The organism is Synechococcus sp. UW140, from assembly GCF_900474295.1.
GTDB lineage: Bacteria > Cyanobacteriota > Cyanobacteriia > PCC-6307 > Cyanobiaceae > Synechococcus_C.
In genome coordinates, this window is sequence record NZ_UCOB01000018.1 from 1 (window position 1) to 47132 (window position 47132).

Here is a 47132-nt window from a genome sequence, read left to right on the forward strand (position 1 = left end):
CACCGGCTGACCAGCCGCACGAAAACTTCGTCTTCCCTGAAGAGGTTCTGCCCCGCGGTAACGCTCTCTGATGGTTTGGTCTGGATCGCAGATCCATCCCTGAACACAATGGGGTGCCACTCGGCACCCCATTTTTTGTGCGCTCGTGGTGTTCAGGGCACGTTGGCGCTCAGTTTGTTGGCCTCTCTTGGGCGTTCGTGGCCTTCTCGCAACCTTGTTTGGAATGCTGTCACCGCAGGGCTTACTGATGCGCTCGTTTGCTGCCAGGTCGCTGGTTTGGCCTCGGTCTGTGCTGTTGCTCGCTGGCGGCTTCTGGTTGCTCTCCCTGTTGATCCAGATTTGGCGTCTGGAAAGCCTGAGTGCCACCTACGACCAGGCTCTGTTTCTGCAGGAGCTTTGGTCAACTGCCCAGGGTCGGCCCTTTGAGAGCAGTTTGTCTTCGGTGCTCTCCGGGGCTGTGGCGATTGGCAATGCTCTCCCCTTTGTGGATTATCTGCATCTGGGTCAGCACGCCAATGTGCTGACGTTGGCGGTGGCCCCTGTGGTGGCCCTCTTGGGGCGTTGGGCCTTGCCCCTTGTGCAGGTCACGGTCCTCACCGCTGCAGGTCTCGTGCTCTGGCGCATTGCAGCAGTGCGGTTGCCTCGGCCTTTGGCTGTGCAAATCACGGCTGCCTACTTTCTCAGCGGAGCCGTGATCGGCCCTGCGCTTGAGAACTTTCACGATCTGATTTGGTTGCCTCTGCTTGGCTTTTGGCTGGTGGAAGGTCTGCTGGAGCGCCGCGGCTGGCAGGTGCTCCTCTGTGGGTTGCTCCTGCTGCTGGTGCGGGAAGACAGCGGTTTGGTTCTGTTTTCCTTGGGCCTCTGGGCTCTGGTGCGACGGCCAGATGTGCGGTGGTGGGGTGTTGCCCTGATGCTGCTGTCCTTCGGGTGGGTCTTGCTCGTCACCAACTGGATTCAGCCGGCCGTTGATTCTTCCTTGGCCGATCGCTTCCTGGCGGAGAAATTCGGCCACCTCGTTGAGGACCCTTCTCAAGGCACCCTGGCTGTGGTTCTCACCATGCTCGGCCGGCCGCTTGCCCTGCTGCAGGCTCTGGTGTCACCCCCCGGGGCCACGGTTGGATTCGTTCTGGCCCTCACCCTGCCGCTGCTATTTGTGCCGCTGCTCTCAATTGATGCTGGCCTGTTGGTGCTGGTGCCTCTTCTGATTGCTCTGGTCTCGCAGGGTCGCACCGCTCTGGCGGTGACCTTGCGCTATGTGCTTGCTCTGGTGCCTGGTCTCTACCTCGGTGCTGTGCTCTGGTGGCAGGCCCATCCTCAGGTGTGGGAACGGCGATGGTTGCGGCCCGTTTGGACAGGAGCTCTGGCCTTGGGTTTGGTGCTCACCCTGGTGGGGAACCCACACCGCTCTCTCTCGGCGTTGATTCCCGACAGCTTTTCGCCTTGGGTGCATGTGCCGCCTCAGAGGATGCTCGCCAGGCGCGAGGCGGCCTGGGCTGCTGTGGATCACGTGCCGCCTGATGCAAGCGTTTCGGCCGACACCCCATTACTGCCCTTGTTGGCGCAGCGGCAGGAGTTGATCCGCTTCCCCAAGCATGTGGCGTTCCGTGGTCGTGATGGGATGGAGCGATCGGTGGAGTATGTCGTGGCGTTCCCCGGCTACTACACCCCCTTGGCTCCAGTGTTCAAGCGGGAACGACGCCAGCAGGCATCGATCCGTGATCGTCTCAATCAGTTGGTGCGCCGCGGCGACTATGCGCTGATCCATTGCCAGGGGGGAGCGGTGGTGTTGCAGCGGGTGAGCGGCACAGCTCCAGGCCTGAATCCCAGCTCTGGCAGTGCCAACCATTGTGATGCGCTTGATTGATCAAGCGGCGTTGCACCTTGGCAGATGAGCCCCAGCCGGGGTCGCTGGGATTGAGGAGGAGCGTGTCCCAGTTGCTTTCGCCTAAGGCCTCGTTGAAACTCTTTTTTGGGAAAGCGATCCGCTCACGTGTGCTGAGGTGAGGTGCCAGATAGCTGGTGGTAAGGACGTTTGCGTTCGTTCGAATTTGACCGATGGCAGCGCTGGAATCCACGCGCAGGCTCCACCGCTGCAGGTAGGGCCCGGCAAAAAACCATGGTTTCGCCAGGCTCAGCCAGCACAGCAGTGCCCAGCCCAGCACCAGTGCGCGGCGGCGCCCTCCCAATCTGTGCCGGTGCTCGGCAGCTTCTGCCAGGCCGTCAATCGCTGCCGTGACGGCCACTACAGCCAGAGGCAGGCTGTAGTGATGAATGAGGGTGCGGTAGCTGGGGGATGCCGATAGCAGATTCACCAACACGAGTGGCAGCGCAATCACCAGCACCGGCAGAGAGCGGCGGCGCCAGAGCAGGCCACAGGGCAGTGCGAGCAGCACGAGATAGCTGAGGCCTCCACTCCAGTCGATGCTGGTGAGGATCTGGTCCAGTCCCCCGTTGAGATGGCCGAACATGCGGCCAGCCGCCTTGGGCCCTTCACCCCCCCGTAGCCAGGGATAGAGCCAACGACTGAGCATCAGCAGCCAGCCTGCCGAGACCAGGGCTGCGCTGGCGCTCCATCGCCAGCGCCGTTGGCAGGCCAGCTCCAGTGCCAGACCGATCGTGATCAGCACCAAGCCGTCACGGCAGCCAAGCAGGATCAGCAGCAGCGTGAGCCAGAGCCACGCTCTCTTGGCCCGTTCTGCCCAGAGGATGAGGGCGAAGGCCGGCATCACCCATACCTCAGGGTGGAAATCAAATAGGTTGCTGTTAAACACCACCGGTTGCAGCCACCACAGCAGGCAGGCCAGCCAGCAGAGGCGTCGGGGTAGTCGGGCCTGGGCCGCCAGCATCCAGATCGGGATCGCCGTCAGGCTGAGGGCAAGGGCTTGGGATGCCAGCAGCCAGTGCACGGATGGAGTCATCGCATACAGGCCACCGGTCAGGTAGAAGACCCAGGCGCCATGGTCGGCAAGCAGGTGAACCTCCTCCATCGAGGAGATTGGCGCTAGGCCCTGGCTCAGTAGCCAGGCCCATTGATCGAACAACCCGAGGTCGTAGGCATTGCTCTGAAGCAGGGCGTGGCGGGCTGCAGAGCATCCCCAGCCAATCAGTGCCAGCAGCAGGCTGATTAGCCAGAGATGGCGAGGTGGAGCCAGAGGCCCAGGGCGGCTGGTGCTGGTCATGGGATCGGTGCATCCAGCCCTGCTGGGCAGTGCCAAAGCTGCCACGATTTCGCTCCTGATTTGAGCTCGGAAGCGATCGGTTTGCAGCGCTCGAGTGGTTGACGGCTCACCACCCAGTGTTCGTTCTTGCTTTCAGCATCATTGGCTAGGAGTTCACGGCCTGCGTACCAGCCAAGGGATGGGCGGGTGGGTCCGCGCAGGATCACAACGGCCTCGGCTGGCAGTTGTCGAATTTCACTCGCGATTGGGCGGGGGTCCCAGCTTTCGTTGAGTTCCCAGAGCCAGAGCTGGCTCTGCCAGAGGCATAGCAGGGCCAGGCCCCAGCCGATCAGCAGGCTGATCAGGCCCCAGCGTCGTTGCTGGTGGGTTGGTTGGATCAGTTGCAGCCCGCCTGCCAGCAGGCCCAGCCCGGCGCAGATCAGTGCGAGGCGAGGCAGACCCTGCTGCTGACCAATCAGCAGCAGGGTCATGCCCGTTAGCAGGAGGGCCGCCCCCAAGAGGGCCCAGATTCGCCCCACCCAGAGGGGGCGGCCCGTGCTCAGGAGCTGATGCAGTCCTTCGGCGCAGAGCAAGGCGAGGGCTGGCCAGAGCAGATGGCTGTACCAGGGCAGCTGGCTGCGGAGCGGCAAGACCAGAGCGCAACTGCCCAGCAGCAGCCCCAGTTCCCAATGGCCACTGCTTTGCTGGCGCTCACTCCAGGCCCAGCGGAGGCCCAAGGGCAAGAGGAGTAACCAGGGCCAGCCGCCTTCAAGCACTTCCGTGATGGGCATCACCCAGGCCCCGGTGCTGTCGCCAACAACGCCCGCTACACGGCTGAGTCCCTGGCCGCCCCACATCAACAAAGCATCCGTGCCGCGTTGATGGCCGTGCCAAAGGTGCCAGGCCAGGCCCGGGAGGATGCCGCTTCCTAGCCAGGCCAGGGCACGGGGTTTCCAGGTGCTGTTGCGACGATCCCAGACGCTGATGGCCGCGGTGATCAGCAGAAAGCCCAGCACAGCGGGAGGCTTCAGCATCAGCACCCCCGTTGCTCCGAGGCCAGCCAGTAGGCCATGCCAGGGGGTCTGGCGACTGCTGAGCCAGCCGGTCCACAGCAGCAGTGAGCAGCTCACCAAGCTGCCGTCGAGCATCGCCAGCCGGCCGTGGCGCGCCATCGGTAGCAGGGTCATCAGGATCAGGCCGGCCAGTATTGCTCGTCGTTCGCATTGCGCTCCCCCCAGCTGCCGCCGCAGCAGGATCAGCAGCGGCACCGCCAGGCTGGCGATGAGGCAGGGCAGCAGTCGAGCCGCCCACTCGTGTTCACCCAGAAGTCGGGTGGAGGTACCGATGAGCCAATGCAGTCCTGGAGGCTTGTTCAGGTAGGCCTCGTTCCATTTCCAGGCGAGGAGCCAATCAAAACTGGGATGGGTCGGGTCAATCCGGCCGATCGTGGAGCGGGCGACGCTTGTCACCCTGCCTTCATCCCAGTCCCGTAGGGGCAGATTGCCGAGGCCTGGCAACCACAGCACCAGGGTGAGAAGCCACAGCAGCGCAGGCCTTGTGAGTCCGTTAAGGTTCAAAGGTCCTGATCGCAGTGATGTGAAGGCATCCTCGGCCGTTCTCGGCCTGGTTGTCGTCGAAGGCATCGCCGGCGCTCAACAATCCCATCCAGGAGGAGGTGTCCATGAGTTCCAGTTCTTTAATTCAGGGTCTGCTGATCGCGGAGAACGCCGGCTGACGGCACAGTCCTCTGACTGATCAATCGGTTCCGCGCCAGAGCGGACCCGGCGAGAGCCCCCGTCCGGTTTCCGGGCGGGGGCATCGTTTTGGCGGTTTTGCGCCCTGGGCAGGCCGCCAGATTGTGTATCAGGCGATACCGGCCGTTGTGTCAGCTGGCACATCCGATGTTGGTTATGTCTTGTTCATGGGCCAGTTTTGATGTGGCGCATTTTGCGCCTTCCTGTGTGAGGAATTCAATGAAACTTTTCCAGCAACTGCTGGTTGCACCTGCTGCCCTGGGCCTTCTGGCTCCCGTGGCTGCAAACGCCAGCGACCTGAACATCAACGGTGTGTCTGACTACGCCGCTTCTGGCGAGCAGGTCACCAGCATCACCCAATTCTCGGATGTGGTTCCGACTGACTGGGCCTACCAGGCTCTGTCGAACCTGATCGAGCGCTACGGCTGCGTCGCCGGCTACCCGAACGGCACCTACCGCGGCAACCGTGCGATGACCCGCTTTGAAGCGGCCGCACTACTGAATGCTTGCCTCGACCGGATCACTGAAGTGACCGACGAACTGAAGCGCCTGATGAAGGAGTTCGAGCGTGAACTCGCCATCCTCAAGGGCCGCGTTGACGGTCTGGAAGCTCGCGTTGGCGAACTGGAAGCCACTCAGTTCTCCACCACCACCAAGCTGAAAGGTACGACCACCTTCGTGATCGGCGCCAACAGCTTCGGTGGCGACGCCTATGAGCGTGAGCAGTTCGGCCGCAACCTCTTCCTCGGCGACAAGTTCAACTACATCAACGACGAGGAATACGAAGTCACCGGCATCAACGGTGATACGAAGTACGTTCCGAATCCCTTCTACTACGAAGGCTCCAAGTCTCGTTACAAGGGTCCCAAGATGGCCGACGAGGCCAATCAGTACCTGGGAGCCCTCACGTTCAACTACGACCAGCGCCTCGATCTGCTCACCAGCTTCACTGGTAAGGATCTGCTGAAAGTGCGTCTGCGTGCTGGCAACTTCCAGAACAGCGCCTTTGGTTTCAGCGCTTCCACCGGCATCAACAGCTTCTTGGGTGGTCAGTACTCCACCATGTCTGGCATGGAGACTGCCTTCGAAGAGGGCACCGTCACCAACGCTGTGAAGATCAACCGACTCTTCTATCAGTTCCCCCTGGGTAGCAACTTCACCGTCACCGCTGGTGGTGTGGTCCGTCAGGACGACATGCTGGCCGTTTGGCCCAGCGCTTACCCCGCTGCCACCGTCCTCGACTTCTTCACCTACGCCGGTGCGCCTGGTACTTACAACCTGAACCTCGGTTCAGGTGCTGGTATCTCCTGGGAGAACGACGGCTTCAGCATCAGTGCCAACTACGTCTCCGGCAACGGCAACGTTTCCAAGGTGAATGACGGTTACAACGAGGACTACTCCCTCTACAACAACGGCACCGACACCTACGCCATCTTCTCCAAAAACCGGAGTTGCGAAGGTTCGGGTGGCATGATGACCGACTGTGCCTCAGGCACCGGTACTGTTCAGATTGCCTACACCGACGATCAGTGGGGCATCGCGGCTGCTTACAACTACAGCAGCGAGAACGCTGGCAACATGAACCCTGGTACTGCAACGCCTCTGGCGACGCAGATCGGACAACTGGGTAACACCAACTCTGTTGGTTTGAGTGCCTACTGGAGCCCCGAAGATTCCGGCTGGATGCCTTCGATCTCCGCAGGTTGGGGCCTCAACTCCACCAGCGGTGGTGATGCAAGCTCCTACCGCGTCCAGACGAACGGCGGCAGCTGGAGCAAGAGCAACAAGTTCACCAACCTGTTTGGTTACGACTTGAACTCCGCCACCACTCAGTCCTGGTCTCTTGGTCTGCAGTGGACTGATGTGTTCCTCAAGGGCAACAGCGCTGGTATGGCTGTTGGTCAGAAGGGCTTCGTCACCGCTCTCGACCTGTCTGGCAACAAGTACGACTTGGGCTACGGCAAGTCCGCCAAGGCCGAAGAACGCCTGGTCCGCGACGGTCAGTACGCCTGGGAATGGTGGTACATGTTCCAGGTCACCGACAACATCTCTGTGACCCCCGCCCTCTTCTACATGAGCCGTCCTCTCGGTTCTGCGACCCAGGGCGTCCAGTTCAACCAGTTCGGCGGTCTGCTCAAGACCACCTTCAAGTTCTGATCTTGAACGTGTGATCTGAAGGGCTTCGCTTTTGCGAAGTTCTTCATTTTCTCCTCACTGACCAATCATTAAGCGTGGGTTTTTGCCCGCGCTTTTTTTATGGCAAAGCAGCAGTGCACACCAGGTCTTTTTTGAATGTCGCCTGCGATACCTTCGCCAGGTGTGGCCGGCGACCCCTCTTGCTTTGGTCAGTCGGTAACTTTTGCTCGAAGGCTTTGTGCCTTTAATTACCCTCAATTTTGGTGTGAGGAATCCAATGAAACTTTTCCAGCAACTGCTGGTGGCTCCTGCTGCCTTGGGCCTTTTGGCTCCTTTGGCTGCAAACGCCAGCGACCTGAACATCAACGGTGTGTCTGATTACGTCGCTTCCGGCGAGCAGGTCACCAGCATCACCCAGTTCTCGGATGTTTATCCGACTGACTGGGCCTATCAGGCTCTGTCGAACCTGATCGAGCGCTACGGCTGCGTCGCCGGCTACCCGAACGGCACCTACCGCGGCAACCGTGCGATGACCCGCTTTGAAGCGGCCGCACTACTGAATGCTTGCCTCGACCGGATCACTGAAGTGACCGACGAACTGAAGCGCCTGATGAAGGAGTTCGAGCGTGAACTCGCCATCCTCAAGGGCCGCGTTGACGGTTTGGAAGCCCGTGTGGGCGAACTGGAAGCCACGCAGTTCTCCACCACCACCAAGCTGAAAGGCAAGACCACCTTCGTGATGGGCGCCACCACCGCTGGCGGCAGTAACGGCTACAAGTTTTACCGAGGTGATCTCCGCGATACCAACGCCTTCGATAAGAAAGGAACGAAGGGCGGTGCCAACGCCTACAACCGCAATTTCGGGGCGTTCACCTTTAACTACGACCAGCGCCTCGTCTTTGACACCAGCTTCACCGGTAAAGACAAGCTGCGTGCACGTCTGCGTGCCGGCAACTTCCTCAAAAAAGGGAATGCTTTCTCTGGAGCTGGCGTCAACCTGACGGCTCTCGATATCGCGACCGATTCTGGTGTGAACAACACGGTTAGCAATGCCGTGGTGCTCGACCGTTTGTTCTACAAGTTCCCCGTGGGCAAAGAGTTCACCGTGATTGCCGGTGCCCTCGCCCGTAATACCGAGTCGCTGGCTCTTTGGCCCTCTGTGTATAACAAAGGTGGCGCCAAGATCCTTAACTGGACTGCCTTGGCTGGCACTAGTGGTGTCTACAACAAGGAAACTGGTCAGCTGATCGCGGCCTACTGGAAGCAGAAGGTGAAGAAGGGTGATAACGCCTTCAGCGTTTCGGTGAACTACGTAGCCGACGATGGCAATGGCAACAAGTCCAATGCTATGGAAGGCGGTTTTATGACCGACAATTCTGAAGCCAGTTTCATCGCTCAGCTTGGTTACGCCGGCCCTCAGTGGGGCCTCGCCTTTGGTTATCGCTATGGTCAGTGCAATAGCGGTGCTGGCTATAAGAATGGCACCGAATTTGCCAAGACTGACGGTTACAACAATGAGTGCGAATACGTCAAACTCAGCAAAGACCGTGAAGATGGAACCATCGATGTGCTCAGGCGGACTGGTAGTGGCTCTAATAGCTATGCTCTGAATGCCTACTGGCAGCCTGATGAAGCAGGTTGGATTCCTTCAATCTCCCTTGGTTGGGGTCTGAACGATGTCAGCTCGGATAACAAAGCTGAAGGTTCCGTGACAACTTCCCAGAGTTGGTTCGCAGGTCTCAAATGGGAAGATGTCTTCCTTCAAGGCAACGACATGGGCTTTGCCTTTGGTCAGCCTACCTTCGCTACTAATTTGAAGGACTGTTCCAACGCCTCCGAGAAAGCCGGCACCTGCAACGACACGCCTTTCGATGGCAATTATGTGCTCGAGTGGTACTACAACTTCAAGGTGACCGATAACATCGCCATCACGCCATCTGTGTTCTATCTGTCCCGCCCTATGGGTCAGTACACCAACAATCTGGTGAAGAATGGCAGTGGCTATGACGGTCAGTTCAATGTGTTTGGTGGTTTGGTTCAGACCACCTTTAAGTTCTGATCTGAGAGTACAAGTGGGATCCCGCAACTTGCGGGATCCTTCCTGGCATGGTCTCCTCTCCTGGCCCTCCTTTGTGAGGGCCTTTCTGTTGCAAGGTGCTTGTAAAAGTTCGCTGTCCAGATAGCTTCTGGGCACGATCAGGATCTCAATGCGACTCTTACTTCAATGGCTAGTTGCACCTGCAGCCCTGGGCCTTCTGGCTCCTGTGGCTGTGGATGCGGGCCAGGCTGCAAACGCCAGCGACCTGAACATCAACGGTGTGTCTGGCTACGCCGCTTCTGGCGAGCAGGTCACCAGCATCACCCAATTCTCGGATGTGGTTCCGACTGACTGGGCCTACCAGGCTCTGTCGAACCTGATCGAGCGCTACGGCTGCGTCGCCGGCTACCCGAACGGCACCTACCGCGGTAACCGTGCGATGACCCGCTTTGAAGCGGCCGCACTGCTGAATGCTTGCCTCGACCGGATCACTGAAGTGACCGACGAGCTGAAGCGCCTGATGAAAGAGTTCGAGCCTGAACTCGCCATCCTCAAGGGCCGCGTTGACGGTTTGGAAGCCCGCGTTGGCGAACTGGAAGCCACTCAGTTCTCCACCACCACCAAGCTGAGAGGTACGACCACCTTCGTGATCGGTGCGAATAGGTTTAGTGGCAATGCTCGCAACGTTCAGGTGCTGGGCGATGATGCGTTGCTCGGTGGTTATCCAGTGGAGTGGATGCCAAAAACCTGGCGTCATAACAGCTTCCCGCTGCTCAATGAGGATGATGAGACTGAGAGCACGCGCAGGCGCAATAGTGCTGATCTTGTTAATGCCAGCCTGGGGGCTGGTGTGTTTAATTACGACCTGCAGGTTGATGTCAATACAAGTTTTACGGGTAAGGATCTGCTACGGGTTCGACTGCGTTCTGCAGACTTTCAGAGTAGTGCATTTGGCTTTTCTGCTGAGTCGGGAATCGGTTCCCCTTTCGCTTGGGCACTTGATAGTCCCTCGTATCGGACGCCCTCCAGTTTGGAGGTCGCTTTTGAGGAGGGAAAGCTTGCGAATGCTGTCAAGATTGATCGTCTTTTCTATCAATTTCCTGTTGGTGATGGTTTCACTTTCACGGTCGGTGGCAGGGTCGAACAGGACGACATGTTGGCCCTGTGGCCGAGTGCCTATCCGAGCGAGGCGATCCTCGATTTCTTTACTTACGCTGGTGCGCCTGGCGCTTACAACAGCAATCTCGGAGTCGGTGGAGGTTTGTGGTGGAAGTCAGGCGGGTTCAGTATTAGCGCCAACTATGTTTCTGCGAATGGTGGCAACGCCAATTCTTCTCCCACTCTGATTCCAGATCCTGCCAATAGCAGCGAGCGCACAGTAGGGGATTGCACCACTGCTGGAGGTATCGCGACTGCTTGCTCGGCATCAACCGGCACCGTGCAAATCGGCTACAGCACCGTGGATGACAGCGGGGAAGCGTGGGGTCTGGCTGCTGCCTACAACTTCAGTTCCCAGCATCTGGGCAATCTCTATGAGGGCACGGCCACCCCTCTGGCCACCACCGTGGGCCTTTTGGGTAATACCCAGTCCGTCGGCCTCAGTGGCTACTGGGAGCCAGAAGAATCGGGCTGGGTGCCGTCGGTGTCTGTGGGCTGGGGTGTGAACACGACTTCAGGCGGTGCTAACGCCACGCTGATGGGGTATGAGTTTGAATCCGCTACCACTCAGTCCTGGTCCATTGGTTTGGAGTGGTGGGATGTCTTCCTTCAGGGCAACAACGCTGGGATGGCGGTGGGCCAGCGAGGTTTTGTTACTGCCCTAGATCTATCTGGCCAGCGGTCGAGTGATCTCGATGTCGTGCGTGGTTTTAACGATGCATCGGCTAGTGAACGCAGGCTTGTTCGCGATGGTCAGTACGCCTGGGAGTGGTGGTATCAATTTCAGGTCACGGATTCCATTGCGATCACTCCAGCTCTCTTCTATCTCAGTCGGCCATTGGGAACGCTCAGCCAGGGGGTGAGCCTCAATCAGTTTGGAGGTCTGCTCAAAACCAGCTTCCGCTTCTGACATTCCTACAAAGCAGGTCATCCATCCCCGCGGACTAGGGGTCTGGTCTGGTTGGATAACGGCATGGTGATCGCAGCCGATATCACGGCCCTGGTGGGTCGCACTCCGCTGGTGCGGCTCAACCGTCTGCCGGCAGCCAGTGGCTGTGGGGCTGAAGTTGTTGCCAAGTTAGAGAGCTTCAACCCCACGGCCTCGGTGAAAGATCGGATTGCAGGGGCGATGGTTCAGGCCGCCGAGGAAGAAGGCACGATCACGCCTGGCCGCACGGTGCTGGTGGAGCCCACGAGCGGTAACACCGGTATTGCTTTGGCCATGGTGGCTGCGGCGCGTGGGTATCGCTTGATTCTCACCATGCCCGACACGATGAGCACGGAACGCAGGGCGATGTTGCGGGCTTATGGCGCTGAGCTGCAACTCACGCCCGGAGCTGAGGGGATTCAAGGGGCGATCGATTTGGCTCGGGAGCTGGTTGAGGAGATCCCAGGCGCCTATCTGCTCCAGCAGTTTTGTAATGCTGCCAATCCGGCGATTCACGAGCGAACCACCGCAGAGGAAATCTGGGCCGATACCGATGGGAATCTCGATGTGCTGGTGGCGGGAGTTGGTACCGGTGGCACCATCACCGGCTGTGGTCGGTTTCTGAAGGCGCGTTATCCCGCTCTCAAGGTGGTGGCAGTCGAGCCCGCTGGCAGTGCGGTGCTCAGTGGCCATTCCCCGGGGCCTCATCGCATTCAGGGCATCGGTGCCGGCTTTGTGCCCCCAGTCTTGGAGAGGGAGTTGATTGATGAGGTGATGGCGATCAGCGATGAGGAGGCCATGGTGATGGGCCGAAGGCTCGCCCGTGAGGAGGGTCTGCTCAGTGGAGTGAGTAGTGGCGCCGCCATTGCCGCTGCCCTGAAGATTGGCCAACGTCCGGAGTTGGAGGGACGCCGGATTGTTGTGATCCTGGCCAGTTTTGGGGAACGCTATCTCTCAACACCGATGTTCAGTTCAGCGGCGCCGTTGCCGCCGAGGCGGGACGGTCACCTGTGAGTCGAACCGGATCACAGGAGTTGGGGCGTGGGGATCCCTATGCGGTACTCGAGGTGTCGAGCCAGGCGAGTCAAGCTGAGATCAAGGCCGCCTATCGCCGTCTGGTCAAGCAGCATCACCCCGATGCAGGTGGCGATAGCGAACGCATCCTGGAGCTTAATGCCGCTTGGGAAGTGCTGGGGGATGCCGAGCGCCGTCGTAAGTTCGAGCGTGACCGTCTGCACGGATGCGAGGAGGCCCGTCGCCGAGGGGCTCGCAATGCCAGAGCCAGCCGTGCTGCCCGTGCGGCTAGTGGTCAGGGGGCTGCTGCCGATGATGCAATTGTGCAGTGGTTGCAGCGGGTGTATGCCCCGATCGATCGCCAGCTGTCACAGGTGATCAATCCCTTCCCGGATCAGTTGCGGGCACTGTCGGCAGATCCCTATGACGACACGCTGATGGAGGCTTTCTGTACCTACATCGAAACGAGTCAGCAGAAGCTGGAGAGGGTCAAGACGCTCTATCAGTCCATGCCGGTACCGGAATCCGTTCGCGGTTTTGGTTTGAGCCTCTACCACTGCCTCTCTCAAGTTGAGGATGCGATTACCGAGCTTGAGCGATACACGATGGGTTATGTGGATAACTACCTCCACGACGGCCGCGAGATGCTGCGAGAGGCCAAGCAACGTCGTCACCGCCTGCAGCAGGAACGTCGTCGTTTGGAGATCACTTGATGGGTGTCTGGCCGTTCCGGTGCTTCCTGTGTCTGCTCTGGCTGCTGGCGACTGCCGCAGATCGGGTGTGGTGGATTTGGTTTGACGGTATCCCTGCCTGGGATCAGGCCGATTATCTCAACAGCGCTCTCGACCATGGCCGTGCCTTGGGGCTGCTGCCCGGTGGCGGCTGGCAGGGGTGGGCGGCACTGCTGGATCTCTCCCCCAAGATTCCGCCGTTGGCGTCGCTCGTCAACGGCACAGTGATGGCTGTGGCGGGTGATTCCCCGGTGCAGGCGGCCTGGAGTCTCAGCTTCTGGCACGGGGTGTTGTTGCTGGCGGTGACGGCCTGGGCCCTGGAGCTACGGCGCCCCCGTGCCGTGGCGCGGGGCTTTGCTCTGCTTGCAGCAGGACTGGTGGCACTCGCACCAGCCCTGCTTGAGTTGCGCAGTGACTATGTGCTCGAGCTGCCACTGACGGCAATGGTGACTCTGGCCCTCTGGCGGCTGGGCTGTTGGTGGAATCCCAAGACCGGTGGGAGCTGGATCCAGGCTTTGCTTGCTGCCCTGGCTTGTTTGTTGGCCTTGCTGGTGAAGCAGAGTGCTCTGCTGGTGCTGCTACCCGTGCTGGCCTGGGTGGCTGTCCAGGCCCTATGCCGTGGTCATGGCCGCCGCTTGCAGCTGTTGGTTGGTGCTGGTCTGATCCTGATCGGTCTCTTCCCTTGGCTGCACCACAACTGGATCACCACCCTGGGTGGGACCAATCGGGCTGTCCTTGAATCGGCCGCGCGGGAGGGAGATCCAGGACCTTGGTCGTTGCAGGGCTGGCTTTGGTACCCCCGGTTGCTGCCCGTTCAGTTGGGGGTGGTGATGCTTGCTGTCGGTCTGGCGGGCTTGCTGCTCTGGTTCTGGTTGCACTGGAAGGGGCGCCGACATCCCGCAGACCGGTGGATGACGGTTGGCCAGGATGATCCCTTGGCCTGGCGTTGGCTGCTGATCAGTCTGGTCGTCGGTTGGGTGTTCACAGGCCTGAGTCCCAATAAAGACGACCGTTACATCGCTCCGTTGCTGCCGCCGCTGCTGTTGGTGCTGGCACGGGGCTGGTGGCAGTGGGGGTTGTGGCTGGAGCAGCGCTGGCCGCGCCGGTCCCCCTGGTTGGCTTCGGGGCTGTTGTTGTTGGGTTTGGTTGCCAGTGCCCAAGCTGGTGTAGCAGCCCAGATGGCGCGTCTGAACGAACGGATGAGGGGGCCGTTGGAGGCGATTGTGCGCAGGGCCGGTGGTGCCAACCCTGGGGCAGAGCCCACCACCCTGATCGTGGTCCCGAGTACAGCTGATCTCAATCAGCACAACGTCAGTTATTACGGCCGTCGCCAGGGCGGTCAGCTGGTGGGGCGTCAGTTGGGGAGCAGTCGCCGTGATCTGCAGCCCGTGCTTGACCATGCTCAGTGGGTACTGCTTGCGGAAGGGGATCAGGGCTCCGTGCGCAACAGTGCGCTCAAGCTGGATCGTGCGGTGCGAGACAGCGGTGTGTTTGCGCTCGTGCAGCAGTTCCCTCGCCCTGGCGGCGACAGCTATTCGCTCTGGCGCCGCCGCGTTGATCAAGCGGCAGCTCCAGGATTCGCCCGTCGTTTCCCGGGTCTCGCGGCTGGTCTGGCAGCTGGGCCAGAAGGCTTCGAGCCCTTGTTCAATGCCGTGGCCATCGAACACATGCTTGACGGCCATTTCCTCTACCGAGACCGGGTGCGCCGCCAGGCCTTGCACAGGCTTGCCCTTGATGCGAACGATCTGGAGGCCCGTTGGAGTCTGGCTTTGCTGGCGGTGCTCGCCAATCGACCCGTTGAGGCCTCAGCCCAATTCGCGCTCTTGGAGCAGGCCTTGCCCGCCAGCTCTTGGCCCAGTGCCTACCGGGCCGTGGTGACGCTGGCGGGTTGGAATCCCTGGCAGGCCGCCTTGATCACGTCTGAAGCTCGCCGCCGGCATGGCGATCAACCTCTACTGGTCGCTCTCGATGATCTCAGCGCCGTGCTGGCGGGGGCGATTTGGCGCCTGCCTTCGGCATGGCAGTCGATCCCCCAGGCTGTGCAGACCGTGGAAAAGCAACTTCAGGCGAAGGCCTCAAGCTGAGCCAGTTTCAACCACACGTCTGGCACTGGACGGCGCCAGCGCACCTGGGCGTAATCGCCCTTGACAACGAGGATCTCGCCTGGTCCTTCAAAGATGTAAGCCGGCGGCGTTGGGTCGCTGGCTCCTGCCTCGATGCTGCCGCTGTAGGCCTCACGCTTGACGCGAACCAGACCCCCTTTCTTGAGAGCAACGGGTTTGGCTTTGGCTGGCGCCGCAGTATCGGTTTCGGCCATCAAGAGAAGGTGATCAGACAGTCAGGCTAGAACCAACCCATCTGCCCTAGGCCGACGGCTTGACCCACCAACTCGCCATTTACCTGCTTGCCTTCGGTGGATTGTTGTTGCTGGCGGTGCTGCTCGACGATCTGGCCGAACGGATCCGCATGCCTGGCGTGCTGATGGTGCTGCTTCTGGGCTTGTTGATTGATAACAAGCTGGATGGCGCGACCACCTTGCTCTCGTTGGACCATGCCAAGCAGATCACCCAGGCTGCTTTGGTGCTTGTGCTCTTCTTTGGGGGGCTGACCACCAACTGGGCCGAGGTTCGTCGGGTGATCCGCCCGGCAGCTCGTCTGGCCACTCTCGGCGTGGTGTTCACGTCGCTGATGATCGCGGCGGTGCTGCTTGGTTTTGGTCTTGCCGAAGGCCAGAGCGTCTGGATGACCCTGCTACCTCAAGCTCTCTTTGTCGGGGCAATGGTTGGCAGCACTGATGCCTCGGCAGTGCTGGCGTTGCTCCGTCCCCTGGAGGGCCGCCTGCCCAAACCCCTGCTCGATCTGATCGAGATCGAATCGGGCTTCAACGACCCGATGGCTGTGGTGCTGGCCGGACTCGCTTTGGCCCTAGCAGGCGGCGGTGGTTTTACGCCAGGGGAACTGGTGATCACGGTGGTGCGCCAGTTTCTGTTGGGCACGATGTTGGGCTTCGTCGGCGGCAGCCTCACCGTGCAGCTGCTCGGCAGTCGGCTCAGCCTGAGCCACAGCACCATGCTGCCGGTGGTGAGTCTGGCTTTGTTGCTTGTGCTCACAGGCGGCACGACCTTGCTGGGGGGTAGTGCCCTGTTGGCTGCCTATGTCGCTGGTTTGGTGTTAGGCAATGGCCCCAGCCTGGATCAGGTCGTGCTGGAGAAAGCCCATGCCAGCTTCGCGAAAATGGCGGAGCTGCTGCTGTTCCTTTGCATGGGCTTGGTGGTAGATCCTCAGAATGTGGTGCATGCAGCCGGTTGGGGTTTGCTGCTGTTCCTGATCATGCAGCTGGTGCGCTACTTGATCGTGCAGGTTTTGCTGCTGCGTACGGAGTTTTCGCCCGAACAGCGTTTGTTCGTCGCCTCCGCAGGATTGCGCGGTGCCGTACCGATTGCCTTGGCGATCGATGCCTGGGCGTCGGGCGTCTCATGGGGAGTGCAGATGCCTCCCCTAGCGCTGGCGGTGGTGCTCTACGGGTTGTTGATTCAAGGCTTTGGCTTGGTTCCCCTCGCAAGGCGCCTCAATCTCACACTGCCAATCGAGAGCAGTGCCGCAGTCACCGACACCACTTCTCCCCCTTAACCTGGCCCCTTTCCGTCCGCCCCCTTCCTCATGCGTCTGCTGCTGCTCGGCTGCACCGGTTTGGTTGGGCGCGAATTGGTCCCCATCCTTTCGCAGGAGGGCCACCAGCTCACTGTGGTGAGCCGCCGTCCCCGTGCGGCCGTGGCCTGGGCCACTGATCTTGGCCACGACTGGCTTCAGCTCGACCCAGCGCAGGCCTCGAACTGGGCTCAGGGTGGTGGGCTGCAGCAGGCGTTGGAGAATGCTGATGGTGTTGTCAATCTGGCTGGGGAGCCCATTGCTGAACAGCGCTGGACGGAGGCTCATCGACAACTTCTGAACACCAGTCGTCTTGCTACAACCAGTCATCTGGTGGCGGCGATGCAGCGGCTGGAGCAGCCGCCAGCGGTGCTGGTGAATGCCTCTGCAGTGGGTTTTTACGGCACCAGTGCAGAGGCCACCTTTGTTGAATCCAGCCCTGCTGGGGATGATGTGCTTGGCACCCTCTGCCGCGATTGGGAGACCGCCGCCAACGGCCGGCCTGATTCCACCCGTCTGGTGGTGGTGCGGATCGGCATTGTGCTTGCCCCAGAGGGTGGAGCCCTGGGCAAGATGCTGCCGGTGTTCCGCGCCGGTTTCGGCGGTCCGATCGGTTCAGGACGGCAGTGGATGAGCTGGATTCATCGCAGCGATCTTTGTCAGCTCATCCTGCACGCTCTCACCGACAGCCGTTGGTCAGGCGTGGTCAATGGCGTCGCACCTGAGCCTGTGAGCATGGCCACTTTCGCCTCCACCCTGGGCCGCTGCTTGGGACGACCAAGCCTGCTGCCCGTGCCTGGGCCGGTGTTGCATCTGCTGCTTGGCGATGGTGCTCGCGTCGTCCTGGATGGTCAGCAGGTCCGATCAGAGCGTCTACCTCAGCTGGGTTTCAGCTTCCGTTACCCCGATCTGTCTGAGGCCCTCGCCGCTGCCACCACGACGCGATCCCGTTGATCAGTGCTGCAGCGATTAAGAGCCCGATCGCGGGGGTGAACAGTGGATCCCAGAGCTGCTGGAAGGTGCGCATCGGCGCTTCGATGCCCTGGCTGCTGGCTACCACTGCAATGCCGAACCAGCCTGCCCCCGCAAGCACCACGAACACATCGAGCACCAGAAGCCTGTCCAGCCAGAGTTTCCAGAGAGGTTGGTCTGCGGCGGAACTCATGGGTTGGTGGAGAGGGAGGGCTGACTGGGAGGGAGCAGGTCGGTGATGGCGGAGGCCATACGGTCGGCTCCCCCCATGCTGCCGAGCCGTTCTTCAGCTTGCTGACGACATCGTCGCTGCAGCGCTTTGTCCAGTTCACTGCCTTCCAGCAGCTCCAGTGCCAGCTTGGCCGTGGCATCCAGAGTGGCCGGCTGTCCGCTGTCTCCCTCTGCACAGAACACGGTGGGACCAAGCAATCTCCGCTGCGCTTCAGCGAAGTTGGCGGTGAATTGTGGGCCTTTGCCTGCGACCTGAAGCACCGGTTTAGCAAGCCCCACGGCCTGTTCGGCGGCTGTTCCTGCCATCGAGATCACCAGGTTGGCGTTTTGCAGCACGGAGGCGAAAGCGCCGCGTTGCACCTCGACTCGCAAAGCTCCTTTGACGAGTGCGACTTGATGGTCAGATCTGTGAATTTGCCAGGCATGCGGTGCGATCAGAGCCTGAAGCGCTGCATCGTCGAGGCTTCGGATCAGGGCTAGGTCCACTGCAAGTTCCTGATTGCTGAACAGGTGTGCAGGCAGTCGCTGGATGACCTGAAGGAGCAGCAGCAGGTTCTGCTCAAGTTCAGGCCGTCGGCTTCCGGGAAGCAGAGCGAGCCGGTACCGCCGAGGCGGTCGTGGTGCTGCCGGAGCCAGCACCGGATCCATGAAAGGATTGCCAAGAAAGTGCACTGGCCGGCCGAGTTGGAGGCTGAGGTCTTCGGCGCTGAGCAGATCGCGGCTGTAGACAGCCAAGAAGCGCGTGCTGCTCAGGCAGTTGCCGCAGGGCCAGGGCAGATTCAGGCGGCCCTCATAGTGGCTGGAATAGGCCACCAGATAGGTGGCCACTGGACGGCCGCTGAGCCATGCCGCCATCACCGGAATCACATCGCCAATGACCACCACGAGGGCATAGCGGCGGCGGATGCGGATCAGTTGCAGCCACGACTGGAGCAGATGCAGTACCTGACCTTGGATCAGTTCGGTGAGGCGGCCCCGCAGGCTGGTGTAGCCCAGGCCACCGGTGCTGAATTCACGTGTGTTCGCCATTAAGGGGATGCCTGCATCCCGATAGGGGTGGCCTCCGCCAACAAGAGGCAGGGCATCCACCTGGTGTCCGCAGCGTTGTAGTGCTCGGCCAAGCAACGCACCGGAGAGGTCTTCTCCGTGACCGTTGCTCAGCAGCAGCAGCCGCGCCACCTCAGAGCTCCAGCCAGTTTTTCACTTTGATCAGTGCTGGCCAGCCCGGTTTGCGACCGAGGCCGTCGGCGATGGATGCCTGCAATTCTTGGCTCACTTCCGGCGCTACGGCCAGGATTTGCTGCACCACCTGCACATGATCGCGCACGCCCTTGGCCTTCGTTTCCAGCATCGCCAGGCTGAGATTGATGCGGGCCTGGGGGTCCTGACCATTCAGTTTCACGGCCAGACGGGCCGATCGAAGCGCTTCTTCTGGCTGATCGCAGAGCAGTTGCAGCCAGGCCAGGCAAGTCCACCCTGCCGATTGGCGTGGGGCGGCATTGGTGATGGTGATGAAGTCCTCAAGTACTTCAGTGGCTGGAGCACCGTCTTGATAGCGGGCCATTGCCTGTTCAAACAGGCTTTCCTCGTTCGCTTCGGTCACCGTTCCGCTGGCGTTTGCAGTGCCATCAGATTCCCATGCAGCCGGTTCAGACTGCGAAGGAACTGCCGCAGCCGCAGGTCTGGCTGGCGTTGGGGTTGGTGAAGTTGAAGCCGCCGCCGATCAGTGCTGTGCTGAAGTCCAGCTGCATTCCGTAGATGTAGAGGAGGCTCTTGGGGTCACACACCACTTGAAAGGCCGCACCATCTGGGGCGTTGTAGTCGTACACCTCATCCCCTTCCTCGATCTCGGAACTGGGCACGAAATCCATCGTGTAACTCATGCCGCTGCAGCCACCTGAGCGCACGCCGACCCGCAGTACCTGGTTTTGGCCCTGTTCGTTGCAGAGCTTGGCCAGCTGCTGCATGGCGGGATCGGTGATTTGGATGCCTTTGCCGTCCTTGGCGGTATGGGCGATGGTCTCCGCGGAGCCAGCAGGAGGGACGGATGTGGTCATGGAGGTGGGATCAGTCCGGTCTCCGTACTGTATGGAGGCTCGTTCATGGCTGCCGAATTCATAGAGTCGGTTCGTTGTTGGCGGATGCAGCCGGTGCGGGTCGCGATCGTGGGTGCGGGTCTGGCCGGATTGTCGGCTGCTGTTGATCTTGTGGATGCTGGCCATCAGGTGGATTTGTACGAAGCCAGGCCATTTATGGGCGGCAAGGTTGGCAGTTGGGAGGACGACGACGGCAATCACATCGAGATGGGCTTGCACGTTTTTTTCTTTAACTACGCCAACCTTTTTGCTCTGATGCGGAAGGTAGGGGCTATCCAAAACCTGCTGCCGAAGGACCACACCCACCTCTTTTGCAACCGCGGCGGAGACCTCCGCGAGCTCGATTTTCGCTTCGCTCTCGGAGCACCCTTCAATGGTCTGAAGGCATTTTTTACGACTCCCCAGCTCACCTGGATCGACAAACTGCGCAATGCCTTGGCCCTGGGCACAAGCCCTATCGTTCGGGGTCTGGTGGATTACGAGGGCGCGATGCGCACGATCCGGGCGCTTGATTCAGTCAGCTTCCAGGATTGGTTCGTGGGCCACGGCGGCAGTCTGGAGAGCATCCGTCGCATGTGGAATCCGATCGCCTATGCCCTTGGTTTCATTGATTGTGAAGCGATCTCGGCTCGCTGCATGCTCACCATCTTCATGATGTTTGCGGCCAAGACCGAAGCCTCCAAGCTCAATCTGCTTAAGGGCTCTCCCCATCGCTGGCTCACGGCTCCGATCTTGGATTACATCCAGGCCCGTGGCGGCAGGCTTCATTTGCGCCACCGGGTGAAAGAGGTTCAGTTCACCGAGGCAGACACCCCTGAAGTCACCGGACTGATCCTTGGCACCCCCGAAGGTGAGCGGCAGGTCCAGGCTGATGCCTACCTAGCTGCCTGTGATGTGCCGGGTATTCAGAAGCTGCTGCCGAAGGCCTGGCGCCGCTTCCCCCAATTCGATGCCATTCACAACTTGGAGGGTGTCCCGGTGGCCACGGTTCAGCTCCGTTACGACGGTTGGGTGACGGAACTCGGGGATGGTGCGCAGGAGGACAAACGTCGCCGCGATCTCACGACTCCCGCAGGTCTGAATAACTTGCTCTACACCGCTGATGCTGATTTCAGCTGCTTCGCTGATTTGGCACTGGCGAGCCCTGAGGACTACCGCAAGCCTGAACTGGGTTCACTGCTGCAGTGTGTTCTCACCCCCGGAGACCCCTGGATCCCCAAGTCGGTCGACGCGATCGTTGCCCACACCGATGCCCAGGTTCGTGAACTCTTCCCCTCCGCCAAAGGTCTCACTTTGGTGTGGAGCAACGTGGTGAAACTGGCTCAGTCTCTTTATCGCGAAGCTCCAGGGATGGAGCCGTTCCGACCCGATCAGAGCACTCCGATCGGCAATTTCTTCCTGGCGGGTAGCTATACCCGTCAGGACTACATCGACTCGATGGAGGGCGCCACGATGAGCGGGCATCTTGCTGCCGCTGCCATCCTGGGCCGATCGGCCCGTTTGGCCACCAATGCCGCAGTTGCCTAACTGAATCTATGGGACGTTGGCTTGAACACACGGTCACCACTGACGTAAGGGCTCCTGTCTCCCGGGTGTGGGCGGTTTGGAGTGACTTAGAAGCAATGCCGCATTGGATGCGGTGGATTGAATCGGTGCAAACTCTCGATGACCCTGATCTGACGGACTGGACGCTCGCGGCTCAGGGTTTTCGATTTCGCTGGAAGGCCAGGATTACCACCCGTGTAGAGGCCCAGCAGTTGCATTGGGAGTCGGTGGGTGGCTTGCCTACGAAAGGTGCCGTGCGTTTCTATCCAGAAGCTGACGATCGCACCGCCGTCAAACTGAGCGTTACATACGAACTGCCGGGGGTCTTGGCACCCCTCATGGAACCAAGCATCCTGGGAGGGATGGTTACCAAGGAACTGCAGGCGAACCTTGACCGATTCCGGGATCTGGTGGAAAGCGATTACACCGTGTCGGCCTAATCAGTGTCGGCCTGATCAGTTGTCTCGGCAGCTGTTGATGGTGTTGCTTGCTCTTCTGGCCGCTTGTGCCAGCCCGGATCCTGATGAATCCCTCATGCCTCCCAGCAGTCCATTGGACGCTCCTGCTGTCACGCCCGAGGAGAACCAGATCGCTGCGATACCTGCTGCCCCGCCCGCGGTGCTGACGCCGCTCCCGACTGCTGCTCAGGTTCAAGACTCTGTGAGCCGGGGCCGGGTCGACCCTTTCGCTCCTCTGGCCGGGGGGGGCGTGGCGAATGACTCCACCTCTCAGGCCGGTTCGGCGCCGATCAGACTTCAGGGTGTGTTGTCCGTTGGTGGACAGTTGCAGGCCCTCGTCAGCTTTCCGAAGGATTCCGGCCCGAGTTCCGGGGCGATTTGCGTCGGCCCCTCTGGCCGCTGTGGATCTGAGCAGAAGCCGCTTCTTCCTCAAGATTGGTCTGTGCTGAGCATTGATTTGCAGCGGGGCTGCCTCACCTATGCCGTGGCGGGCAAGGCTCAGGCACCTGTCTGCTTGGTGGAATCCAAGGCCTGAACACAGGCTTGCACCAGGCCTGGGATGTCATGTGGATCCGCTTCCTGATCGACGCGACCGAGCAGCTCAACACAGCGCTGACTGGTCTGCGGACCAATCGACACCACTTTGGCTGTGTCCAATCGCGTCAACCATTGGGGGCCGAATCGTGCCTCGAGGAGCTGGGCGGTGTGGATCACGGTCTTGCCACTGCTGAAGGTCAGGGCAGCGACCTCGCCGGCCTCCAAGGCAGCCGCCGCATCATTCGGGATGCTTTCAGGACAGCGGGACTCGTAGGCCGCCACCTCGACGACCCTCGCGCCTGCTTCCCCGAAGGCTTCGGCCAGCAAGGTGCGTCCGCCGCTCTGCACCCGCGGGATCAGCAGCCTCAGCCCCCAGCCTGATACGGGGAAATGTTCAATCAGACTGTCCGCAACGAAGTTGGGTGGCACGAAGTCGGCATCAGCGCCCAGTGCTTCCAGTCTTGCGGCGGTCTTGCGCCCCACGGCGGCAATTCTGAGGCTGCTGGGTCGTCCAGACAGACTTCCCCCTTGCTTCTGCAGTCGTTCCTCCACCGCGTTTACTCCATTGGCGCTGGAGAACACCAGCCAGTGGAATTCATCCAGTTCGGCCAGGGCGTCGTCGAGCGGTCCCCACTCATCCGGTGGTCCGATCACCAGGGCGGGAAGGTCGATCACGCTGGCTCCGAGTGCTTCCATGCGCCGGCGTCCTTCTCCCTGCTGCTCCTGGGCTCGAGTCAGAACCACGGTGCGGCCTTGCAGTGGCAAGCTCATCGACCGGCCTCGTTCAGTTTCACCAGACCCTCCACCTGGCTGCGCAACGCCTTGGCTTCGTTGTTGCGCCCCTGGGCTTGCAGCAGATCGAGGGCGAGCCGGAAGCCGTTGCGGGCTCCATCGATGTCGCCGCCCATCAGCAGTGCCAACGCCAAATTTTGATGGCATTCAGGGTGGTTGGGATGGCGCTGAATCGCCTTGGTATAGGCGTTGATGGCCGCGGCGATGTCGCCTCGGCGCCTTTGCATCAGGCCGAGGTTGTACCAGCCAAGGGCCACTTCCGGAGCCTGTTCAGTGGCGGTGGTGGTGAGCTTGATTGCCTCCTCCAATTGGTCGGTTTCCATCAGCAGCACCGCCAGGTTGAGGCGTGCCCCAAGGTTGAGACGGGGCTCCATCGGCAGATCAAGCGCTTGCTGGTAAGTGGCGATGGCGGTGGTGGGATCATCGTCGCGCTGCGCCATGGCGAGATGGAGCAATAGCTCATACCGCTCAGCAGTGCGATCCATGCTTTCCCCCAGGGATGCGAGGCCCTGATGCAGCAGAGCGACGCCTCGATTTCGGTTTCCTGCAGCCACCTCAAGGGCGCCCAGCTTGGCGCAGGCATAGGGATCACCAGGCTGCTCGCTCAGCCATTGCTCCATGGCCTGTTGCAGCCGCTGGGCCTTGTCACTGCCCTGAAGAAGCTCGGGGCGATAGCCGTCATGGAGCAGTGCTGGAACGCTGCAATTGACGATGCGCCACTGGGGTTCATCGCGGAGTAGGGCCTCGACGCTGTCGTCGATCATTGAGTGGTAAGGACGGCTCCACTGCAGGCGTGGATGACGCCGGAACAGCCGGCTGACGCTCGAATAAGGGGCCATGGCCGCACCCCTCTCGTAGCGCAGCAAATTGATCACCAACACATCGGGTTCGGTCATCAGTTCCTGCAGGGCGGGAATGGCCTCGGGCAGGAGCTGTTCATCCGCATCCAAAACCAGCACCCAGTCACCTTTCACGTGCTCCAGTGCCGCATTGCGGGCGGGTGCGAAATCTCCCGGCCAGGGCAAGTGTTCCACCCGTGCGCCAGCGGCTTCGGCCCGCTGCACGGTGTCATCCGTTGAGCCGGTGTCGACCACCACCATCTCGTTGGCTAGACCCCGAACCGAGGCCAGACAGGCCTCGATCCGATCGGCCTCATCGCGCACGATCATCGAGAGGCTGAGCATGGAGGCTTCACGGTTCGCGCTGAGGCTACGGCCCTCGCCTTGGCTCTGCTGCGTTTGCTGTGGCTGAATGTCAGTCGGTGAAACCCTGCCCTGGCTCAGCGCCCGTGGCCTCAGGCTGCGTGATCAGACGCCTCAGGGCGGTGTGCTGGGCATCGGGCATTTGGCCTGGGCTGTAGGCGGCCGGAATCTCGGCCTCAAGCCTCGCCCGCAGGGCCTCCCAGCTGTATGGGCTGCCATAGATCACAACCCCGGCAAGCCGACCTGCGCGTTGTAGCTGGGCGAGGGCATCCCCCCAGGGTTCTTGTCTGTCGCGGCCGCCTCGGAAGGGATTGCCGCGCAGAAATAGTTGCACCAGCACAGGCCCGTTCCCTAGTCGCTCCAGCGCCAAAGGGGAAGAAGGCTGGTCGTCCCGCCAGATTGACACCGCCATCGGGTGGATGATCAACGGACTGAAGCCTGCTTGTTCCGGAAGCAGGAGGGCTGGAGCCGTGGCATGGAGCTGAGGGCAGGGCAGCACCCCATCCACACGGATCAGATTGATGCCCTCGCCTGCCGCTGCAGCTTGGATGCGACCGCCGTTGGTCTGGCAGGTCAGCTCCACGAGTTCGGTGCTGAACGCTCGTTCTTTTGGGCTTTCCTGTTCCAGCAGCTGGTGGGTGGAGTGCTCGCTGCGTTGTTGTTCAGGAGCTGCAGTGTTGATGCGCTGTAAGGCCTTCTGCCGTCTTTCCAAACTGGCATCGAGCTGCTGCCAAGGGATCCGTCCGGAGCGCAGGCCAGAGCAGATCGCTTTGATCGCCGCGTCGGCGTCCTCAGGCATGAGGATTAAATCAGCCCCTGCCTCGAAGGCGAGACATGCTGCCTCACCCGAGCTGTAGTGCTTTCTGATCGCCTCCATCACAAGGGCATCGGTGACGATCAGGCCTTCAAATCCAAGCTCTTGCCGCAGCAGTCCGCTCAGGACCGGCTTCGAGAGGGTGGCAGGCCGTGTGGGATCAAGCGCAGGGATTTCCAGATGGGCAGTCATCACGCTGTCGATACCCGCAGCGATGCTTGTCCGAAAGGGCAACAGTTCGATCCGCTCGAGCCGTTCCCTGTCATGGGGGAGCACCGGTAGCTGCAGATGGGAATCCACCGCAGTGTCCCCATGGCCCGGGAAGTGCTTGGCACACCCCAGCACTTCCTCCCTGGTGAGGCCACGTTGGAAGGCGAGTGTGAGCTTTGAGACTGTCGTTGGGTCGTTCCCCCAGGCCCGCACGTTGATCACTGGATTGTCCGGGTTGTTGTTGACATCCACCACTGGTGCCAACACCCAGTTCAGGCCGCACTGGCGGGCCTGTCGGCCTGTGCAGGCGCCGTAATGCTCTGCGAGGGTCTCGGCTTGTGCAGGGTCGGAGGCATACAGGCTGGAGAGGGCCATCGGCGGCACGAGCCATGAGGCTCCTTCAAATCGCTGGCCGACCCCCTCTTCGACATCGGCGCAGAGCAGCAGCGGCTGGCCTGCCCAATCACGCAGCTGCAGGCAGCGCTGCTGCAGTTCCACGCAAGTGCCTCCAAGCAGGATCACACCGCCTACACCCGATTGGAGAAGCCGCTGCAAGTCGGCATTGTTGAGCTCCCAGCGGGGGTAGCGCCGTTGTCGGTCTCCGGCATGTCCACTGGCCCGAACAACGATCAGGCTTGCTACCCGCCTGTGCAGTTCTTCGTCCGTTAGCGCCCGGCTGCTTGGTGACGGAAACGACCCCAGCGTCACGATGCTCCTTGCTCGGCTCCGCTTTCGGGGTCTGCATCACTGCCGGCGGGGATCGCGCCGCGTTCTCCCCGTTCCTCCTCAAGGCGGTTGAGCAGATTGAGAACGGTGGTTCCCTTCTCGATCCCACGATCCAGCTGGAAAACGACCTCCGGCGCACGGCGCATCTGCAGGCGTCGCCCCAGCTCTCCGCGCAGGTAGCCGCTGGCGGCCTGAAGGCCTTCGAGCACCTGCTGTCGCTGCTGCTCCTCGCCGTAGATGCTCACGAAGATTTTGCAGTGCTGGAGATCACCGCTCACTTCCACTTCGGTGATGCTCACCATCCCTTGATGCACCCGCTCATCGCGGATCCCATGGATGAGCAGTTCGCTTGTTTCGCGTCTGATCAGGGCCGCGACCCGCTCCACTCGCCGTCCCGGTGCCATGGCCAATCAAGCCAGAGGTGATGGCGTCACCATGGCACGGAGCACCAGGCTCAAGCTGATCATGCCGCTGATCAGGGCACCGATGAGGGCTACGGCGGTGACCGGATTGCTGCGGCGCCTTGCCAATGGTTCGGCGACAGAATTAAGGACTCCCAGCCCGAAGGCGATCAGGTAACGCGGATAGCGCGTCACATTGACGAAAAAATCTCTCATGGTCAGTTATTGCAGTCGGTTTGGCTGGGTGGAATGAACGTGGGCAAGTCTTGGCTGTGGGCTGGCATGCCCAGGACAAAGCGCGCGAGACGGAAGCAACGAGGTTCTGAACCGAATTTTAGGGCGTCCAAATGACGCATGAGTGGCTCGAGCAGCGAGATGAATCGATGTGATGCCAGGCCTTTTTGGAAGCCTTGACATTACGAATGGACAAACGCTTGCCCAGCAGTGTCATGGATGGCAATGCCTGGGTTGGTCACGCCCAAGCGGCTCTGGGAGTTGGATCTTGCAACTGTTGCCGCTTCACTCTCATTCCTGGACAGTTTTCGTGAGGTGAAGAGTCTCAATCTCAATCATTTTTCCTTTGAAAAAATGCATTTGGTTTTGGCAGATTCTTTTGGGGGATGAAACTACAACCGTCACCTGTTCGGAATTCTTCTTGTTCGGGATCCGACTGTGATGTCGCAAACCTTGTTGAGTAGAGACGACAACCTCCCGCAGGGAGATGGCGAAGGTCGGATTCAGATGGCTACCCTTCCATTCCCTGGTTGGTGCAGGCCATGTTGGAGCTTCATCAGTTCCGTCATTCCGCCTTTTGTCTCAAGGTGCGGATGATCCTTCAGGCCAAATCTCTGAGCTTTCGCGTCCTGGAGGTGACCCCCGGCGTGGGCCAAATCGACGTGTTTCGTCTCTCCGGTCAGCGTCAGGTCCCTGTTCTTGTGGATGGCGACACGGTCGTGTCCGATTCCAGTGCAATTGCACTGCATCTTGAACAACACCATCCTGCGCCTTGTTTGATCCCTGCCAACCCACGGGAACGGGCCCAGTCCCATCTGCTGGAGGACTGGGCAGACACCACCCTGGCAGCGGCCGCCAGAGTCGCCCTGGCCCAGGCGGCGGTAGGGGATGGGAGTCTCTTAGCTGCCTTATTGCCTGATGCTCTCCCCGCACCTCTTCGCCAGACGGTGGGTGCACTGCCTGGTGGATGGCTGCAGGGGCTTGGTGAGGTGGTTGATCAGGGGGAGCGTTCAGCCATGCTCGCCAGCCTGATTCAACTGTCTGATGCGGTTGACGTCAGTCCTTGGTTGGTCGGAGATGGCCTGACCATTGCAGATCTCGCCGTCGCTGCCCAGTTGTCTTTGCTCCGTTTCCCCCCCTCCGCCGGAGAAGCCTTGGCAGGTCGAGGGGTGCCTGGGATTAGTGATCATCCCCGTTTGCAATCCCTGTTCCGTTGGAGGGATCAACTCGAGGATCAGCTCCTCCAGGCTGATCCCGCTGCCGTGTGAGCCGTAGCTGGTAATGGCTTGTGTTCAAGGCCTGGTTTGAAGACTGGGCTCCAGGCCCCGGGTATCGGGCTTGCCATTGCTCGGCACAGATCAGGTTGTTGTCGTCCGCACAGAGGCTGTATCGGCTGAGGGTTTCGATCCTGCTGATGCGTGGAGGACCCTTGCCATGCAGGATCTGGAGCACCAGCTCATCGCTCACAAACGGCCTTTGATCGGTGGACTTCTGACGACGACCGATCACGGTTGTTTCCAGTGTTCGATCGTCCGAGAGATGGGCCAGCTGGCGATTGACCTGTTCCGGTGCTTGCTCCACTGACAGCAGTTGCTCACCGAGAAGGGCTTCGCCGATCGCACTGACATTGAAGTTCCGGTCTCCAACCACGTCGGCCTTGCCATCGATCAGCGGATGGAGCGTATGGAAGCGAGCCGGATGTTCAAGCTTGCTTTGGTCGGCCAGATCAGTGCTCTCCACCATCCATTCCCCCTTCAGCCACTCGGGATAGATCAGGTCCTGGTGCTGACGAGGCCGCGGCAATGGTGCCGGCAGCTGCCAGTGGGGCCAGGCCTGCTGTCGCTCATCCAGCCAGTCCTTCGCCCCCCAGGCTGGATTGGCATCCACGAAAATCACTGCCTGCATCGAGAGCAGGCTGATGATGATGGTCAGCAGCCGTTGCGCCATGTCTGATCCCCTGATCCGTGCCTGTGAGCACTACGTGGTGCTGGAGCCCGGTCAGCCGGAACAGCTGCTGAGTGCCGACGACACCTTGGCATGGCTTGAACAGCACCTGACCTCACTTGATGCTCTGCCTGAAGACCTTGATGCACAGGGCTCGGTGGCGGCGGCGGCCCTGCGACTGCTGGACACGGCCTGTGACCTGGAACTGCAGCCAGGTATCAACCTTCAGTGGTTTGCGGTCCGTCTGGAGCCTCCTGGTTCGAGCTGAGGATGGTTGGAATCGCTTCCAGCACCATGGCCGCCACCTCTTCGGCTGACTGGTCGCCAACGCTGAGATGGAGGTCAGCCTCCGCATAGAAGGGGTTGCGTTTGCTGAGCAGGGCATCAAGGGAGGCCGTGGGGTCATCGGTCTCCAGCAATGGCCGTTCGGTGGGGTCGTTAGCCAGACGCTTGAGGATGCGTTCCCTGTCTGGGGCGAGCCAGATCACCACACCCTGATGCAAAATCCCCCAGTTCTCCGGCCGGGTCACCACTCCGCCGCCAGTGGCCACCACCAGGGAATGGCGCTGGCCAATCGCCTGCAGAACCTGGGATTCGATTGCGCGAAATCCTTCTTCGCCCTCCTCCGCAAAGATCTTGGGGATGGGTCGACCGGCCACTTGTTCGATCACCGGGTCGGCATCCACGAACCCGTAACCGAGTTGCTTGGCGAGAGGACGACCACTGCTGCTCTTGCCACTGCCCATCATCCCCACCAGGTAGAGGTTGCGTCCCCCCAGTCGGGAACGAAGCGGGTGGGGCCCGTTCTGGGATGGTTCAGTCATGGTGTGCGGCAGGCGTTCAGGGTGGAGTCGCGTCAGGCCTTGGTCGGTTGCACCGCGGGACTCCCTAGGATGCCCGCTGGACTTACCACGCCATGACTGAACCCTCAGCTGTGGCATGTGCCGCAGATCTGCCTCAGACGGCGACGCATGGCCAGGGCAGGGGGTGTGTGATCACCCGTAGAGCCTGTTTTAGTGCCAGTCACCGCTACTGGCTGCCTGAATTGAGTGCAGATGACAATGCTGCGCGATTCGGACCCTGTGCTTTGGCTCCTGGCCATGGTCACAACTACGAGCTGATCGTGTCCATGGCCGGGGGCCTGGATGCCGATGGCATGGTGCTCAATCTCTCAGAGGTGAAGCATGCGATCCGCACTGAGGTGACCGGCCAGCTCGACTTTCGCTTCCTCAATGAGGCTTGGCCAGAGTTCGATGTTTCCACACCCGCTGGTTGCCTCCCCACCACCGAAGCGTTGGTGAGGTCGATTTGGCAGCGTCTCACCCCGCATCTGCCGATCACGGCGCTACGTCTCTACGAACAACCGGGCCTTTGGGCCGACTATCTCGGACATCCCATGGACGCCTTCCTGACGATCCGCACTCATTTCGCCGCCGCTCACCGGTTGGCGCGTCCGGAATTGAGCCAGGAGGAGAACGAACGCATTTATGGCAAGTGTGCCCGTCCCCATGGCCATGGTCACAACTATTTGGTGGATGTGACGGTGCGCGGCACAATCGATCCCCGAAGCGGCATGGTCTGTGACCTCTCGGCACTGCAGCGATTGGTGGATGATTTGGTGGTGGAACCTTTCGATCACACGTTTTTGAACAAAGACGTGGCCTTCTTTGCTGAGTGCGTTCCGACAGCTGAGAACATTGCCCTCCACATTGCTGACCGCCTCTCGGCACCGATTCAGGCCATTGGCGCCCATCTCCACAAGGTGCGTTTGCAGGAAAGTCCAAACAATGCCGCTGAGGTCTATGCCGAAGTGCCTCAGTTGGACATGCAGCCTGCTGCCCTTGAGGCGGTCATGGCGTCCTGAGTCCTCCCCCCTCCACCATGCCGCACACGCTGAGGCTGGTGCTGGCCATCAGCCTTGATGGACGTCTAGCCCCGCCGAAGGGTGGGGCTGCTCATTTGGGTGGTGAGGGTGACCGTAAGGTGCTCGATCGAGCCCTCGCTTGGGCTGATGGCTGTTTGATCGGTGCGGGTACGTTGCGGGCCCATCGCTGCACCTGCCTGATTCATGATCCCGAGCTGCTGCAAAAGCGTCTGGCAGCAGGACGATCCCCCCAACCCTCCGCGCTGGTGGTGACCTCACGGATGCAGCCGCAGTTCCCCCTGGATTGGCCTTTTTTTCATCAGCCGCTTGAACGACAGCTTCTGCGCCCTGCCGATCCTTCCCTGCCTGATGGCTTGATTCCCGGCTTTGATCACGTGCAAGTGATGGCCGATTCCTGGCGTCAGACGCTGGCTGGGCTGGCGTCAAAGGGATTGCATCGTCTTCTCCTCCTGGGAGGAGCGTCTCTAACCAGTTCCTTGCTGCTGGCTGATGCAGTTGATGAGCTTCAACTCACCCTCACCCCTCGGGTGCTCGGAGGGCGCCACGGTTGGATTCCCTTTACTGAGGAGAGCCTGCCCTCAGCGTTGGCTGTCGCGGATGCCTGGAGTTTGCAGGAGTGCATGCCCCTTGAGAGCAACGAGTTGATGGTGCTTTATCGGCGCAGGCGTTCGAGCAGCGTTTGAAGCAGACCAGGATTCAGTTCGGTGGTTGGCAGTCCTATCAGGGAGGTCAGACAGCGCTGGATCACCACCTCGGAGTCATCGCCGATATGGCCTCTGAGCAGCTCGGTGAGGACCCCCAGTTCTCTGCCGGTGCGACCGGCTTCACGAATCAAGCAGGCACTCACGGGTTTGGCCAAAGACCTGCAGGGCTGTTTCTCCAGCGTGCTGAATCCTTGGCCCAGCCCTTCGGTCGCCTCGCTCAGCAGGGAGGTGCAGCTTTGTGTGAGGTGTGTCTCAAGGCGGGGACGCAGCAAATCCAGCAGCGGCTGAAGCAGGCCGGCTCGGGCGGTCTGTGGTCCGGCTCCCAGCAGCAGGAGCATGACGAGCCAAAGGCCAGGCTGGGTCGACGCAAAACCGTTCACGCTGGAAGCGGCGCCAAAGTTTCAGTCTGGTCACAGCCAGCGCCTGCTCGTTAGGGTCGCCCCATCCGCCTTGCCTTCGCCGGCCATGACCGCGCTGTCTGCCCGTTGGCATCGCTCTCTGAGCGAGATCCCTGAACAGCAATGGCAGAGGCTGGTTGGGGAGGAGGTCTCTCCTTTCTATTGCTGGGATTGGCTTGTTGCCCTTGAGGAATCGGGCAGCATTGTGCCCAAGCTTGGTTGGCAGCCTTTGCATCTTTCGGTGTGGCGCTCCGACGATCAGCTCGTCGGCGTGGCACCCCTGTATTTGAAGGGGCATAGCTATGGAGAGTTTGTTTTTGATCAAGCGTTTGCGCGTTTGGCTACCGATCTGGGAGAGCGCTATTACCCCAAGCTTGTGGGGATGAGTCCGGTGAGCCCGGTCCAGGGCTATCGCTTTCATATCGCCCCAGGCGAGAGCGCTGCGGAACTCACGGCCGTGATGTTGGAGCTGATCGACCAGTTCGCCTCTCGCAATGGCATTCTCAGCTGCAATTTTCTCTACGTAGATCCCACTTGGCAGCCTTTGGCGGAGGCAGCCGGATGCGCCACCTGGATCAATCAGCAGAGCCTTTGGACGGCGGATGGTCAGCAGACCTTCGCGGACTATCTGGCTGGCTTCAATGCCAATCAGCGTCGCAATATCAAGCGCGAACGTCGTGCTGTCGAACAGGCAGGCCTCAGCGTCACACCACTCAGTGGTGCCGACCTTGATACCAGCCTGCTCCAGCGCATGCATGGTTTTTATGAGCAGCACTGTGCCCGGTGGGGGATGTGGGGAAGCAAATATCTCGAGGCCTCGTTCTTCGATCGGTTGGCATCCCCGGCGATGCGAGAGAGGGTGGTTCTCTTTAGTGCCCATCGTGGCGATGCGCGTGAACCGGTGGCGATGTCGCTGTGCGTGCATGACCAGCAGCAGCTGTGGGGGCGCTACTGGGGCAGCGAGGAGGAGATCGACTGCTTGCATTTCGAGGTGTGTTACTACGCCCCGATCGCTTGGGCCCTGAAGAGGGGACTGCAGCGATTCGATCCTGGAGCGGGTGGCAGCCACAAGCGCCGTCGTGGTTTTGTGGCTCGCCCTCTAGCCAGCCTCCACCGTTGGTATCACCCGGCCATGGATGGTCTGATCCGCCAGTGGTTGCCTCGGGCGAATGCCTTGATGGAAGAGGAGATTGAAGCGATTAATGCTGAGCTGCCCTTCAAAGTGGAGCCGCCCTCCTTGTCATTTGTAGCCTGTGACCATGGCTGAATCCATGCAGATGGTTGAACCACTGAAGGAGCTGCAGTCTCTGGATGATCAGTTGTCTCAGCGCTTCATTGCGCTTGATCCAGCTGGCTATTTCCTCATCCGTGTGGACCGGGAGACCCTTGAGTTGGTTGTTGAGCACTTCGCGAATGACGTCGACGCAAGCGGCAGAGCCACTGATCCTGAGACCGGTGAAGTGTTGGAGTGCCGGGGTAGTGCTCCTCGAGCTGCAGCAGCTGTGTACCGCTCCCGAACCGCGAAACAGATGGGCATTCAACTCACCGAGGGGGAGGGCCCTCACCCCCTCAGCTGCTTAGACCATGCGCTCTATCTCGGACGGGAGCTTCAGCGGGCCGAGCAGGCGATGCTGAGCGGTGTGGATTACGTGCAGGACTAAGCCTGACTGAGAGGGCAACCCGGTTAGCTCGTTGACCTCGATCAGACGGGTTGGAGTTCGCGGGTGCTTTTCGGCTCTTCAGGTGGCAGAGATTCGAGCTGGTCACGAATTTCTTGCTGCACGATCGAGCGGTACTCGAGGAAATGCTCATTGTGGGCAAGCACCACAAGGAACTGTTCGAGCATGGCCGGGTTGCTTCGTGCCATACCGATCATGTAGCGCCAGAAACGGCTGCGGGTATTGCGCTTAAGGCCCTGACGCCAGATCACAATCGCGAGAGCGCGAAGATCCGTGAGGGTTGGAAGTTTGGTGGACCCCTTCCAGCGGGGTGCTCCCATCTTTAAGTAGTAGGAATAGACTCGATCCATGTAGGCATTGGGCTCATAGAGAGCGCAGAACGCCTCGACGTATTCATTGGCAATATCCCGGATCGGACGGGTTGGTTCGAAATTGAGAAGGTTGGTCTGGTTGACCCCTTTGGCGGCATCCTTGTCTTGGATCAGGCGCCCTTCTTTTTCCAGTCGATGCCACAGCGCGGTATTGGGCAGTGCCTGCAGCATTCCCATCATCGCGGCCGGTATTCCAGTGCGGGTGACGAAGTCCACAATCCGGCGTCCGGCCCCTTCTTTCTCGCCATCAAAACCGATGATGAATCCGGCCATCACCCGGATGCCATTGGCCGTGATTCGATCCACTGCCGCATCCAGTGGATTGCGGGTGTTCTGTACTTTTCGGGCCGTTTCCAGGCTGGCTTCGTCTGGTGTTTCGATGCCGAGGAAGACGCTTTCGAAGCGAGCCTCGTGCATCATTCGCATCATCTCGTCGTCATCAGCTAGGTCGACGGATGCCTCCGTGGCAAAGCTGAACGGATAACCCCGTTCTTCTTGCCAGGCCTTGATTTGCGGCAGCAGCAGTTTGGCGTTGCGTTTGTTGCCGATGAAGTTGTCATCGACCAAGAAGATGGATCGCCGCCAGCCAAGGTCGTACAGCGACTGCAGCTCAGCCACAAGCTGCTCAGGAGTTTTTGTGCGTGGCTTTCGGCCATACAGCACGATGATGTCGCAGAACTCACAGTTGAACGGACAGCCTCGAGAGAACTGAACGCTCATGGAGTCATAAGCATCCAACTGGAGCAGGTCGAACCGTGGAATGGGTGTTCCGGTGACATCGGGCTTGTCGCCTTCTGCGCTGAATCTTCCACTGGTGTCTCCGCGTTGAATCGCCTCGATAAACAAAGGCAGGGTGATTTCACCCTCATCCAGCACTTTGAAATCGGCTTTGGCAATCTCCGGTGCGTCTGGCGTAGAGCTGGCATAAGGACCGCCGACAGCGACAAGCAGTCCACGACTTTTGGCGATGGAGATCTGTTTCTCCATGTCGTCCTTCTGGACGATCATGCCTGAGATCACAACCAGTTCCGCCCAGTCCCATTCGGCTTCGCTAACTTCCCGCACGTTGCGGTCCACCAGCTTCATCTCCCACTCCTGAGGAAGCAGTGCAGCCACAGTCGCTAGCCCAAGGGGTGGGAGCAGCACCTTGCGGTTCACCAGCTCAAGGATCTTTTCGTAGCTCCAGAACGTTTTCGGGAACTCCGGATAAACAAAAAGGGTTCGCATGGAAGCGCTGCGACAGGGCAGAGATGGGGAACGGTGTGCTGCCGGAGCAGAAGCAGGTGGCCGAACTTGGGCGCTGGCCCGTCCGAGATCAGTCAATCGAATGCGACAACCTTAAGGGGTATTTGGCTGTGCCAGCCCTCGGGTCTGATCTAATAGACCAGTCTTGCCATCACTGCCGTGGGTGTTGTCTTCTATCTGGGTCTGGTTGGTGCAGGCCTTGTCGCCGCTGCTGTGATCGGTGGAGTACTGCGTGGAATCAAGTTGATCTGAAGCTCTTGCAGCGGATCTTCACTCTGTTTCCGTCCTCTCAGGGAGAACGGTTTCGCCACGCCTCCAGATTTCCCAACCAGCCAGCACTAGCCCCACACCGCCTGTGATGGCGAAGGTGTGACTGAGTCCAACTGTGGTCGCGAGAGCTGCAGCGATCAGACCGCTCAGCCCACCCCCACCAAGAAAGGCGATCTGGCTGAGTCCGGCCATGCGTCCGCGGATGATCTGAGGTGTGCCCACCTGGGTGATCATGTTGGCGCTGCTGAGCAGGCCTGCAGTGCCTGCGCCGATGAGCAGGGCCATGGTTAATACCATGGTGACCGATCCCCCTTTGGCCATGCCCAGTTGCGCCACAGCGGTGATCAAGGCGAAGCATCCCAGTGTCATCGCGGGTCGACGGCTGAATTTGTGGCTGTTGCGTTGCAGTACCACCCCACCGGCAATGCTTCCAGCCGCCAGAACACTGGTGAAAAGACCAAGGTCTCGGGGATCAGGGCCGAGGGTGTCGGCAGCGATCAGAGGCGCCAGGCCAGGATGAAAGAAACCCACAACGCAGATCACAGCCGTGAACTGCAGGACGTTGCGCAGAATCGGTCCACAGTCGTTCCACGCTGTTCGCAGTGATGCGCTGCTGGAACCGGTGCTGCGTTGCTCCTGAGCTGTATTGGGCTGCAGTAGCCAAATCACACTGGCGATCGGTAGCAGGTAGCTAAAGGCATCGATGCTCAGGGCCATGGCCGGTCCCGTTAGCGCTACGAGCCAGCCGCCGATCGGTGGTCCCACCAGCTTCCCCACGTTGAACACCACGGAAAAGCTGGTGAGGTAAGGGGCCAATTGCTGGGGTTCATCCACTAGCAGGGCGCAGTATTTATTGCGGGCTGTCAGTTCGTATGCACCGGCCACCCCCATGAGCAGTGTGCTGAGCAGGAGCACGCTCACCTGTGCTTTGCCGTTGAGTAGGGGAATCGCAAGGGCACCGATCAGGCCCGCTCCGAGCAGAGCCCACTGCGCCTGCACCAGAACCTGTTCGCAACCGATTCGGTCCGTTCGCACCCCGGCAGGACCACTGACCAGCAGGGTTGGCAAGGAGAGGGCGGCGAAATGCAGAGCCAGCAGCATCGCGTTCTGGGTGCCGCTCATCAAAATCCAGCCCTTGGCCGTGAGTCCCGCGAAGGAGCCCGCCGTGCTCAGGCCTGAAGCGATCAGAAAGATAGTGCGTTGCCGTTGGTGCCAGTTGGAATCGACTCTCACAAGGCGCTGCGCGCCGCTGTGACCATGTCGGCTGCTCCGACCAGCTTGCCGGTGAGGTCGTAAACGTCGGCACCGGTAATCAGCACAGGCACCATGGTGCCCGGGCTTGCCTGGATGCCGTTATCGCTGGGTTGCACCAGCACCTCTCCATCCACCTCCGGAGCGAAGCGTGCGCAGCGGCCAATCATCTCGCCGGTGGTGGGGTTGTGTTGTTCGATCAGAACATCAACCGTGCGGCCCACCCAGCTGGCGTTGCCCGCAGCTGAAATGGGTTGCTGCAGGCCCATCAGTTTGTCCTTGCGAGCGATGGCCACCTCCTGGGGAACGTGGTCAGGAAGGGTGGCTGCCGGTGTGCCGTCTTCCGGGGAGAACGTGAAGACGCCCACATGGTCGAAGCGCTGACGCTCGATGAACGAGGCCAGATGCTCGAATTGAGACTCCGTTTCACCAGGAAATCCGACAATCAGCGTCGTGCGCAGCACGGCATCCGGCAGTTGCTCACGGATCTGATCCAGCAGGCGTTCGTTCACGTCGGCCTGCCAGGGGCGGTTCATGGCGCGCAGCACATCAGGATGGCTGTGTTGAAGAGGGAGGTCGAGGTAGGGCAGCACGTTGGGCACCTCCCGGTATGCAGCCAGCACCTCTGGTGTGAGCCCTGTGGGGTAGGCGTAGTGCACTCGGATCCAGGGAATCTCCACTTCGCCAAGGGCCCTGAGCAGATCTGCCAGCCGAGGCTTGCCGTAGAGATCGAGTCCGTAGTTGGTCGTGATCTGGCTGATCAGGATCAGCTCCTGCACGCCCTGGGCCGCCAGCTGATGGGCTTCGGCCACGATCGATTCAATCGGCCGTGAGCGCTGGTTGCCGCGAAGGTGGGGAATGATGCAGAAGGCACAGCGGTAATCACAGCCTTCGGCCACCTTCAAATAGGCCACGGCTTCGCCAGTGGTGCGGTAGCGCGGCAGGTGTTCATCGCCCACAAAGGTGGGGGTTTTGCTCACCTGATTGACGCGCTCTCCGGCTTCAACCCGCTTGAGCACGTCCACGATGTGCTGGTAATCACCCGTGCCCACGATCGCTTTCGCCTCGGGAAGCGATTCGAGCAGTTCCTCCTGGAAATGTTGGGCCAAGCATCCGGCGATGATCAGTTCCTTGCCTTGTTCGGCCAATCCCACCAGGGTGCGCACCGATTCTTCTCTGGCGTCCTGGATGAAACTGCAGGTGTTCACAACCACAACGTTGGCATCTGTTTCGTCGCTGCTGACGCCATAACCCGCTTCTGAGAGCAGGCCGAGCATGTGTTCGGTATCCACCCGGTTTTTCTCGCAGCCCAGATGTGCGAAGGCCACTGTCGGCCGTGCTGCCTTTGCACTTGCGGTCGTTGCGTTTGCCGCCATGGCCGCACCACTTAATTCTTCACCTTACGGTTGCACCTGCAACGCTCTGATCCAAGCCTCACAGCTCTGGAGCTGAAGAAGGCAGCCATGCCTGCCAAAATGACTGGTACCTGAACAGCCTCGATGGCCACCACGCGCCTCACCAGTCGCCGCCGCCAGGACCCGGGCTCGAAATGGGTGCGGATCGCTATGGCCGTTCTGGCCACTGTTGGCGTGATCGATACCGGTTCGATCACGCTTCAACGCTGGAATCTGCTGGGTCCTCTGACCTGCCCTGTTGGAGGAGATGGCTGCGACAAGGTGCTCAGCAGTGTGTGGGGAACTCTTTTTCAAGGAGATGGCTTCACCATTCCGCTGTCGTTTGCTGGATTGCTCGCTTACCTAGCGGTGCTGGTGATGGCGATTGGGCCTTTGTTGCCCGGGTTGGCGGAAAACAAAACAGATCTGTCCCGCCGTACTTGGTGGGGTCTGTTTACGGTCTCTCTTGCCATGGCGGTGTTCAGCTTGGTGCTGATCGGCCTGATGGTGTTCAAGATTCAGGCCTTTTGTTTTTTCTGTGTTTTATCGGCACTGATCTCCTTAACGCTTGTTGTCCTGGCGGTGGCCGGTGGTGGTTGGGATGACCCTGCCAAGTTGCTGTTTCGAGGTGTTCTTCTGGCCCTCGCTGTGCTGTTGGGAAGTTTGATCTGGGCTTCTGTTGTCGATCCCAACCGGCCTGCAGCATCACCGGTCGGCCAGCGCACGGGGCCACCCGTCACCAGCCCTAGCTCGCCCGCGAAAATCGCTCTGGCCGAACATCTCAGCGCAGAAGGGGCTGTGCTGTACACCGCTCACTGGTGTCCTCATTGTCATGATCAGAAAGAGCTTTTCGGGAAGCAAGCCACGGACAAACTCGATGTGGTGGAGTGTGCGCCTGATGGTCTGAATGGCCAGCCCAAGCTTTGTGCCAGCAAGGGGATTGAAGGTTTTCCCAGCTGGGAGATCAATGGTCAGCTTGATTCAGGCGTCAAGCCTCTCGAAACCTTGGCAGGCCTCTCGAATTACAAAGGGCCTTCTGATTTCTGATGCCATCCCTTTACTGCTGTCTTAGGGGCTAACCGGACGGGTGTGGATCATCCGTCCCCTGAGTTGCCTGGAGTGACACTGCCACTGCGGCATTGGCAGTGGGGCATCACTACGGAAATGACCTCCGCGGCTTTCCTGTCGGAACAGGCAGGCTTTCAGCAGCAGAGCACTTGTGCGCTGACGGTGGTTGAGATCCAGCAGCAGGTTGAGCTCCCGGCGACTGGGTTCTTCCAGTTGATGTTGCTGATCGAAGGCTTGAGCATCCAGTAGTGCCAAGGTTTCTTCTTGCTCGAAGCGCGGCATCGCTTCCAATGTTTGTTGCAGCACGGCTTGCATGCCGTGGACAGATCGGTCGACACCGGCGACGGCCCAGCACTGTTCACGCAATCGATCGATGCTGCGTGTGAGCTCAGAGGCTTGGATGCTGCTGCGCAGATTGGTCATTAAGGGGGGCTTGGCTGCACAAAGTGCGCGCACGCTTCGTTGACTCGCATCTGACCAGATCGGTAGATCGATCTCTCGTAGCTGCCGGGCGTAGACCAGGCATTCCATCAGGGAATTGCTTGCCAGCCGGTTGGCACCATGCACGCCTGTGCAGGCCGCTTCCCCAACGGCGTAGAGACCGGGAACATTGGTCGATGCATGCTGGTTGGTGGCGATTCCCCCCATCCAGTAATGGGCGGCAGGGGCAACAGGCAATGGCTTGTCGAGGGGCTGGAGCCCAAATTCGCGGCAGTGTTCGAGGATTGTTGGAAATCGGCGTTGCGCCTGAGCCCGAGGGATGGTCCGCAGGTCCAGGCCAACGTGGTCTGTGCCCTCACGACGCATGCTGTGCACCAAAGCGCGACTGACCTGATCTCTGGGGGCGAGGTCACCTCCCTTCAGATCTGCCACAGGGCTGCGGCCAGAACCATCCACCAGGACGCCCCCTTCACCACGCACTGCTTCGGAAATTAGGAAGCAGGGAGCTCCTGGCAGATGCAGAGCCGTGGGGTGAAATTGCACGAACTCGAGGTCTTCGATTGCTGCGCCGGCTTGCCAGGCCAGCGCAACCCCTTCACCGGCTGCTTGAGCCGGATTGGTGGTGTTGGTGTAAAGGTGACCGCCGCCCCCGGTGGCAAGAACGACGGCCCTGGCTCGGATCCAGTGGAGGAGAGGGCCATCAATCACCTGCACGCCGCAGCAGCGACCGTCTTCGACCCAGAGCTTGCTAACGCGTACGCCCCTTCTGTGCAGCAACCCCTGTCGCTGTTCGACCCGCTCTCGAAGAACATCCACAAGCGCGCGACCCGTCTGGTCTTGCACATGCAGCACCCGGTGATGGCTGTGGGCCGCCTCTAGCGTGGTGGCGAGACTGCCGTCACTGTTGCGGTCAAAGGCCATCCCGACTTGCAACAGACGTTCCACGCACTGCGGTGCTTGATCCACCAGCAGTCGCACCGCATCTCCGTCGCAGAGTCCAGCCCCGGCTTGGAGTGTGTCGGCGGCATGGCTGCCTGCACTGTCGTCTGGGCGGGTGACGGAGGCGATGCCTCCCTGTGCCCAGCGGCTTGAAGAACGACGACTGGTGTTGCGGTTGAGCAGAAGGATGTTCAGACCTTCGGGCAGCTCCAGGCATGTCATGAGCCCTGCCGCACCGGCTCCTACCACCACCACATCCCAGGGACCTGGTGGGATGGGGTCTCCGTGGGCAGAGACAACTCTCATGCCAGTAGAAAAAAAACCGCCGGCATTGCCGGCGGTTTCTTCAACGACGTTTCAGATCGGAACGAATCGTTCAGAGCGGGGCCTCAGCGGTACTGGCCGTCGTTGATGCGATCAAAACCCTCATTCTGGGCAATGGCGGGATCCGTGACCGTGAAGTTGTCGCGGTACTTGGAGAACAGTTCCTTTTGGCGGGCTGTCAGGTCGAGGCTGAGCACATCTTCAACGCTGTTGTAAGGCCCACCGAGCACGATCTTGCCGGCAAGAGTCGGATACATGCCAGGGAACTGCTGGAAGCGACGAACAGAGGAGTTGTTCAGGTCAACTTTGTCGCCGCGTTCGGCAATTTTGTCGTCGGCAACGTTGCGAATGGAATCGGCGTAGGCAGCTTGCGGAAGCACCAGCCCCAGCAAGAGGCCTGTCATCACCACCACACCAGTCAGCCAGGAGACCAGCCGCTTCATCGGAACACTCCGTCAGGAATCGGAACGAGACTTCCGGCATCGCCGGTATACGCACCATACAAGCGTGTCTAAGCCAATCTCTAGGCCAGATGACGAGCTTTTGCAGTTCGTTTCAGATCAGTCCACTCAGTGCGGGCTGAAGCAGGGCCATCAGCAGGAACAGACCATCCACCATCAACGTTGTCACCAGAACCGATGCGGCCACTGCCCAGCAGTCGGAATGCAGGCTTGGGCGACGACTCCTCATGTGCATTTGGTTCGCCATGCCAAGAATCAGAGCCGCCAGGCCAAGCATCACGAGCAATGCGGAGGGATGGCGCAGGGACGCTGCTGCGGTGTTCAGAAGCGTGTTTGCCTCCGTTAACGGCGCTTGCACCACGGCTGGCCAGAAGCGCATCACGCCCGTGAGCGCCATGGCTAAATCGGTAAGGGCTGTGCCGATCAGGGAGGAGAGATAGAACGTGCAACCCAGTCGCCAACGTCCGCCCAGTCCGGTGATGGCCAGGGGAAGTGCCAGAGCTTCAATCGGTAGGTGCCAGCTTGGGTGAGCTCGCAGCCATCCCCAGAACAGGCTGCCTGCTAACCAGCTGCCACTGAACCCCAGGAGTAGGGCCCCCATGTCTTTGCGGACTGGTTGCTGCTGCCAGCCGAGGGGGATGGCTACCGCCATCAGCACGATGGTGAACAGGCTGGCGCTGAATGGATGAATGCGCACCCAAGGGGCCTGCAGAAACACCGGCAACACCACCAGCGCACTACTCCACAGGCGCAGTGGTGTTTGCGAGACGCTATGGACGAAGGGGGTGTCCAGTACGGGGAGGACATCCAGCCTGCGGCGATCCATGACTTTGCTTTGGATCAGGCCGCTGGGCAAAAGGGATGCCTCCGTTTGTGCAGTAAGGACCGAAACCTTAGAAGATGCTTCCAAGAAAAGGAGGCTGGCGCCAATGCCGGCAACCGCATAGCGTCCTGATGCATTGGCTTTTGCAATGACTGACGTGGTGGCGGCACCCGGGCTGCTTGAAGCCTGTTGGCGCAATTTGATTCTTGGGGTGGTGCAAGGACTGACGGAGTTTTTGCCCATCAGCAGCACCGCCCATCTCAAGGTTGTGCCCGTGCTGGCGGGATGGGGAGATCCTGGTGTGTCGATCACCGCCGTGATTCAGCTCGGCAGTATTGCCGCGGTAATTGCTTACTTCCGCAACGACCTCAACAATGTGCTGCGAGGAATCACGGCTGCAGTGGCTCGCGGCCAGTGGAGGGAACCACAGGCCAGGCTCGGACTGGCGATGGCAGTCGGCACCTTGCCGATCTTGTTGGCAGGATTTCTGATCAAGGTGTTCTGGCCCGGTTACGCCACATCCCCTTTGCGCAGCGTTCCAGCGATTGCGATTGTCTCGATCGTGATGGCCCTGCTGCTGGCTTTGGCAGAACAGTTGGGTCCTCGGATTAAAAATCTGGATCAGGTGCAGGGGCGCGATGGCCTCGTGGTGGGTCTGGCCCAGGTGCTGGCTCTCATCCCTGGTGTGTCCCGCTCCGGCAGCACACTCACTGCTTCTCTCTTTGATGGATGGCAGCGGGCCGATGCAGCTCGCTTTTCCTTCCTTTTGGGGATCCCGGCCATCAGCATTGCCGGTCTCGTGGAGCTGAAGGATGCCTTTTCCGACCCAAGTTCAGGCGGTGTTCTGCCATTGTTGGTGGGGATTGTCTCCGCTGCTGTGGTGTCGTGGCTGGCGATTGACTGGTTGATCCGTTATCTGCAGCGCCACAGCACCTGGATCTTTGTTGCGTATCGCTTGCTCTTCGGGGTGTTGCTTCTGGCCTGGTGGATGACAGCAGGATCAAACTGAGTACAGCAGCAGCTTCCACGTGTGGAATGAGCCCTCTGCTGGTGTCGCTGTTGCGGCGCTAGATCTCAACTCCTCCGCCCGTCAACCGGTCCCAGCCGTTGTTGTGGCTGTTGAGTCCGGTTCGATTGGTGAGGAGCTGGGCTTTGAGCCTGGAGATCAACTGCTCAGCATCAATGGCATTCGACCCCGGGATCTGATCGATTACCGCTACCTCTGCGTTGATGAAGAGTTGCGCCTGGAAGTGAGAGATGCTGCGGGTGATCTGCATCAAGTGGATCTGGAAAAGGATGCTGATGATGGCCTGGGCCTCGAGTTCAGCGAGGCGCTTTTTGATGGCCTGCGCCAATGCAATAACGCTTGCCCTTTCTGTTTTATTGATCAGCAACCGCCAGGCCGGCGCAGCAGTCTGTATTTAAAAGATGACGACTACCGTCTGAGCTTTCTCTACGGCTCCTATCTCACGCTCACCAACCTGACCGATGCCGACTGGCAGCGGATCGAGCAGCAACGCCTGTCTCCACTGTTCGTTTCAGTGCATGCCACTGAACCGGAGCTCAGAGCTCGTTTACTCAAAAATCCCAGGGCTGGTTTGCTGTTGGACCAGGTGCGCTGGTTTGCTGAAAGGGATCTGCAGATTCATGCCCAGGTCGTGGTTTGTCCTGGGATTAACGATGGTGACTCCCTTGAACGCACCCTTCAAGATCTTGGTGAGTACGCAGGTGGTGACTGGCCGGCTGTGCTCTCTGCAGCCGTGGTGCCTGTTGGCCTGACCCGCTTTCGGCCCGATCAGGATGGTCTCATGGCGGTGTCGCCTGAGGATGCACGTGCTGTGATCGCCCGTGTGGAGCCCCTGCAACTGGAGTTTCAGGAGCGTCTTGGTAGTCGTTTTGCTTGGTTGTCAGATGAGTGGTATCTGATGGCCGGTTTGCCGCTGCCCCCACGGGAAAGTTATGAGGATTTGCCCCAGCAGGAAAACGGTGTGGGCAGCATTCGCGCTTTTTTGGAGTCGCTCGATGCTGCCAGCGCAGACCTCCCCAGTTGCCTTGATCAGCCCTTGCACAGCAGCTGGGTGGTCGGTCGGCTGGTGGATCAGGCCCTGGCTCCGGTCACGGCCCGTCTGAATGGAGTGGATGGAGTCACTCTCAGTTTGTATGGTCTTCCCAGCCCCTATTGGGGGCAAGACCAGGTCGTCACAGGTCTGCTGACGGGTCAGGATCTGATTCAGGGACTCGAGGGTTGCAACCTCGGTGATCAGCTGCTGCTGCCATCGGTGATGCTTCGTCAGGACGAGCCAGTGTTTCTCGATGACATGACCTTGGCTGAATTGGAGCAACGCTTGTCAGTGCCGATTCGAATCGTGCATGGAGCAGCTGACATCGTGACCGTCGTCCTCGGTCATCAGCCCAAAAGCCCCTAAGCTCCGCCCAGCTTGCGTATTGCTGTGAGACGGACTGCTGCCCGCCTGTTCCTCATTGCCGGCACGTTGACCGCCACGGCCTCCACTTTGTCTCCTCTCCGGGCTGAGGACGTCCCCGCGGCTGATGCTCCAACCTCTGAGCAGGTCTCAGAAGGGGCTTTGTTGGATCAGACGAAACTCCCTACAGCCATTGAGGTGAAAGGGTCTCGCCCTAAGGCGGATGACTCGCTCCTGCCTCCAGCAGCCACTGAGTTGCCCGAGGATCTGTCACCGTTCAAGGCCCCTCCTTCCCTAGCTCTTCCTGATAAGCCCTCCCAGGTGAGGATCCGTGAGCTGCGCCCGCTCACCCTTGAGCAGGCCGAACGTCTCACTGAGGTGAATAATCCAAGTCTGAAGGCAGCGGCCAGTCAGGTCGAGCAGGCCAAATCGCAGTTGCTAGCAGCGATTTCGGCCTGGTATCCAACAGTCAACCTGACGGCGAATGGTTTGCCTGAATATTTGGAGGGAGAGCAGTACCGCAATCCCTCTTTTTTGATTAACCCCACAACCGGTGAACGTCGTCTTAATCCACTCACCGGTGATCCAGCTGAGTCTGATAGCTATAGCCGTCAGTGGAAGGCAAACTTCGCTGCTCAAGTGCAGTGGAACTTGATCGATCCTGCCCGAGTTCCGCAGATCGCCTCAGCTCGTGACAGTTATGAAAAGGCTCGTGACACCTACCTGATTGCGCTCCGGGAGCTTCGCCTCAACACGGCGACCCAGTACTTCAATCTGCAGCGCCAAGATGAGCAGGTGCGCATCGGTCAGCAGTCGGTGCGGGTTTCGCTCGTGAGTTTGCGTGATGCCAAGGCTCGATTTGAAGCCGGTGTGTCCACGAAGCTTGAGGTGCTCGAGGCTGAAACGCAGATGGCGCGAGATCAGCAGCTGCTCAGCAAAGCGCTTGGCAATCAGGACAAGGCCCGTCGTGCCCTAGCCGCTCTTTTGGATTTGCCTCAAGACGTGACGCCCACCGCGGCCACTCCCGCTCGAGTCAGAGGTGTTTGGCAACCATCTCTTCAGGAGAGCATTGTTGCGGCCTATGCCTTCCGCGAGGAGCTTGATCGCTTCATCCTTGATGTCTCGATCAACAACAGCAATGCCAATGCTGCACTGGCTGCTGTACAACCCATCCTCAGCTTGGTGAACACATTCTCCACCTCGCGAACCCAGGGTCAGACCTCCGTTGAATCCGTGGATATGGCGGATTACTCCTGGAATGCCAGCAACACCGTGGCCCTCAATGCAAGTTGGAATATCTTTGATGGTGGCCGTGCTCGCGCCCAGTATCGGCTCAATAAGCAGAAGGCCGAGGAGAGCGAATTCAATTTCGCTTCCGAACGGGACAAGATCCGTCAGGAAGTGGAAGATAGCTTTTACGACCTACGCACAGCCAATCAGGACATCTACACCACCTCTCGTGAGGTCCTTTCCTCGAGGGAATCCCTGCGCTTGGCTCGTCTTCGCTTCCAGGCCGGGGTCACGACGCAACGGGAAGTCGTTGACACCCAACGTGACCTCACCAATGCGGAAGTCAGCTACGCCGATGCGGTGACGACCTACAACATCTCTTTGGCCCAGCTGCGTCGCCGCACTGGCCTGGATCAAGTGATGGCCTGTGCTCCCGTCAGTTTGAGCAGCACCAAACCGGTTGAGGATCAGGATTACACCGTGCCGATCGAACCCACCTTCAGTCGGCCGGCCTGCCAAGCTTCTGTTTTGAATTCAGAGGGGTGAATCCCAATCGTGGCTCAAGCTCTCACCTCTCAGCAGCTCAATGCCGTGCATCAGCTGCTCGATCGGGTGGCTGAGCGGCAGTTACAGGATTTTGGTCACATCCTTTCTGATCTCAAGCCGGATGGAACCTTAATCACCACCTGTGATCGTTGGAGTGATCAGGCCATTCTCGAGGGATTGGAAGCAATCGCTCCAGGGGAAGGGGTGCTGAGTGAGGAGGGTTCCAAGTTGGTTCCATCGACCCAGGCCTACTGGGTGGTGGACCCGCTGGATGGCACCACCAATTTTGCGGCAGGGATCCCCTACTGGGCCATTTCCGTGGCTCGCTGGGTGGATGGTGCACCCTCTGAGGTGTTTCTGGATGTGCCGTCTTTACGACAGAGGATCGTCGCCATCCGTGCCAAGGGAGCATGGAGGAACGGTAAGCGCCTCACACCAGAAACCCGCACGACCTCGGGGAGCGCCTGCATCTCGCTCTGCAGCCGGGCGATTCGTGTGCTTCAGCAGCGGCCAGACCGCCGTTTCCCGGGCAAGATTCGCCTGTTGGGCGTCGCAAGTTTGAATCTGCTCAGTGTGGCGCTGGGGCAGACCGTTGGTGCTCTCGAGGCCACTCCCAAAATCTGGGACATGGCTGCAGCCTGGTTGGTGTTGAGTGAATTGGGCTGTCCTTTGATCTGGCTCGACAGACAGCCTGCTGATCTCGTTGTTGGCGAGGATTTGGAGTCTGCTGATTTCCCTGTCGTGGTTGCAAGCAACGAGGACATGCTGGAACGTTTGCATGAATGGGGGCAGGCGTTGCTTCACTGATCAGTGCAATGGCACTGCGAGGGTGAGGGAAACAGCTGCCTCACAGGCTTTCGGGCTGTCAGTGGTTGGCGGAGTGTGGGTTTTCAGGATTAGGGCTTGCGAGTTGGGTGAGTTGTGGGTTATGGTTTTGGACTGCGCGGGAGCCG

The 47132-nt window shown here is 60.1% G+C and carries 45 protein-coding genes and 2 pseudogenes; 26 read left to right on the forward strand and 21 right to left on the reverse strand.

The window, feature by feature from the left end; all coding sequences use genetic code 11:
• A pseudogene (locus DXY10_RS15130) lies at window positions 1–71 on the forward strand (photosystem II protein D2); the annotation flags it as partial.
• 176 nt (window positions 72–247) lie between these two features.
• Window positions 248–1726: pseudogene (locus DXY10_RS06870) on the forward strand (DUF2079 domain-containing protein); the annotation flags it as partial.
• Here the strand turns inward: DXY10_RS06870 and DXY10_RS06875 are convergent.
• Together DXY10_RS06875 and DXY10_RS06880 are read right to left on the reverse strand one after the other, a co-directional pair.
• The gene (locus tag DXY10_RS06875) at window positions 1725–3179 is read right to left on the reverse strand and encodes a DUF2079 domain-containing protein (protein ID WP_170955732.1); all 1455 of its coding nucleotides are present in this window, start codon (window positions 3177–3179) and stop codon (window positions 1725–1727) included. The pseudogene DXY10_RS06870 and the gene DXY10_RS06875 overlap by 2 nt on opposite strands.
• A complete protein-coding gene (locus DXY10_RS06880) occupies window positions 3176–4735 on the reverse strand; it encodes an ArnT family glycosyltransferase (protein ID WP_371411130.1) in 1560 nt (519 codons plus the stop codon). The genes DXY10_RS06875 and DXY10_RS06880 overlap by 4 nt, the downstream gene beginning before the upstream one ends.
• Window positions 4736–4754: 19 nt before the next feature.
• On the opposite strand from DXY10_RS06880, the gene DXY10_RS14555 reads away from it, so the two are divergent.
• The 7 genes from DXY10_RS14555 to DXY10_RS06910 all read left to right on the forward strand — a co-directional run bounded on the left by DXY10_RS14555 (window position 4755) and on the right by DXY10_RS06910 (window position 15001).
• Window positions 4755–4913, forward strand: a complete 159-nt coding sequence (locus DXY10_RS14555; protein ID WP_170953834.1) for a hypothetical protein — start codon at window positions 4755–4757, stop codon at window positions 4911–4913.
• Between the two features lie 218 nt (window positions 4914–5131).
• Window positions 5132–7069 carry an iron uptake porin gene (locus tag DXY10_RS06885; RefSeq protein WP_115017691.1) on the forward strand — a complete coding sequence of 646 codons (1938 nt, stop codon included), beginning with the start codon at window positions 5132–5134 and terminating at the stop codon, window positions 7067–7069.
• A 256-nt stretch (window positions 7070–7325) separates the two neighbouring features.
• On the forward strand, window positions 7326–9107 hold the full coding sequence (locus DXY10_RS06890; protein WP_115017695.1) for an iron uptake porin: 1782 nt from the start codon (window positions 7326–7328) through the stop codon (window positions 9105–9107).
• 148 nt (window positions 9108–9255) lie between these two features.
• Window positions 9256–11154, forward strand: coding sequence for an iron uptake porin (locus tag DXY10_RS06895; protein ID WP_115017697.1), 1899 nt, complete (start codon window positions 9256–9258; stop codon window positions 11152–11154).
• Between the two features lie 63 nt (window positions 11155–11217).
• A complete protein-coding gene (gene cysK / locus DXY10_RS06900) occupies window positions 11218–12186 on the forward strand; it encodes a cysteine synthase A (RefSeq protein WP_115017775.1) in 969 nt (322 codons plus the stop codon).
• Window positions 12183–12899 carry a J domain-containing protein gene (locus DXY10_RS06905; RefSeq protein WP_244281997.1) on the forward strand — a complete coding sequence of 239 codons (717 nt, stop codon included), beginning with the start codon at window positions 12183–12185 and terminating at the stop codon, window positions 12897–12899. The genes cysK and DXY10_RS06905 overlap by 4 nt, the downstream gene beginning before the upstream one ends.
• Window positions 12899–15001 carry a phospholipid carrier-dependent glycosyltransferase gene (locus DXY10_RS06910; RefSeq protein ID WP_115017699.1) on the forward strand — a complete coding sequence of 701 codons (2103 nt, stop codon included), beginning with the start codon at window positions 12899–12901 and terminating at the stop codon, window positions 14999–15001. The genes DXY10_RS06905 and DXY10_RS06910 overlap by 1 nt, the downstream gene beginning before the upstream one ends.
• Here the strand turns inward: DXY10_RS06910 and DXY10_RS06915 are convergent.
• Window positions 14980–15234 carry an NAD(P)H-quinone oxidoreductase subunit O gene (locus tag DXY10_RS06915; protein ID WP_115017701.1) on the reverse strand — a complete coding sequence of 85 codons (255 nt, stop codon included), beginning with the start codon at window positions 15232–15234 and terminating at the stop codon, window positions 14980–14982. The two genes, DXY10_RS06910 and DXY10_RS06915, sit on opposite strands and share 22 nt — an antisense overlap.
• Window positions 15235–15293: 59 nt before the next feature.
• Here DXY10_RS06915 and DXY10_RS06920 point away from each other — a divergent pair, with 59 nt between their 5' ends.
• A complete protein-coding gene (locus DXY10_RS06920) occupies window positions 15294–16547 on the forward strand; it encodes a cation:proton antiporter (protein ID WP_115017703.1) in 1254 nt (417 codons plus the stop codon).
• A gap of 30 nt (window positions 16548–16577) precedes the next feature.
• The gene (locus tag DXY10_RS06925; protein WP_115017706.1) at window positions 16578–17519 is read left to right on the forward strand and encodes a TIGR01777 family oxidoreductase; all 942 of its coding nucleotides are present in this window, start codon (window positions 16578–16580) and stop codon (window positions 17517–17519) included.
• Here the strand turns inward: DXY10_RS06925 and DXY10_RS06930 are convergent.
• The 4 genes from DXY10_RS06930 to DXY10_RS06945 all read right to left on the reverse strand — a co-directional run bounded on the left by DXY10_RS06930 (window position 17455) and on the right by DXY10_RS06945 (window position 19825).
• Window positions 17455–17730 (reverse strand): hypothetical protein, encoded by a 276-nt coding sequence (locus tag DXY10_RS06930; RefSeq protein WP_115017709.1) that lies wholly within the window; start codon window positions 17728–17730, stop codon window positions 17455–17457. The two genes, DXY10_RS06925 and DXY10_RS06930, sit on opposite strands and share 65 nt — an antisense overlap.
• Window positions 17727–18947 carry a lipid-A-disaccharide synthase-related protein gene (locus DXY10_RS06935; RefSeq protein ID WP_115017711.1) on the reverse strand — a complete coding sequence of 407 codons (1221 nt, stop codon included), beginning with the start codon at window positions 18945–18947 and terminating at the stop codon, window positions 17727–17729. The genes DXY10_RS06930 and DXY10_RS06935 overlap by 4 nt, the downstream gene beginning before the upstream one ends.
• Window position 18948: 1 nt before the next feature.
• Window positions 18949–19332 (reverse strand): hypothetical protein, encoded by a 384-nt coding sequence (locus tag DXY10_RS06940; RefSeq protein ID WP_115017781.1) that lies wholly within the window; start codon window positions 19330–19332, stop codon window positions 18949–18951.
• 85 nt (window positions 19333–19417) lie between these two features.
• The gene (locus DXY10_RS06945) at window positions 19418–19825 is read right to left on the reverse strand and encodes an iron-sulfur cluster assembly accessory protein (RefSeq protein ID WP_115017714.1); all 408 of its coding nucleotides are present in this window, start codon (window positions 19823–19825) and stop codon (window positions 19418–19420) included.
• A gap of 93 nt (window positions 19826–19918) precedes the next feature.
• Between DXY10_RS06945 and zds the strand changes: the two genes are divergently transcribed.
• From zds to DXY10_RS06960, 3 genes are read left to right on the forward strand one after another with little or no spacing between them, the layout of a single operon-like run.
• On the forward strand, window positions 19919–21391 hold the full coding sequence (gene zds, locus DXY10_RS06950; RefSeq protein WP_115017795.1) for a 9,9'-di-cis-zeta-carotene desaturase: 1473 nt from the start codon (window positions 19919–19921) through the stop codon (window positions 21389–21391).
• An 8-nt stretch (window positions 21392–21399) separates the two neighbouring features.
• Window positions 21400–21849, forward strand: coding sequence for an SRPBCC family protein (locus tag DXY10_RS06955; RefSeq protein ID WP_115017717.1), 450 nt, complete (start codon window positions 21400–21402; stop codon window positions 21847–21849).
• A gap of 19 nt (window positions 21850–21868) precedes the next feature.
• Window positions 21869–22402: a hypothetical protein gene (locus DXY10_RS06960; protein ID WP_244281999.1), complete on the forward strand. Its 534-nt coding sequence runs from the start codon at window positions 21869–21871 to the stop codon at window positions 22400–22402.
• On the opposite strand, the gene DXY10_RS06965 is transcribed toward DXY10_RS06960, so the two are convergent.
• The 5 genes from DXY10_RS06965 to DXY10_RS06985 all read right to left on the reverse strand — a co-directional run bounded on the left by DXY10_RS06965 (window position 22366) and on the right by DXY10_RS06985 (window position 26765).
• On the reverse strand, window positions 22366–23175 hold the full coding sequence (locus DXY10_RS06965) for a uroporphyrinogen-III synthase (RefSeq protein WP_115017721.1): 810 nt from the start codon (window positions 23173–23175) through the stop codon (window positions 22366–22368). The two genes, DXY10_RS06960 and DXY10_RS06965, sit on opposite strands and share 37 nt — an antisense overlap.
• Window positions 23172–24380 (reverse strand): glycosyltransferase family 2 protein, encoded by a 1209-nt coding sequence (locus DXY10_RS06970; RefSeq protein ID WP_115017723.1) that lies wholly within the window; start codon window positions 24378–24380, stop codon window positions 23172–23174. The genes DXY10_RS06965 and DXY10_RS06970 overlap by 4 nt, the downstream gene beginning before the upstream one ends.
• A 70-nt stretch (window positions 24381–24450) precedes the next feature.
• Window positions 24451–26124: a glycoside hydrolase family 3 N-terminal domain-containing protein gene (locus DXY10_RS06975; protein ID WP_115017799.1), complete on the reverse strand. Its 1674-nt coding sequence runs from the start codon at window positions 26122–26124 to the stop codon at window positions 24451–24453.
• Window positions 26125–26126: 2 nt separating this feature from the next.
• Window positions 26127–26552, reverse strand: a complete 426-nt coding sequence (rbfA, locus tag DXY10_RS06980; RefSeq protein ID WP_115017802.1) for a 30S ribosome-binding factor RbfA — start codon at window positions 26550–26552, stop codon at window positions 26127–26129.
• A gap of 6 nt (window positions 26553–26558) precedes the next feature.
• The gene (locus tag DXY10_RS06985; RefSeq protein WP_115017726.1) at window positions 26559–26765 is read right to left on the reverse strand and encodes a DUF751 family protein; all 207 of its coding nucleotides are present in this window, start codon (window positions 26763–26765) and stop codon (window positions 26559–26561) included.
• A 560-nt stretch (window positions 26766–27325) separates the two neighbouring features.
• Here DXY10_RS06985 and DXY10_RS06990 point away from each other — a divergent pair.
• Window positions 27326–28051: a glutathione S-transferase family protein gene (locus DXY10_RS06990; protein WP_115017804.1), complete on the forward strand. Its 726-nt coding sequence runs from the start codon at window positions 27326–27328 to the stop codon at window positions 28049–28051.
• On the opposite strand, the gene DXY10_RS06995 is transcribed toward DXY10_RS06990, so the two are convergent.
• The gene (locus tag DXY10_RS06995; protein WP_115017728.1) at window positions 27963–28730 is read right to left on the reverse strand and encodes a DUF6816 family protein; all 768 of its coding nucleotides are present in this window, start codon (window positions 28728–28730) and stop codon (window positions 27963–27965) included. The two genes, DXY10_RS06990 and DXY10_RS06995, sit on opposite strands and share 89 nt — an antisense overlap.
• On the opposite strand from DXY10_RS06995, the gene DXY10_RS07000 reads away from it, so the two are divergent.
• Window positions 28729–28995: a chlororespiratory reduction protein 7 gene (locus DXY10_RS07000; protein ID WP_115017731.1), complete on the forward strand. Its 267-nt coding sequence runs from the start codon at window positions 28729–28731 to the stop codon at window positions 28993–28995. The two genes, DXY10_RS06995 and DXY10_RS07000, sit on opposite strands and share 2 nt — an antisense overlap.
• Here DXY10_RS07000 and DXY10_RS07005 read toward each other — a convergent pair.
• Complete coding sequence (locus DXY10_RS07005) at window positions 28946–29551, reverse strand: shikimate kinase (protein WP_115017734.1); 606 nt, start codon at window positions 29549–29551, stop codon at window positions 28946–28948. The genes DXY10_RS07000 and DXY10_RS07005 overlap by 50 nt on opposite strands.
• A gap of 92 nt (window positions 29552–29643) precedes the next feature.
• On the opposite strand from DXY10_RS07005, the gene DXY10_RS07010 reads away from it, so the two are divergent.
• Both DXY10_RS07010 and DXY10_RS07015 read left to right on the forward strand, forming a co-directional pair.
• Complete coding sequence (locus DXY10_RS07010) at window positions 29644–30591, forward strand: 6-carboxytetrahydropterin synthase (RefSeq protein WP_115017737.1); 948 nt, start codon at window positions 29644–29646, stop codon at window positions 30589–30591.
• A 17-nt stretch (window positions 30592–30608) separates the two neighbouring features.
• The gene (locus tag DXY10_RS07015; RefSeq protein ID WP_115017740.1) at window positions 30609–31295 is read left to right on the forward strand and encodes a dihydrofolate reductase family protein; all 687 of its coding nucleotides are present in this window, start codon (window positions 30609–30611) and stop codon (window positions 31293–31295) included.
• On the opposite strand, the gene DXY10_RS07020 is transcribed toward DXY10_RS07015, so the two are convergent.
• Window positions 31265–31654, reverse strand: coding sequence for a hypothetical protein (locus DXY10_RS07020; RefSeq protein ID WP_115017742.1), 390 nt, complete (start codon window positions 31652–31654; stop codon window positions 31265–31267). The two genes, DXY10_RS07015 and DXY10_RS07020, sit on opposite strands and share 31 nt — an antisense overlap.
• Before the next feature lie 127 nt (window positions 31655–31781).
• On the opposite strand from DXY10_RS07020, the gene DXY10_RS07025 reads away from it, so the two are divergent.
• Window positions 31782–32981, forward strand: a complete 1200-nt coding sequence (locus DXY10_RS07025) for a GNAT family N-acetyltransferase (protein ID WP_115017807.1) — start codon at window positions 31782–31784, stop codon at window positions 32979–32981.
• 10 nt (window positions 32982–32991) lie between these two features.
• Window positions 32992–33375: a DUF4346 domain-containing protein gene (locus DXY10_RS07030; protein WP_244282001.1), complete on the forward strand. Its 384-nt coding sequence runs from the start codon at window positions 32992–32994 to the stop codon at window positions 33373–33375.
• Between the two features lie 41 nt (window positions 33376–33416).
• Here the strand turns inward: DXY10_RS07030 and DXY10_RS07035 are convergent, their stop codons facing one another.
• The gene (locus DXY10_RS07035; protein ID WP_115017747.1) at window positions 33417–34991 is read right to left on the reverse strand and encodes a B12-binding domain-containing radical SAM protein; all 1575 of its coding nucleotides are present in this window, start codon (window positions 34989–34991) and stop codon (window positions 33417–33419) included.
• 177 nt (window positions 34992–35168) lie between these two features.
• Between DXY10_RS07035 and DXY10_RS07040 the strand changes: the two genes are divergently transcribed.
• The gene (locus tag DXY10_RS07040; RefSeq protein WP_115017751.1) at window positions 35169–35261 is read left to right on the forward strand and encodes a cytochrome B6; all 93 of its coding nucleotides are present in this window, start codon (window positions 35169–35171) and stop codon (window positions 35259–35261) included.
• A gap of 18 nt (window positions 35262–35279) precedes the next feature.
• Here DXY10_RS07040 and DXY10_RS07045 read toward each other — a convergent pair whose 3' ends face one another.
• Together DXY10_RS07045 and rimO are read right to left on the reverse strand one after the other, a co-directional pair.
• Window positions 35280–36512, reverse strand: coding sequence for an MFS transporter (locus DXY10_RS07045; RefSeq protein ID WP_115017753.1), 1233 nt, complete (start codon window positions 36510–36512; stop codon window positions 35280–35282).
• The gene (gene rimO, locus DXY10_RS07050) at window positions 36509–37906 is read right to left on the reverse strand and encodes a 30S ribosomal protein S12 methylthiotransferase RimO (protein WP_115017756.1); all 1398 of its coding nucleotides are present in this window, start codon (window positions 37904–37906) and stop codon (window positions 36509–36511) included. The genes DXY10_RS07045 and rimO overlap by 4 nt, the downstream gene beginning before the upstream one ends.
• Window positions 37907–38029: 123 nt before the next feature.
• On the opposite strand from rimO, the gene DXY10_RS07055 reads away from it, so the two are divergent.
• On the forward strand, window positions 38030–38971 hold the full coding sequence (locus DXY10_RS07055) for a vitamin K epoxide reductase family protein (RefSeq protein ID WP_115017758.1): 942 nt from the start codon (window positions 38030–38032) through the stop codon (window positions 38969–38971).
• Window positions 38972–38992: 21 nt separating this feature from the next.
• Here the strand turns inward: DXY10_RS07055 and nadB are convergent, their stop codons facing one another.
• The 3 genes from nadB to DXY10_RS07070 form a co-directional block, all read right to left on the reverse strand.
• Window positions 38993–40678 carry an L-aspartate oxidase gene (gene nadB, locus DXY10_RS07060; protein WP_115017760.1) on the reverse strand — a complete coding sequence of 562 codons (1686 nt, stop codon included), beginning with the start codon at window positions 40676–40678 and terminating at the stop codon, window positions 38993–38995.
• Window positions 40679–40761: 83 nt separating this feature from the next.
• Entirely contained in the window at window positions 40762–41139 is a 378-nt protein-coding gene (gene psbU / locus DXY10_RS07065) for a photosystem II complex extrinsic protein PsbU (protein ID WP_115017763.1), read from the reverse strand.
• 112 nt (window positions 41140–41251) lie between these two features.
• Window positions 41252–41983 carry a DUF3120 domain-containing protein gene (locus DXY10_RS07070; protein ID WP_115017765.1) on the reverse strand — a complete coding sequence of 244 codons (732 nt, stop codon included), beginning with the start codon at window positions 41981–41983 and terminating at the stop codon, window positions 41252–41254.
• 145 nt (window positions 41984–42128) lie between these two features.
• On the opposite strand from DXY10_RS07070, the gene DXY10_RS07075 reads away from it, so the two are divergent.
• The 4 genes from DXY10_RS07075 to DXY10_RS07090 are packed head-to-tail and all read left to right on the forward strand — an operon-like array spanning window position 42129 to window position 46986.
• Window positions 42129–42989 (forward strand): undecaprenyl-diphosphate phosphatase, encoded by an 861-nt coding sequence (locus tag DXY10_RS07075; RefSeq protein ID WP_170955733.1) that lies wholly within the window; start codon window positions 42129–42131, stop codon window positions 42987–42989.
• A 19-nt stretch (window positions 42990–43008) separates the two neighbouring features.
• Window positions 43009–44406, forward strand: coding sequence for a TIGR03279 family radical SAM protein (locus DXY10_RS07080; protein ID WP_115017768.1), 1398 nt, complete (start codon window positions 43009–43011; stop codon window positions 44404–44406).
• Window positions 44407–44430: 24 nt separating this feature from the next.
• A complete protein-coding gene (locus DXY10_RS07085) occupies window positions 44431–46179 on the forward strand; it encodes a TolC family protein (RefSeq protein WP_115017812.1) in 1749 nt (582 codons plus the stop codon).
• Between the two features lie 6 nt (window positions 46180–46185).
• Window positions 46186–46986, forward strand: a complete 801-nt coding sequence (locus tag DXY10_RS07090; protein ID WP_115017770.1) for an inositol monophosphatase family protein — start codon at window positions 46186–46188, stop codon at window positions 46984–46986.
• Window positions 46987–47132 lie beyond the last annotated feature (146 nt).

Excerpts from the sequence above, each read along its gene's own strand:
- DXY10_RS06890 (WP_115017695.1), top strand. The coding sequence starts at position 7,326 with ATGAAACTTTTCCAGCAACTGCTGGTGGCTCCTGCTGCCTTGGGCCTT.
- DXY10_RS06970 (WP_115017723.1), bottom strand. The coding sequence starts at position 24,380 with ATGCTCAGCCTCTCGATGATCGTGCGCGATGAGGCCGATCGGATCGAG.
- rimO (WP_115017756.1), bottom strand. The coding sequence starts at position 37,906 with ATGGCGGCAAACGCAACGACCGCAAGTGCAAAGGCAGCACGGCCGACA.
- DXY10_RS07070 (WP_115017765.1), bottom strand. The coding sequence starts at position 41,983 with ATGGATCGCCGCAGGCTGGATGTCCTCCCCGTACTGGACACCCCCTTC.
- DXY10_RS06965 (WP_115017721.1), bottom strand. The coding sequence starts at position 23,175 with ATGAGCTTGCCACTGCAAGGCCGCACCGTGGTTCTGACTCGAGCCCAG.
- cysK (WP_115017775.1), top strand. The coding sequence starts at position 11,218 with ATGGTGATCGCAGCCGATATCACGGCCCTGGTGGGTCGCACTCCGCTG.
- DXY10_RS06910 (WP_115017699.1), top strand. The coding sequence starts at position 12,899 with ATGGGTGTCTGGCCGTTCCGGTGCTTCCTGTGTCTGCTCTGGCTGCTG.
- DXY10_RS07055 (WP_115017758.1), top strand. The coding sequence starts at position 38,030 with ATGGCCACCACGCGCCTCACCAGTCGCCGCCGCCAGGACCCGGGCTCG.
- DXY10_RS06995 (WP_115017728.1), bottom strand. The coding sequence starts at position 28,730 with ATGGCGCAACGGCTGCTGACCATCATCATCAGCCTGCTCTCGATGCAG.
- DXY10_RS06885 (WP_115017691.1), top strand. The coding sequence starts at position 5,132 with ATGAAACTTTTCCAGCAACTGCTGGTTGCACCTGCTGCCCTGGGCCTT.
- DXY10_RS07035 (WP_115017747.1), bottom strand. The coding sequence starts at position 34,991 with ATGCGAACCCTTTTTGTTTATCCGGAGTTCCCGAAAACGTTCTGGAGC.
- DXY10_RS07020 (WP_115017742.1), bottom strand. The coding sequence starts at position 31,654 with ATGCTCCTGCTGCTGGGAGCCGGACCACAGACCGCCCGAGCCGGCCTG.
- DXY10_RS06895 (WP_115017697.1), top strand. The coding sequence starts at position 9,256 with ATGCGACTCTTACTTCAATGGCTAGTTGCACCTGCAGCCCTGGGCCTT.
- DXY10_RS07075 (WP_170955733.1), top strand. The coding sequence starts at position 42,129 with ATGACTGACGTGGTGGCGGCACCCGGGCTGCTTGAAGCCTGTTGGCGC.
- DXY10_RS06940 (WP_115017781.1), bottom strand. The coding sequence starts at position 19,332 with ATGGCCCGCTATCAAGACGGTGCTCCAGCCACTGAAGTACTTGAGGAC.
- DXY10_RS07010 (WP_115017737.1), top strand. The coding sequence starts at position 29,644 with ATGACTGAACCCTCAGCTGTGGCATGTGCCGCAGATCTGCCTCAGACG.
- DXY10_RS06925 (WP_115017706.1), top strand. The coding sequence starts at position 16,578 with ATGCGTCTGCTGCTGCTCGGCTGCACCGGTTTGGTTGGGCGCGAATTG.
- nadB (WP_115017760.1), bottom strand. The coding sequence starts at position 40,678 with ATGAGAGTTGTCTCTGCCCACGGAGACCCCATCCCACCAGGTCCCTGG.
- psbU (WP_115017763.1), bottom strand. The coding sequence starts at position 41,139 with ATGAAGCGGCTGGTCTCCTGGCTGACTGGTGTGGTGGTGATGACAGGC.
- DXY10_RS06930 (WP_115017709.1), bottom strand. The coding sequence starts at position 17,730 with ATGAGTTCCGCCGCAGACCAACCTCTCTGGAAACTCTGGCTGGACAGG.
- DXY10_RS06985 (WP_115017726.1), bottom strand. The coding sequence starts at position 26,765 with ATGAGAGATTTTTTCGTCAATGTGACGCGCTATCCGCGTTACCTGATC.
- DXY10_RS06875 (WP_170955732.1), bottom strand. The coding sequence starts at position 3,179 with ATGACCAGCACCAGCCGCCCTGGGCCTCTGGCTCCACCTCGCCATCTC.
- DXY10_RS07025 (WP_115017807.1), top strand. The coding sequence starts at position 31,782 with ATGACCGCGCTGTCTGCCCGTTGGCATCGCTCTCTGAGCGAGATCCCT.
- DXY10_RS07005 (WP_115017734.1), bottom strand. The coding sequence starts at position 29,551 with ATGACTGAACCATCCCAGAACGGGCCCCACCCGCTTCGTTCCCGACTG.
- DXY10_RS07015 (WP_115017740.1), top strand. The coding sequence starts at position 30,609 with ATGCCGCACACGCTGAGGCTGGTGCTGGCCATCAGCCTTGATGGACGT.
- DXY10_RS06915 (WP_115017701.1), bottom strand. The coding sequence starts at position 15,234 with ATGGCCGAAACCGATACTGCGGCGCCAGCCAAAGCCAAACCCGTTGCT.
- rbfA (WP_115017802.1), bottom strand. The coding sequence starts at position 26,552 with ATGGCACCGGGACGGCGAGTGGAGCGGGTCGCGGCCCTGATCAGACGC.
- DXY10_RS06990 (WP_115017804.1), top strand. The coding sequence starts at position 27,326 with ATGTTGGAGCTTCATCAGTTCCGTCATTCCGCCTTTTGTCTCAAGGTG.
- DXY10_RS06945 (WP_115017714.1), bottom strand. The coding sequence starts at position 19,825 with ATGACCACATCCGTCCCTCCTGCTGGCTCCGCGGAGACCATCGCCCAT.
- DXY10_RS07000 (WP_115017731.1), top strand. The coding sequence starts at position 28,729 with ATGTCTGATCCCCTGATCCGTGCCTGTGAGCACTACGTGGTGCTGGAG.
- DXY10_RS06955 (WP_115017717.1), top strand. The coding sequence starts at position 21,400 with ATGGGACGTTGGCTTGAACACACGGTCACCACTGACGTAAGGGCTCCT.
- DXY10_RS07030 (WP_244282001.1), top strand. The coding sequence starts at position 32,992 with ATGGTTGAACCACTGAAGGAGCTGCAGTCTCTGGATGATCAGTTGTCT.